The following is a 55,413-nucleotide window of genomic DNA, read 5'->3' as shown; positions in this document are numbered from 1 at the left end:
CCGCTCACGCGCAAGCCCCTGCCGTCGCCGAGGACGGGCAGGGGCTCTAGCGGGCCGCGCGAGGGCGGCCGCGCGACGGATGGGCGGGCGCAGTCGGCGCGGACGCCGTCAGCGCAGGCGCGAGGAGGACAGGATCGACGCCAGGTGCGCCACCACCATGCCCCAGGTGATCACCGCGATCCCCGCGACCGCCGCCCGCGTCGCGTCCAGGTTGCCGAGCGCCGCGTCCACCGCGGCCGCCGCCAGCAGCACCAGGGAGGCCTCGATGCCGTTCGTCACCCGGTGGATCTTGAACACGGAGGCGAACCGCCGCGCGGTCGCGATGCCCTGTGAGCGCGGCTGGGTGGACTCCTCGTCCGCCGGCGGCTGCCCGCTGCGGGCCCGGGCCACGTCCACCAGGTCCGTCGAGGCCTTGAGCAGCACCACGCCCAGCGCGGCCGCCAGGCCCACCGACACCCACAGCTCCGACCCGCCCCGGGCCGCCCGCGCGCCCGCGCCGATCATCAGCGCCGCGTCCGCCAGATAGGCGCCGAGCCGATCCACGTACACCCCGGCCATGCTGAACTGCCGCTTCCAGCGAGCCACTTCACCGTCGACGCAGTCGAAGAGCAGGAACAGCTGGAACAGCACCGCCGCCAGCACCGCGCCGGTCAGGCCCGGGATCAGCAGGGCCGCCCCGCCGCCGACCCCGCACACCACCATGACCCAGGTGAGGGTGTTCGGCGAGACCGACGTCCGCACCAACTGCCGGGTCGTGCGCAGCGAGATGCGGCGCATGTACAGCCGCCCCGCCCAGTGCTCACCGTTGCGGCTCTGCAGCTTGGCCTGCGGCTGGCACACCTCGCGCAGCTCCGCGAGTGCCGGAGCAGCCACCATGACGACATCCCTCCACCTGTCCCGAAACGATCACCTCAGGCTACGGCCTCCCGGACCCCGCCCCGACCGGCCGGTTTCCACCGCCCGCAGGGGTGAGGAGCACGGCCCACCGGGTCGAAAACCGGTGGGCCGCCGAACCGCCCCCGGGCTAGGCTGCGCGGGTTCGCCGGAACCCGAGGCCCCGGCCCCGATCACCCGCCCCCGCAAGCCGGTTGACGTGGTCCGGAGCGGAACGAGGAGTGCTGATCATGGTGACCACAGGCGGCGCGGTGCAGCGTCCGGGCCTGACCGAACTGCTGGCCCGGCACCGACCGCAGGGCCCGACGGAGACCGCCGACCACGAGCGCGCCCGCCACCTCGCCGAGGCCGCCGCCGGAGCCGCCGATGTCTGGGGCCGGACGACCCCGCTGCACTTCACCGCCTCCGCGCTGATCGTCCACCCGCCGACCCGGCGCGTCCTGCTGCGCTGGCACGTCCGCCAACAGGCCTGGCTCCAGGTCGGCGGACACGGCGACCCGGGGGAGACCCTGCCGCTGGACATCGCGCTGCGCGAAGGCCTGGAGGAGACCGGGCTCACCGACCTCACCCCGTGGCCCGACGCCGCCCTCGTCCACCTCGCCGTCGTCCCCGTCCCGGCCTCGCCCGTCGAACCGGCCCACGAACACGCCGACCTGCGCTTCCTGCTCGCCACCGACACCCCGGAGCAGGCACGGCCGGAGAACCCCGCCGCCCCGCTGGAGTGGCTCACCATCGCCGAGGCCCGGCAGCGGACCACCGAGGACAACCTCCGCGAGACCCTCGACCGGGCCGGCCGCCTGCTCGACGCCCTTCCCGCCTGACCAGTGGACCCCCTGGAGAACACCCGGATGCACACCGACCAGACCCTCATCTTCGACGCCGACGACACGCTCTGGGAGAACAACGTCCTCTTCGAGCGCGTCATCGACGGCTTCCTGGACTGGGTCTCCACCCCGGCCGAGCGGGACCGCACCAGGACCCTCCTCGACGGGATCGAAGCCGCCAACTCCGCCGCCCTCGGCTACGGCGCCGCCGTCTTCCGGCAGAGCCTCGCCGACTGCCTGCGGCGGCTGAACGGCGACCGCACCCCCACCCCGGCCGAGGAGGCCCGGATCGAGGAGCTCCTCGCCCCGCTCACCGGCCGCGGGATCGAGCTGATCCCCGGCGTCGCCGACACCCTCGCCACGCTCGCCGGGCGCCACCACCTGCTGCTGCTCACCAAGGGCGACCTCGACGAGCAGCAGCGGAAGGTGACGGCCTCCACGATCGACCACCACTTCCAGGGCGTCCACATCGTGGCCGAGAAGTCGGCGGAGACCTACCGGCGGCTCACCGCCGACCTCCGCCTCGACCCCGACCGCACCTGGATGATCGGCAACTCGCCCAAGTCCGACATCGCGCCCGCCCGCCAGGCCGGCCTGCGCACGGTCTTCATCCCGCACGAGCACACCTGGGTCCTGGAGCACGCGGACCTCGGCCCCGACGAGGCGACCCTGCAGCTGGCGACCTTCCCTGAACTGCTGCGGCACTTCTGACGGACGGCGGCGGCGTCGGCCGCGATGTCGACGGCGGCGCTCACAGCACGAGCGCCGCCGCCGGCGCCGGTGCGCCACCCCGGTGCAGCCACGCCCGCTCCGTGGTCGACCACACGCTCGTCGTCACCACGTAGAGCGCGGCGGCCACCGGCACCAGCGCCGCGAACAGCACCGACCCGAACGACAGGTACGGCAGCAGCCCCGCCCCCGGCTGAGGGGTCGCCTGCGCGGCCGTCGCCCGCCTGGCCCGACGGAAGTTGACGTACCCGACCGCCGCCAGCGCGGCGTACAGCAGGCCGAACACCGCCAGCTGGCCCGCGCCGTGCGCGCTCCCCACGTGCAGGCCGAGCGGCACGCCGAACAGGGTGTGGTCCTGCAGGTCGTTCGGGGTGGTGAACAGGCGGTACATCACCGAGAAGAACGGAAGCTGCAGCACCATCGGCAGACACCCCGCGAACGGCGAGGCCTGCTCCTCCCGGTACAACTCGGCCAGCGCCTCCCGCAGCTTCTCCGGGCGGTTCTTGTACTTCTTGTTCAACTCGGCGACCCTCGGCGCCAGCCGGGCCCGCGCCTTCTCCCCGCGCGCCGCCGCCCGCGCCAGCGGATGCAGCGCCAGTCGGACGGCGACGGTGAACAGGACGATCGCCAGCGCCGTCGGCAGCACCTGGGCCAGCGCGGCGACGGCGGTATGGGCAACGGCGACGGCAGGGTCGAGAACAGCGAGAACAGACATGGTGAAGCGAGCCCTCCGGGGTCTCAGAACATGAGTGATCGGCGGAGGACGGCCGCGGGAAACGGCGGAAGAGGACGAAACTACGCGGCCGCCAGGGCCGCACCCGGTGCCCTCGGGCGTCGCCGGCCCCGGGCATCCGGATCACGCTGCGGCAGGAACGCCGTACGGAACGCACGCCGCCGCAACACCCCGCTGCGCACCGCCGCGGGCGCCCGCGCCCCCGGCAGCCGCGTCCCGGTCAGCGTGCCCGCGACGGCACCGGCCACCAGCGCGACGGCGGCGACCGCCGCCACCGAGGCGAACGTCCCGCCCTCGGTCATCAACTCGCCGGTCAGCACCCGGAGCAGGCCGAGCAGCATCGTGACGACGGCCATGCGCTGCTCCCCCCTTCGGTGCCACGGACCCACGGACTTCAGACGTTGAGGACGATCGCCGGGCCCTTCGAGTTCCCGCCCGGACGGGAATTCCTCCGGGCCTGCGCTCCGGGGCTCTCCGTCCGGTCCGGGGCGCCGGGTGCGCCGTCATCGGGGGCGACCTTCGCGCCCGCGACCTTCGCGGGGTTGAGCGCGTGCAGGGCGGCGGCTGCGGCGGTGTCGGCTTCGGTGGCGACGGACACGGCGTCCTCCATGATCGCGACGTGCCGCCGGAGTTCGTCCCACGTCCGCCGGTGGCGGGCGACGGCCGCCGGGTCGTGGCGCTCAGCGGGCGGCAGACCGGGGAGGGTGACCGTGCCGTCCTCGGCCACGGTCGCGCCCAGGGCCTCGGCGTCGCCGATCGCCCGCAGGAGCCGTCGGCCGGCCTCGGTGAAGGCCGACCCGGCCCGGTGCAGGGCCGCGGAGACGGCCAGCGCCTCGTAGTGGAAGGCGCGCAGTTCGTCGGCGAGGAGACCGATCTCCCGCACCGCCTCGTCGGCGGCCGCGCCGCTCCACGGCCGGTTGCCGCCCGGCGGGGCGGAGTCGGGGTCGCCGGTCAGGGTCCGGATGACGTCGGCCCGCATCCGGGCGCTGACCTGTTCCATGTGGCCGGACACGCCGCTCCAGGTGTCGCCGGCCCGGTCGAGGGCTTCGAAGGAGGAGTGGCGGAGCTGGGCGAAGGCCACCATGGCTCACGGTGCCTTGCCGGGATCGGCGGCGCAGGCGGTGGAGTCGTCGGGGACGTCGGGGACGTCGGGGACGTCGGCGACCTCGGGGGTGGAGTGCGCGCGAGCGGTGGCGTCCAGGCGGTCGGCGGCCAGGCCCAGCCGGTGGTCGAAGCTCGTCCAGCGGGCCTTCCACCAGGTGAGCGCCTGTGCCAAGGCGGGTCCACTGCTCCACCCGTCGGCCAGGGCGTAGACCGCCGCGTCCGTGTCCGGCCCGGCCCGGCCGACCAAGTGCTTCAGGTCGCCGCGCAGGCGGCGGGACGCCCCGGCAGCCCGCTGGAGTGCGACCGGTTCCACGTGGACGGGGCCGCCCGTGCCGGCCCCGCCCGCCCAGGGACCTGCGGTCGGGGCCGGGGAGAGCGGTCCGACCGTCGGCGGGTCGTCCTGGCCGTAGAGCCAGGGGTTCTGCTTCTGCTCGCTCGTGTCGGTCACGACAGAGCCCCCCTCTGTACGAACGATGGCTCCCGAACCTAGCGGACCCGCCGGGGCGCGGAGGCGTTTTCACAGGGTTACGACCGCGGGCACGCGAGGGGTACACGGGGACCGTGCGAGGGGTGCTCAGGGACCGGCGCGAGGGGGACGCGGGGGCGGGCGCGAGGCGATGCCCGGGCGGTTGCGGGAGGTGTAGCCAGGGGTGCTACGCGGGGCTACCGTGGAAGCGTGAAGACGATTACCCAGCGGGAGTTCCGGAACAACTCCGCCGCGGTGATGGACGCGGTGGAGGCCGGCGAGACCTTCCACATCACCAGGAACGGGGTCGAGGTCGCGGAGCTGCGCCCGGTGTCCGGGCGGCGGCGACTCACGGCGGAGGAACTGGTGGCGCGGCACGTGAAGCTGCCGCGGGTGGACTACCAGGAGATGCGCAAGGAGGCCGAGGAGTACTTCGGCCCCGAGGAACTGGTGGGCGACGAGGGCGACGACCCGTTCGAGCGGCGGCGTGGCTGAGCGCAGACGGGCGCCCCGGCGGCGGCCGGCCGGGGTGCTCGACACCTGTGTCTACATCGACCTGGCGCTGCTCTCCCCGGCGGACCTGCCGGCCGTCCCGGAGCTGACCGCGATCACCTTCGCGGAACTGCAGCAGGGCGTGTCGATGGCCCGCGACGCGGTCAGCCGGGCGGCCCGGCTGGAGGTGCTGGGCGCGGCGATGGCCGACTTCGACCCGCTGCCGTTCGACGCGGCCGCCGCCGCCCGCTACGGGACGCTGGTCACCCTCACCATCGCCGCGGGCCGGCAGCCGCGCCCGCGCCGGATCGACCTGATGATCGCCGCCGTCGCCTCGGCCCACGGCCTGCCGCTGTACACCCGCAACGTCGCGGACTTCCGGGGCCTGGGCTCGGCGGTGGAGATCATCGGAGTCTGACGGCCGCCGCCCCTCAACTCCCGGTCCGAGAAGCCGAGATCGAGGGGACGGCGGGCCCGTCGGGCGCTTCGCGACCGGCACTCAGTCCAGGCGGACCGTCCTGCCCATGGCGGCGGAGGCGCGGGCGGCCTCCAGCACGGTGAGGGTGGCCACCGCGTCGCGCGGGTCGACCGGGGGCGGGGTGCCGGGGGAGGCCAGGGCGGCGGCGATGCCGGCGTAGTAGGCGGGGTAGTCGCCCGGGTCGGTGGGGAGTTCGATCGCGGACTCGTCGGTGCCCAGGGTGCCGTAGTGCGAGGGCTGGTCGGCGCCCCACGGGTGGGTGCCGTCCGGGCGGCGTCCGGCGCGCAGGTCCGCCTCCTGCGGGTCCATGCCGGGCTTGACGTACCCGGCGGTGTCGCCGAGCACCCGCAGTCGGGGGCCGATCAGCGGGGTGATGGCGCTGGTCCACAGGTGCGAGCGGGTGCCGGAGGCGTGGGTGAGGGCGAGGAACGCGTCGTCGTCGACGACCGCACCGTCCCGGCGCACGTCGATCTCCGCGTAGACCGTCTCCACCGGGCCGAACAGGGTCAGCGCCTGGTCGACCAGGTGGCTGCCCAGGTCGTACAGCGTCCCGCCGACCTCGGCGGGGTCGGCGAGCTCGCGCCAGCCGGGCTTGGGCTTGGGGCGGAACCGCTCGAAGCGGGACTCGAAGCGGTGCACCCGGCCGAGCGTGCCGCCCCGGACCAGCCGGGCGGCGGTCAGGAAGTCCCCGTCCCAGCGCCGGTTCTGGAAGACGGAGAGCAGGGTGCCCCGGGCCTCGGCGAGCCGGCACAGCTCCAGCGCCTCGGCGGCGGTGCCGGCCAGCGGCTTGTCGACGACGGTGGCCAGCCCGGCGCGCAGGGCGGCGTGGGCGAGCGGGGCGTGGGTGCGGTTGGGCGAGGCGATGACGACCAGGTCGAGCGCGTCCGGGTCGGCGAGCAGCTGCTCCGGGGTGTCGACGGCGCGGGCGCCGGGGTGTTCGCGGCTCAGCTGCTCGCGGCGCTCGGGATTGGCGGTGACCACGGCGTCCAGGCGCAGCCCGGGCGTGGTGGCGATGAGCGGGGCGTGGAACGCGGAGCCGGCCAGGCCGTAGCCGATCAGGCCGACGCGGAACGGGCGGGAGGTCTCGGGGCTCATGCGCTTACTCAATCACGCGACGCCCGGTTGCTCCCGGTATCGGGGGGTGGGGCCGGGGGGGACGGGGCCAGCGGGCGGTGGTGCCGTGCTGGTGCTGTGGTGGTGTTCCGGTGGGCGGGACGCGCTGCCGTCGGGCAGGTGTGCGGATTAGGCTGTGCCGCGTCAGGGCCATCGCAAGACGTTGCAACACTTCGGGAGACACGCACGTGGCAGACCGCAAGCCCATCGAGTCCTGGCTGACCGACATGGACGGCGTCCTCATCCACGAGGGCACGCCGATCCCCGGCGCGAAGGAGTTCCTGCGCAGGCTGCGGGAGTCCGGCAAGCCGTTCCTGGTTCTCACCAACAACTCCATCTACACCCCGCGCGACCTCAGCGCCCGCCTGGCCGGCATGGGACTGGAGGTGCCCGAGGACTGCATCTGGACCTCCGCCCTGGCCACCGCCAAGTTCCTCAAGGGCCAGCGCCCGGGCGGCACCGCGTACGTGATCGGCGAGGCGGGGCTCACCACCGCGCTGTACCAGGCCGGTTACGTGCTGACCGACAACAACCCGGACTACGTCGTCCTCGGCGAGACCCGTACCTACAGCTTCGAGGCGCTCACCAAGGCGATCCGCCTGATCAACCAGGGCGCCCGGTTCATCTGCACCAACCCGGACGAGACCGGCCCGTCCACCGAGGGCGTGCTGCCGGCCACCGGCTCGGTCGCGGCCCTGATCACCAAGGCGACCGGCGTCGAGCCGTACTTCGTCGGCAAGCCCAACCCGCTGATGATGCGGGAGGCGCTGAACACCGCCGGGGCCCACTCCGAGACCGCCGTGATGATCGGCGACCGGATGGACACCGACATCGTCGCGGGCATGGAGGCCGGCATGGAGACCATCCTGGTCCTCACCGGCCTGACCGCCGCCGACGACGTCGAGCGCTTCCCGTACCGGCCGACCCGGGTGGTCAAGTCGATCGCGGACCTGGTCGAGCTGGTCTAGCCTCTGCGGTGCTGTCGTGGGCCCCGTTCCGGCCGGTCGCCGGGGCGGGGCCCTTTCGTACCGGTGGGGACCGTGGGGACTGTGGGGGGCAACGGCGCAATGCGTGCGACGGGGGACACCGAGGGCACCTCGGGCATCGACGAGGGGTGGGCCGTCGAGGGCACGGCGGGGGCGGGCACCGAGGGCGCCGAGGAGAAGCGGGTCACCTGGGCCGAGCTCTACTTCGACCTGGTCTTCGTCTTCGCGATCACCCAGGTCTCGGGCCTGCTGCACCACCACCACGACGCCACCGGGCTCGTCCGGGCGCTGGTGGTGTTCGTGCCGGTGTACTGGTGCTGGGTGGGCACCACCGTGCAGGCCAACATCCGGGACGTGGACAACCTGCGGGACCGCCTCGGCATCCTGGCGGTCGGGCTGGCCGGCCTGTTCATGGCGCTCGCCGTCCCGGGCGCGTACGGCGGGCGGGGCGTGCTGCTCGGCGCCGCGTACTGGCTGGCCCGGCTGGTGCTGCTGCTCCTGCTGATCCGCGTCCCGGGCGTCTGGCGCGGTCCGTACGGTGCCGGCGTGCTGGTCAGCGGGCCGCTGCTGGTCGCGGGCGGGCTGGTGCCGGACGGGCCGCGACTGGCGCTGTGGGCGGCGGCCGCGCTCTGCGACCTGGCCGCGCCGCTGGTGTTCCGGCGGCGGCTGGCCGCGGTGGCGTACCACCCCTCGCACATGCCGGAGCGGTTCGCGCTGTTCCTGCTGGTGGCGCTCGGCGAGTCGATCGTCGGGATCGGCGGGACGGCGGCCGGTGCGCGGCTGGACGCCGCCGAACTCGCCGCCGTGGCCGCCGCGTTCACCATTTCGGCGGGCCTGTGGTGGCAGTACTTCGTGTACGCGGCGGACGCGATGCGGTACGCCGTGGTGGTCGCCGACTCCCGGCGGGACGTCATCCGCCGGATCTTCCAGTACGGGCATCTGGCGCTGGCCGCCGGGGTGATCGGGGTGGCGGTCGGCTTCGGGGAGACGGTCGCGGACCCCTGGCAGGCGCTCGGCCCGGGGTCGGTGGCGCTGCTGTACGGCGGGTGCGGGCTGTACCTGCTGACCTTCGGGTACACCCGCTGGATGATGTTCCGCAAGGTCGCGACGACCCGGGTCGGCGCGGCGGTGGTCGTGCTGGGGCTGGCGCCGGCGATGGTACGGCTGCCGGCGCTGGCGGTGCTCGTGACGCTGGCGGTGCTGCTGGTGGCCCTCAACGTGGTGGAGCACCTCCGGGTGGAGCGGGCGACCGCCGCGAACTCCCCTTCCGCTCCGTCCCCTTCTGCCGCTTCTTCCGGGCCTGCCCGCGCTCCGGCGGAGTGAGGTGTCGGTGGGGCTGTGTAGCGTTCGGGGTGAAAGAGGGCGTGCGGCACAACAGCCGCGGTGTGGGAGGTAGATGTCGTGACGGACACGGTCGAGGCTGGCGCGGTCGAGGCTGGCGAGGGCGGCGGGCTGGAGCTGCCCGAGTCCTGGCGCGCCGTGCTGGGCGCCGAGACGGAGAAGCCGTACTTCGCCGAGCTGGCGGCCTTCGTGGCGGCCGAGCGCGCGCAGCACCAGGTGTTCCCGCCGAGCGGCCAGGAGTTCGCCGCGCTGGAGGCCACGCCGTACGAGAAGGTCCGGGTGCTCGTCCTCGGCCAGGACCCGTACCACGACGACGGCCAGGCCCACGGCATGAGCTTCTCGGTGCTGCCCGGCACCAAGACGCCGCCCTCGCTGCGCAACATCTTCAAGGAGCTGGACGCCGACCTCGGCATCCCCGCCCCGGACAACGGCTACCTGATGCACTGGGCCGAGCAGGGCGTCCTGCTGCTCAACGCGGTGCTCACGGTGCGCGCGCACGAGGCCAACTCGCACAAGGCGAAGGGCTGGGAGAAGTTCACCGACGCGGTGATCAAGGCGGTGAGCGAGCGCGAGGAGCCGGTGGTCTTCGTGCTGTGGGGCAACTACGCGAAGAAGAAGCTGCCGCTGATCGACACGTCCAAGCACGTGGTCGTGCAGGGGGCGCACCCGTCGCCGCTGTCCGCCAAGCTGTTCTTCGGCAGCCGTCCGTTCTCGCAGATCAACACGGCGCTGGACGGCTTCGGCGGCGAGTCGATCGACTGGCAGGTGCCGAACCTGAAGCAGGGCTGAGTGCCGGGGGCTTAGTGACGTGGGTTGAGCGCCTGGGGGGTGGTCGAGCGACGGGCGGTCCGGGCGGGCGGGGTCGCTCGCCTGCCCGCTCACGGCCGCCTTCCGTTCACCGCCCGTCGCGGCCGGCCGGTTCCCGGTGTGCTTAGCTGGTGCCGACCGGTCGCCGGACCGGTTCTGGGGGAGGGGCGGTAGGTGCGCCGGGTGGGACGGACAGTGGCAATCCGACGGGCCGTGGGGGCGGCCCTGGTCGTGCTGTTGGCGGGGGCCGCCGGCTGTAGCGGCTCGACCGGCGGCTCGAACGGGGGATCTTCCGGCGGCCGTGGTGGCACCGCACCGGCCGCTGCGCCCAACGTCGCCACCCCCGGCCAGGCCACCGGCCCCGCAGGCCTCGCCCAGCTTCCCGGCCAGGCCTTCTACGTCTCCGACCGGACCAACGCCGCCCGGCAGGTGGTCGCGCTGCGCGGCCAGGGCCGGCCGGCGGAGGCCGACACGCTGCTGCGGATCGCCGCCCAGCCGTCCTCGCAGTGGCTCGGCGAGCAGGGCGCCAAGGAGATCGCCGAGCAGGTCAGCCGCCGGGCCGCCGAGGCGGACCGGACGGCGGTCTTCGTCGCCTACAACATCCCGCACCGCGACTGCGGCCTCTACTCGGCCGGCGGCGCCGCCGACGCCGCGTCCTACCGGGCCTGGATCAGCGGCGTCGCGGAGGCCCTCGGCGACCGCAAGGCCTGGGTGGTGCTGGAACCGGACGCCGTCGCCCACACCCTGGACACCTGCGGGATCAAGGGCGACCTGGCCGCCGAGCGCTACGGCCTGCTGGCCTTCGCCGTCCAGGAGTTGAAGAAGCGTCCGCAGGTGCGGGTCTACCTGGACGCGGGCAACCCCGGCTGGGCCCAGGACCCGGCCGAACTGTCCACCGCGCTGCGCAAGTCCGGGATCGCGGCGGCGGACGGCTTCGCGGTGAACGTCGCCAACTTCTACGACACCGACCGGAACGCGGCCTACGGGGGCCGGCTGTCGACCGCCCTGGACGGGAAGCACTTCGTCATCGACACCAGCCGCAACGGCAACGGCCCGCTGGGCGGCGACGCCTGGTGCAACCCGCCCGGGCGTGCGCTCGGTGAGCGGCCGACCGCCGACACCGGCCGGCCGGGGGTCGACGCCTACCTGTGGATCAAGAACCCGGGGGAGTCGGACGGCGAGTGCGGGCGCGGCGAGCCCCGGGCCGGCGAGTTCTGGCTGCCGTACGCGCTCGGCCTGGCGCAGGCCGCCCGCTGAGGGCGCGGGTCGGGCCGGGGTTCGGGCCCGCTGCGGACTCCGCCCGTTCCGTGCCGCTCAGCCGGTCACCTGGATCCAGCGCGCGACCGACGGGGTTTCGGCGGCGTCGGTCAGGAACAGCATGTACCAGCCGGGCGGCAGCAGGTTCGGGTTGCCGGGGAGGGTGAGCGAGACCCCGTCCGCCGAGCGCCCGCTGATGTCCAGGGCCACCGAGCGCTGTTCGACGTCGGTCACGTGGGTGACGGAACTGGGCCGGATCAGCTTGGCGGTGGCGACCGCGTCCGGCCGGGCCGTGCCGATCCGCACGGTGCCGCCGAGCTTCGCCGCCTCCGGTGCGGCGTCCACCTGCGGGCGGTCGCCGTGGAACAGGTACGGCGGGGTGTAGATCTCGATGCGCTGCTCGAACCCTCCCGGCGTGGTCTCCGCCTTGTCCGCGAACAGCGGGTTGGAGCCGAGCACGGCCACCCGGCCGTCCGGCAGCAGCAGCGCCTCGGAGTGGTAGTTGCGGCCGACGGTGGGCTCGGCGGCGGTGCTGAAGGTGTTGGTGTCCGGGTGGTACACCTGCGCCTTGAGCAGGTCGCTGGCGCCCCGGCCCCGGTAGCCGCTGGAGCCGCCGGTGGTGAACACGGTGTCGTTCGGGAGGATCACGCTGTTGAGGTAGCGGGTGCCGCCGGCCGGCAGGTCCGGGCCCGGGGTGAAGGCGGGTTCGGGGGCGGAGAGGTCGACGATGTCGGTCCGGGCGGTGGACAGCGGCGACTCGCCGACGCCCCCGCCGCCGAGCACCATCACCTTCTGTGCCTGCGCGGGCGGCAGCAGGACGGAGGACGAGGTCTCGGTGAGCGCCGGGTCGCGCAGGCCGGGGACGGGCTGGAAGGCGTTGTTCGACAGGTCCCACACCCCGGGATCGCGGCCCTTGTCGGCGGGGCCGTAGCCGGCGTTGGAACCGGAGTAGAAGAGCTTGCCGGAGGCGGTCAGGAAGATCGACGGGTAGGTCGGGAAGTAGCGGTCCGGGCCCTTGGACCAGGTCTTGTTCTTCGGGTCGTAGATCTCGTTGTCGTTGCCGTTGAGGATCTCCCCGGTGTCGTCCAGGCCCGAGACGGTGACCACCCGCCCGTCGCCGAGCCCGGTGAGCGTCGGGTACCAGCGGGCGTACGCCATGTCGGTGACCTGCTCGTACAGCTCGGTGTCCGGGTTGAACTCGAACGCGGAGCGGATGCCCTGGTACTCCTGCTTGTCCAGGGTCAGCTTCGCGCTCTGCCCGTACAGGTTGTGGGCGTCGGTACCGGTCAGGCCCTTGATCCGGTACTGGGCGGGGGAGTCGGCGACGTAGCCGGCGCCCTCCCCGACCGCCTCGACGAACACGTGCTGCTCGCCGGCGGTGACGACGGTCTGCGGGCCGGAGCCCGTCTTCACCGCGGCCGGGACGGTCACCGGCACGGTCGAGGCGTACTCGCGCCCGTTCGGGGCGACGAAGACGGTGCCCTTGGGGAACGTCCTGGCGCGGTCGGGGCTCTCGTTGCGCACCCGCATGACGCCGGCCGCCTTCTTCACCACGCCCGCCAGCTTCTCGTACCGCTGGGTGCCGCCGGCCACCAGGACGCGGCCGTCCGGCAGCGAGGAGTGGCCGCCGCAGAACATGTCGGCCGGGGTGGGGATCAGCTTGTAGGTGTTCCTGGCCGGGTCCCAGAGCAGGCTGCGGAAGCTGCCCGCGTCGAAGTGCTTCTCGTCGTTGCCGGAGCCGGCCACGATGAGGACCTTTCCGGTGCGCAGCAGCGTGGCGTGGACGGCGTTGACCCGGAACTCCGCGGGCAGGCCGAGGGTCTGCCAGTGGCCGTACTCCGCCTTGTACTCGGGGCGGTTGATCACGTACTGGTGGTACTGCTCGCTGGCGAAGCCGAGGACGGCGGGTGCGTTCATCCCGGCGACGGTCAGCGCGACGGTGCTGCCGAGGGCGAAGCGCTTGGTCCGGCCGGTCTTGTGGATCTTCACGGTGGTTGGTCCCCTCGTGAGGTTCGGAGGCTCTTGAGGTGGTCGGGAGATCGGGCGGTCGGTGGTGGGTCGGGCGGCGAGGTGGGCGGGGTGGGCTCAGCGGGTGGTGGTGCTCTCTGCCCGGCCGGGCGTCGCCGCGGTGACCGGTGTGGTGACCGGTGTGGTGACCGGTGTGGTGACCGGAGGCGTGGGCGCTGCGGCCTGGGCGGTGGCCCGAGCGGTGGCCCGAGCGGCGGCCGGGGCTCGGCGTGGGTCGCGGGCGTGTCGGGGGCGGCGCTTCTCCAGGACGACCCTCGGGGTCGCCGCCGGACCGCCGGTGACCGTGAGGGTGGCCGTGGGCCGGGTGCGCCGGCGGCGGACGGCGTCGCCGACCAGCACCAGGAGTGGCAGCACGGTCAGGACCAGGGCGATCCAGGCCCAGGTGCGCATCGCGACGTGGTCGTAGCCGGTGAAGAAGGAGGCCGTGATCGCGCCGCCGAACACCAGTGCCCAGAACAGGTGGAACCGGAAGGTGCTCACCCGGTCCGCGCTGGCCGAACGGCCCTTCGGCGTCACCACGAAGCGGCTGCGCCGCCGCAGCAGCGCCTGCACCAGCGCGGCCGCGTAGACCGGTCCGCAGAGCGCCGACATCAGCATGCCCGCGACCCCGGAGGAGCCGGCCGGCTCGTGCGGGCTCACGTTGTGCTTCCGGTTCCAGGTGTAGAGCAGCAGTTGGAGCGCGGCGGCGTCGCTGTACAGCATCATCCAGATCTCGGAGGACACGTGGACGCCCGAGGCGCCGAACCCCAGGTAGAGCACGCTGGAGAGGCCGCCGAGCAGCCAGGTGATCGCCGCCATCGGGTAGAAGCCCACCATCAGCGAGTAGTTGAGCAGCCGACCTGGCGACAGCTGCCAGAGTACCCGCCAGTACTGGGTGAGCAGGGTCTCGTAGGTGCCGCGGCTCCAGCGCAGTTGCTGGGAGAAGAAGTCGGTCCAGGAGGACGGGCCCTCGCCGACCGCGAGCACGTCCGGGGTGTACACGGACTTCCAGCGTTCACCGGTTTCGGGGTTTCGGCTCCGGTGGAACTCCAGACCGGTCGCCATATCCTCCGTGATGGAGTCGTACAACCCGCCGATCGACTGGAGCGCACGAATTCTGACGGCGTTGTTGGTGCCGACGAACATGGGCGCGCCGTAACGGTTTCCGGCGCGCTGGATGAGCGCGTGGAAGAGGTACTGCTGGCTCTCGGAGAATTTGGTGACGGCGGAACCCGAGCTCCGGTAGTTCCCGTACACCTGGGGACCGACCACGAATGCCACGTCCGGGTCGCGGAAGTAGCCCAGCATCCGCTCGCAGAGGTCCGGCAGCGGGGCGTGGTCGGTGTCGACCGAGACCCAGAAGTCGTAGTCGTCGCCGTGCGCCTGCAGCCAGGCGTTGTAGTTGCCGTGCTTGGTCCTGGCGCGGAACCGGCCCTTGGGCTGGTTCCAGAGCGGGCGGCCGAACCGGCTGAAGTGGCGGACGCCCAGTTCGGTGCAGAGCGCCTGCATTGCAGGATCGTTTCCCTCGTCCAACAGCCAGACGTCGTACGGGCCTTCGTGTCGGACGCCGCGTGCCGCGACCAGCGTGGACCGCACCATCTCCGGCGGCTCCTTGCCCGGCACACAGGTGGTGAGGAACGCGACCCGGGTGCCGGACTCCGGTGTCACCGGTATCGGATCGCGGGCGGCGAGCGTGGCGTGGGCGTTGGACACGACGTTGACCAGCCGGAACACCTCGACCACGGCGATGATCCCGATCATCACCTTGTCGCCCAGCAGTACCAGGGTGTGCGTCTCGCCGGGGCGCTCCGGCCAGTGCTCCGGCAGCAGCAGCCAGACCAGCAGCACCGCCTCCACCAGCGGGGCGGCCACCAGCAGCAGCGCGGCGCGGATCCGGTGCGGCTCGCGGCGTAACAGGCTGCGGTACTGGACGCGGTAGGGGGCGGGGGCCGGGGTGCCGGTCGGAGGTTGCGCGGGCTGCGGTACGGGCCAGTGCTCGGCCTGCGGTGCGGGCCACTGCGTCGGAGGGGTGCCGGGGTGGGTGGGCTCGGGCCGGTAGACGCCGCCGCCGAGGTCGTCGTCCTCGTCCGGGTCCCGGGCCGGACCGGCGAGCCGACTGAAGTGGCCGTAGTCGTACGGGGCTTCGGGCACGGGAACGGTGGCCAGGTCGTCGTCGAGCCGCCGTCCGGCGCCTCGTCCGCGGGCCGTCGCGGCGTCCTTCCGTCGCGCGAACGGCATGGTCATCGTCTGCTCCCCCCGCCGGGGCCGACCGTGCCGGTGGGCCCATTGGTGCGTGTTCAGACCGGGGGTATGCGACCCGCCGTCCCGTGGCGCGCCCGGCCGGCCGCGTTCGGCGGGGCGGGTCCGTTCCCCCCGGAGCCTTGCTTCGCCGTGCCTCGAAAGCCGTTCCGGTGGAACACCGCCCGGTGGACCGCCGTCTTTCCAGGCGGTCTTCCGGTCCGTCATTCGCGTCATGCGTCTGCGAGCGGAATCCATTGCGTGTTGACATGGGACTTCGAATGCGGATCCAGGTGTGCTTCCCGGCTTCCCCTCCGGGCACGCGGGAACCACGGCGTCCCCAACTCTCCCGGAGGGCAACCGTGATCGCAACCGATCTGGGAAATGATCACCGCGCAAGCATGAAGATCCTACGGTTCCAAGCCAATCCGGGTCGCGGTGGTGCTAATGCGGCGAATTCGAGGGAACGCCGGAACGGCCGGACCACCCCGGCTGGTGGTCCGGCCGTTCAAGCGGAGCCGGCCCGGCGCGTTCGGTCCGGTCCTGACTGGTCCTGTCTAGTTCGGTCCGTCTGGGCTGATCCCGGTCAGCGCGGAGGGAGGAGGGCTGCGCCCGTGGCGGCCTGGACGTCCGAGAACGCCACGCCCGGGGCCGTCTCCACCACGCGCAACCCCTCCGGCGTCACGTCGACCACGGCCAGGTCGGTCACGATCCGGTTCACGACTCCCCGACCGGTAGCGGGAAGCGAGAGCTCCTCGACGATCTTCGGGGAACCGTCCCGGGCGGTGTGCTCCATGACCACGATCAGTCGGCGGGCCCCGTGCACGAGGTCCATCGCGCCGCCCATGCCCTTGACCATCTTGCCGGGGATCATCCAGTTGGCGAGGTCGCCGGCGACCGACACCTGCATCGCGCCGAGCACCGAGACGTCGATCCGGCCGGCCCGGATCATGCCGAAGGAGAAGGCGGAGTCGAAGTACGAGGCGCCGGGGGCGACCGTCACCGTCTCCTTCCCGGCGTTGATCAGATCGGCGTGCTCCGCGCCCTCGACCGGGTAGGGGCCCACGCCCAGGATGCCGTTCTCCGAGTGCAGGACCACCTCGACCCCCGGCGGGAGGTGATTGGGGATCAGCGTGGGCAGGCCGATGCCCAGGTTCACGTACTGCCCGTCGCGCAGTTCACGGGCCGCTCGGGCGGCCAGGGCGTTGCGCGGGTCGAGGCCGGGCTGCGGGTGGCGGACACCCCCGGGGGCGGGGGTGCTGTTCGGGGTCGCGATGCGGGTCCGGGGCGCGATGCGGGTCCGGGGCGTGGTGCGGGTCCGGGGCGTGGTGCTGGTCGGGCTGGACATCGGCTCAGGCCTCCTGGAGTGCGGGCCGGACGGTCCGGCGCTCGATGCGGCGGTCCGCGGGATCGGCGGCCACCACCCGGTCCACGTACACCCCGGGCAGGTGCACGGCGTCCGGGGCGAGCTCGCCCGGTTCGACGATCCGGTCCGCCTCGACCAGGGTGATCCGGCCCGCCGTCGCGCAGAGCGGGTTGAAGTTACGGGCGGCGGCGTGGAACACGCAGTTCCCGTGCCGGTCCGCCACCTCGGCCCGGACCAGCGCGAAGTCCGCCGTGATCGCCTCCTCCAGCAGGTACCGGCGGCCGCCGAACTCCCGGACCTCCTTGGCCGGCGAGGCCAGTGCCACCGAGCCGTCCGCCGCGTAGCGCCAGGGCAGCCCGCCCTCCTCGACCTGGGTGCCGACCCCGGCCGGGGTGTAGAACGCGGGGATGCCCGCGCCGCCGGCCCGCAGCCGCTCGGCCAGCGTGCCCTGCGGGGTCAGCTCCACCTCCAACTCGCCGGAGAGGTACTGCCGGGCGAACTCCTTGTTCTCGCCGACGTACGAGGACGTCATCCGGGCGATCCGGCCCGCCCGCAGCAGCAGGCCGAGCCCCCAGTCGTCCACCCCGCAGTTGTTCGACACCACGCGCAGGCCGGTGGTGCCGGTGTCCGCCAGGGCGCCGATCAGCGTGCTCGGGATGCCGCAGAGGCCGAAGCCTCCGACGGCCAGCACCGCGTGGTCGGGAATGTCCGCGACCGCGTCGGCGGGGGAGTCCAGGACCTTGTCCAAGGGAGCACCTCGTGAGGAGTGGGATACGGGAGAGGGCGCACGATCCGGGCTGGCGCGGCAGCCGCCGCCGGACGGCTGCCGCGCCCCTCCACCGTCACCGGGCGCGGGCCGCCGTAGCCATGGCGGCCGCCGCCATGCACGGATGCCGGCCCGTGTCGGCAGGCCACACCCGGGTGCCCCGGGAGCGGCGCCGACCGGGCGGTATGTCGGCCAGAGCCACATCACGGTGGGCTGATGCGTCGCTCGGGCACATGTCGCCAGTCCCACCGCACACCTACGGTTCCGGCATCCACCCGCCGCACCCCCAGGAGTCGGTCACCATGCGCAGCTCGACAGCCCCCACTCGGACCGCCTCCGGCGCCCGCCCGGGCGAGGCCCTGACCGGCGGCCCGGCCCGGAAGCTCGCCGCCGTCGCGGCGTGCGTCCTGCTCGCCGCAGGCTGTGCCAAGGCCGGTACCGCCGGGACGGCCTCGGCGGGCGGCGGTGGTGCGAAGAGCCCGGTCAAGGTCGGCCTGGTGTACTCCAAGACCGGGCCGCTGGCGGCCTACGGCAAGCAGTACCTGGAGGGGTTCAAGGCGGGTCTGAGCTACGCGACCAAGGGCGCCGGCGCGGTCGACGGCCACAAGATCGAGTTCGAGGAGCAGGACGACGCGGGCGACCCGGCCAAGGCGGTGTCCGCCGCCAAGGACCTGATCGGCAAGGGCTACAAGGTCCTGGCCGGCTCCACCGCCTCGGGTGTCGCACTCCAGGTCGGCCCGATCGCCGCCCAGAACAAGGTGCTCTTCATCAGCGGCCCGGCCGCCGCCGACAAGGTCACCGGCTTGAACAAGTACACCTTCCGTTCTGGCCGCCAGTCCTACCAGGACATCCGTACCGCGGCCTCGTTCATCGGTGACGCCAAGGGCAAGAAGGTCACCGTGCTCGCTCAGGACAACGCCTTCGGGCAGGCCAACGTGGCCGCCGTCAAGGCCGTGCTCGGCGCCCAGGGCGCGACGGTCGACCAGGTGCTCGCCCCGCCCAGCGCCACCGACCTCACCCCGTTCGCCACCCAGGCCAAGACCGCCAAGCCCGACCTGCTGTTCGTCGCCTGGGCCGGTGACACCGCCTCGGCCCTGTGGACGGCGCTCAACCAGCAGGACGTGTTCGCCGACACCAAGGTCGTCACCGGGCTGGACCTGGCCGCCTCCTACCCGCTGTTCGGCCCGGCGGCCGAGAAGATCTCCTTTCTGAACCACTACTTCGGCGGCGCCGCCGGCACCCCGGTGGAGAAGGCCATGGACGAGGCCGTCACCGCCGCCGGCGGGAAGACCGACATCTTCACGCCCGACGGCTTCACCGCCGCCCAGCTGATCGTGCACGCCGTCGAGGTCAACCACGGCTCCGCCGACGACACTTCGGCCCTGGTCAAGGCGCTGGAGGGCTGGAGCTTCGACGGGGTGAAGGGACGCACCACGGTGCGCGCCGAGGACCACGCCCTCCTCCAGCCGATGTTCCAGGCCCGGCTGACCGGCACCGGGGCCGCCGCCAAGCCCTCGGTGGAGAAGGCCCTGACGGCAGACGAGGCGGCGCCCCCGGTCACCCCGATGGCGGGCTGATCCCGGTGCCCGCTCCCACTGCCTCCACTCCTCCCCCGCCCGGCGCCTCGCCCGGTTCCTCGTCCACCGAATCGTCCGCTGCCTCGTCTGTTGCCTCGTCCGGCCCCCGCCCGTCCGCGTCGGTGTCGCCCACCGTGGGCGGCGGACGGGCCGCCCCGGTGTTGCGGTTGGACGGACTCGGCTGGTCCGTCCGCGGTGTGCCGATCGTCGAGGACGTCTCCTTCTCGGTCGGCGAGGGCGAGTTCGTCGCCTTCATCGGGCCCAACGGCGCCGGGAAAACCTCCCTCTTCAACCTGATATCCGGCATCTATCCGGCGAGCCACGGCGGCCTCCAGCTCGACGGCGTGGACATCACCGCCGAGGCCGTGCACGCCAGGGCACGCCGGGGGCTTGGGCGTACCTTCCAGACCTCCTCTCTCTGGCCGGGGATGACGGTCGCCGACCACGTCCGCCTGGCCGCCCAGGCGGCGGCCGGGCCGCGCGCCTCGTACCGGCTCTGGCGCCGCGCCGACCGCTACCAGGAGCAACTGGCCGAGACCCTCCACCGCACCGAACTCACCCACCGCGCGGACACCTTGGCGGGCGCGCTCTCGCACGGCGAGAAGCGCAAACTGGAACTGGCCGTCCTCCTCGTCTCCGATCCGCGGCTGATCCTGCTGGACGAGCCGATGGCCGGGGTGAGCGCGGAGGAGGTCCCCGCCCTCACCGCGCTGATCCGCTCTGTGCACCGTGACCTCGGCCGGACCGTCCTGATGGTCGAGCACCACATGGACGTTCTGCTCGGCCTGGCCGACCGACTCGCGGTGATGCACCACGGCACGCTGCTCGCGCTGGACACCCCCGAGGCCGTGATGGCCAACCCGACCGTGCAACAGGCCTACCTGGGTGAGGCGCTGTGATCTCCTCTCCGTTCTCCTCGTCTTCCTCCTCTGTCACGCCCACGTCTCCTGCCGACCCCCTCCTCTCCGTCCGCGATCTGCGGGTGGTCATCGACGGGCTGCACATCCTGCACGGTGTTGACCTCGATGTGGCCCCTGCCGGGGTGACCGCGCTCCTCGGCCGCAACGGCGCCGGCAAGACCACTGCCGTCAAGGCCGTGATGGGCCTGGTGCCGCGCACCGGAAGCGTCCGATTCTCCGGTGTCGAACTCTCCTCCCTTCCCACGCATCTGGTGGTCCGTCACGGCATCGGCTATGCGCCCGAGGACCGGGGGATCTTCGCCGGTCTGACGGTCGCCGAGAACCTCCGCCTCGCCGAGCGCGGCGCCCGGGGCGAGGCCGGGGCGGACGAGCCGAACTATCCGCTCGTCCACGAGCTCTTCCCCGAACTCAAGCGGCGGGCCGGGCAGTTGGCCGGGACGCTCTCCGGCGGCCAGCAGCAGATGGTGGCGATCGGACGGACGCTGATCAACCGCAACCGGTTGATCATCGCCGACGAGCCCACCAAGGGCCTGGCACCGAAGATCGTCGCCGAGGTGGCCGAGGTGTTGGCGCGAGCGGCCGAGGCCGTGCCCGTTCTCCTGGTCGAGCAGAACCTCGCCCTCGTCCGACGGCTGGCCGGCACCTGTGCGGTCCTGGCCGACGGCCGCACCGCCCACCGGGGCGACACCGCCGAGCTGTTGGCCGACGAGGAAGCCGCCCGCCGCCTGCTCGGCGTCGGCTCCCGTCACCCACTCGCCGGCGGCCCCCGGCCCGCCGCGGCTCCGGCCGCCCCTGTCGTCACCGCGGAGGTGAAGCCCTGATGGACACCGTCGTCCTCCTTTCCTGTACCGGACTCGGTCTTGGTGCGCTGTACTTCCTGGTCGCCTCCGGTCTGTCGCTGATCTTCGGTCTGATGGACGTGCTCAACTTCGCGCACGGCGCCCTGCTCTCCATCGGCGCCTATGCCACCTGGTGGGCCGGCACCGAGGCCGGCCTCTCGTTCTGGCTCGCGGTGCCGTTCGGCACCCTGGTCGGGACGGCCGCCGCCGTCCTGCTGGAGCTCTTCCTGATCCGCCCGCTCTACAGTCGGCCGCGTGATCAGATCCTCGCCACCGTCGGGGTCGGGCTCGCCGTACCCGCCCTCCTGATGGGGGTCTGGGGCGCGGACGCCCGCCCCTTCCCCCAGCCGGCCCTGCTCTCCGGCACCTGGCACGTGCTCGGTGCGACCGTCCCGGTCAACCGCTTCGTGCTCGTGGCCGCGGCCGCGCTGCTGTTGCTCGCTCTTCGGTTGTTCCTCGCCCGTACCCGCTACGGGCTGATCGTCCGGGCCGGCGTCGAGGACCGGGCGATGGTCACGGCGCTCGGCATCGACGTCCGGAAGGCGTTCACCCTCGTCTTCGCCATCGGCGGGGCGGCCGCCGCGCTCGGCGGTGCCCTCGGCGGCCTCTACTTCGGTTCGGTCAATCCCGGCCAGGGGACCGGCCTGCTCATCTTCGCCTTCGTCGTCGTGGTGATGGGCGGCATGGGCTCCGTGACCGGAGCCGCCGTCGCCTCGGTGGGCGTGGGCCTCGTCCAGCAGTTCGCCAACTACTACACCGGCGCCGGGCTCGGCGACCTCTCGGTCGTCGTCCTGCTCGCCGTGCTGCTTCTGGTCCGACCCCGTGGACTCACCGGGAGGCTCGCGTGAGCGCCGAAACTCCGATCACGAGCACCGGTGGCCCCGCGGTCGACCGCAGCGCCGCCACCTCGGCAGGGGGGACTGACACCAGCCCTGCCATGACCGCCATGCAAGCAGAGGGGACTGACACCAGCTCCGCCGAGACCGTCACTGTGGCAAGGGGGACTGACACCGGCCTTGCCGAGACCCATTGTGAACACACAGTCGACCTGGGTGCTATCCCTCGAACAGGTGATTCAGTCACTAATCGCTGGACATCGATGCACAGAGCGCTACGCTGGTGGCCGATCGCCCTGCTGATCGCGTTCCTTGTCGCCCCATACAGTGCGCTTCCCGTCCCGGGACTGCTCGACGGCCCGCTCGGCAGCCCAGGGAGTCTGCAACTGCTCGCCCTGTGCCTGCTCTACGGGGCCCTCGCCACCGGCTACGACCTCCTGCTCGGTCGGACCGGACTGCTCTCCTTCAGCCACGCGCTCTACTTCGCGACCGGTCTCTACGCCACCGACCTCGGCATGCTGGAACTCCGACTGCCCTTCGCCGCCGCGGCGGTGTTCGGCGTCGCCTGCACCGTCGCGCTGGCCCTGCTGCTCGGCTCGGTCAGCCTCCGCGTCACCGGCATCGGCTTCTCCATGGTCACCCTCGCCTTCGCCCAGGCCGGCTCGATCCTCGTCCAGCGCAACCCCGGTGGCGTCACCGGCGGCGAGGAGGGGCGTTCCGCCCCGGCCGACCTGCTGCCCTCCGGCCTGCTCGGGATCGAGAACACCGCCAACCTCTACTGGATCGCCGTCTGCTACCTGGTGCTGACGGTCGCCGTGGTCCACTGGGCCGTCAACTCGCCGGCCGGCCGGGTCTGGGAGGGCGTCAAGGAGAACGAGCGCCGGGTCGAGGTGCTCGGACTGCGGCCCTACGGCTACAAGTTGGTCGCCTTCGTGCTGTCCGGCGGCCTCGCCGGGCTGGGCGGGGTGGTCTACCTGCTGCTGACCGGCGGCGCCACCCCGCAGGCCGCCGGCTCCGACGCCACGCTCGCCCTGCTGGTCATGGTGGTCCTCGGCGGCTCCGGCACGCGCTGGGGCCCGCTGCTCGGCGGCGTCCTCTACACCTGGGCCGGCCACCGGCTGGGCGACCTCGCCAACTCGGCGACGATCGCAGACCTGCCCGCCGTCCTGCGGGTACCGCTCTCCCAACCCCTGTTCCTGCTGGGCACCCTGTTCGTCGCGGTGGTCTACCTGCTGCCCGGCGGCCTGGCTAGACTGCCTGCCCGCATCCGTGCCGCCCGATCCGCCCGGGCGGTCCGGACGCCGGCCGCCGTCCGGACCGCCCGCCCCACCGGAGGTACCCCCGCGTGAGCCAGTCGCCCCTACAGTCCGAAGAGTTGACCGTCCCCGTGCCCGGTGGGGAGCTGGCGGTCCTACGCTGGCCCGCCGCCGACCCGGGCGCCCCGACGGTCGTGGCGGTGCACGGCATCACCGCCAACGGCCTTGCCTGGTACGAGGTCGCCCGCCGGCTCGCCGGGCGGGTCACCCTGCTCGCGCCCGACCTGCGGGGGCGCGGCGCCAGCCGCGCGGTCGCCGGACCGTACGGGCTCGCCCGGCACGCCGACGACGTGGCCGCGCTGATCACGGCTCTCGGGACGGGCCCGGCCACCGTGGTCGGCCACTCGATGGGTGCCTGGGTCACCGCCCTGGCCGCCGTCCGGCATCCGGAACTCGTCCGCCGGGTGCTGCTGGTGGACGGTGCGCTGACCTTCCCGCTGCCGGCGGGCGTCCGGGAGGAGGACGCCCTGGCCGCGGTGCTCGGCCCCGCGCTGGCCCGGCTGTCGATGACCTTCCCGGACCGGGACGCCTACCGGGAGTTCTGGCAGCGGCACCCCGCCTTCGGGACGGCGTGGTCGGCGGAGATCGACGCCTACACCCAGCGCGACCTGGTCGGTGTCGAGCCCGAACTGCGCTCATCCTGCGTGCTGGAGGCCGTGCAGACCGACGGCACCCAGGTGCTGCTGGACCGGGACGCGGCCACCGCCGTACACCGACTGTCCTGCCCGGCCGAACTGCTCTGGGCCGAGCGCGGCCTGCTCGACGAGCCGCAAGGCCTCTACGACCGCCAGCGGATCGGGCTGGCCGGGCTCGACCGGGCCCGGGTGCCGGCCTCGCTCGTGCCGGACACCAACCACTACTCGATCCTCTGGGGCGAGGCGGGGGCCGAACGCATCGTCCGTGGCCTGCTCGCGGACATCACCGTCGGCGGGTAGCGGCCCGGCGCCGCCGACGACGGCCGGCGGGGTCCGTCCACCCCGCCGGCCGCACCCGCCTCAACCCGTCGGCCCTCTTCGCCTCAGGCCGTCCGTCGTGTTCGCCTCAGGCCTCCGGCTGGTGCCCGCCTCAGCCGGCAGCGCCGAGGAAGGTCTCCCAGCCGCCGGTCGGCGCCTGGCCCACGTTGAGCGTGCGCAGCTTGCGCAGGGTGGACTGGTCCTGCACCTCCAGCCACTCGACCAGCTGCTTGAAGGAGACCAGCCGGACCTCCGGCTTGCCCGCGATGGCCTTGAGGGTCTCCTCGACGGCGTCCATGTAGATGCCGCCGTTCCACTGCTCGAAGTGGTTGCCGATGAAGAACGGCGCGCGGTTGCTGTTGTAGGCGCGGTCGAAGCCGGCCAGGTAGGAGTCCTTGGCCTGGGTGCGCCAGTCGTCGTACTTGGCCGGGTCGCCCTTGGTGCTGCCGGCGGACTGGTTGGCCAGGATGTTGTAGTCCATCGACAGCACCTGGAAGGTGTGCCCGGGGAACGGGATGGACTGCAGCGGGAAGTCCCAGACCTTGCCGTCCTGCACCTTCTGCGGCCATATCTGCAGGCCGCCGGAGGAGCTGGCGTCGTACTTCCAGCCCAGCTTCGCGGCGGTCGGCAGCAGCGCCTTCTGCCCCTCCAGGCAGGGGGTGCGGCCGCCGATGAGCTCCTTCTTGTAGTCGAAGGGGAGCGGGTCGACGTCGGTGAAGCCGGTGTTGGTGCGCCACTGGGTCACGAAGCCGATCGCCTGGTCGATCTCGCTCTGCCAGTCCTCGGGGGTCCACATGTTGACCCCGTTCTTGTCCGGGCGGCTGGAGCAGAAGTGCCCGTTGAAGTGGGTCCCGATCTCGTGCCCGGCCAGCCAGGCCTGGCTGACGAGCTTGAGCGTGCTCTTGACCGCGCCGTCCGACAGGTACGGGATGTCGGAGGCGCCGACCGAGTGCTTCGGCGGGTGGTACAGGTCGGACTTGCCCTTGGGCAGGGCGTAGATCCCGGAGAGGAAGAAGGTCATCGTGGCCTTGTACTGCTCCGCCAGCTTGAGGAAGCGGGGGAACTGGCCGTCGTCGGTGCCGCCCGCGCCGTCCCAGGAGAACACCACGAACTGGGGCGGCCGCTCGCCGGGCTTGAGCTTCTCGGGCTTCGGCTGGTTCGGCTGCGGGCCGGTGTCCGCGTTGGAGCCGTCACCGATCGGGGTGCCCTTGGGTATCCCCGTCTTGGTCGGATCGGTGGTGCCCGGCTGGGTGGTGCCGGGGCTGCCGCCGGAGGTGGGGGAGACGGCGTTCTCACTCGAACCGGATCCGCTGCTGGAACAGGCGGCGACCGCGCCGAGGGCCGCGGTCGCGGCGGTTGCACTGAGCACCGTCCTGCGCGAGATGCTGGTCATGGTCTCCCCTGGGTGCCGATGCCGGTGGTGAGGGCGGCTCTGGGCCGCACCGGGCAAATCGGGCAAATTGATGAATTTTCCGCCGTCAGCATGCCATGTGGTCGCAGCGGCCACCAAGACTGCCGACCTGCTACGACAGTGAACACGTCAGCGGCGCCGGGCTGGGCTGCAGGGATTCGTCGTCTGTTGCCGTCCTGTGACGCTTCGCGCCGCGCATCGCCAGGGGAGTACGGTACCGCCGGCTCCGCCGGGCCGGTCAGAGTTCGTCAGCGCTCGGTGCGACTCGTCGCTCGTCCGGGCACATCGCGCCCGTCGCGGGGACGCTGCGGCAGGCGAACTGCCACCGGCAGGAGCGCGGGTGACGGGGGCGCCGGTCGAGGCGCAACGGTCAGAGCGCGGCCAGCCGCCGGGTGCGGCGCACTATTCGTGCGATCGCGGTGCTGACGATGGTGGCCGCGGTGCAGGAGACGGCCAGACTCAGCCAGGCGGTGTCGAACCAGTGGCTGTTCAGCCAGCCCAGCGTCACGATGTAGGCGGCCCAGACCAGTGCCGCCAGTGCCGACCAGTGCAGGAAGCGGTGCGGGTGGGCGGGGGAGTGGCCGATGGCCACGTCCAGGACGGTCCGTCCGGCCGGGACGAACCGGGCGATCACCACCATGGCCGCGGCCGCCCCGTGCGGGCGTTCGACCAGGGCCTGTTGGACCCGGGTCACGCTGGCCGCCAGTTTCGGGCGTCGGGCGAGCCGGCGCTGGAGCAGCGGGGCGCCGCGCCGGGAGAGGTGCAGCAACAGGAGGTCGCCGAGGAACGAGGCCACCGCCACACCCAGGCCGAGGAGCACCGGGGCGCCGTCGATCCGCGCCGTCTTGAGCACGGCCAGGATGACCAGCGTCCCGCTGGGTATGAAGGGGAGGAGGGCGTCTCCGAGTACGGCGAAGAGCGCCAGGGCGCAGATCCACGAGGATCCGATCGCCGCCACGAAGTTCAAAGCCCGTACTCCCTCCACGCCGCCCGGGGGAGCAGGTGGCTGCTGGGGTCAACGCTAGCGCCTCGACTTTTCATGCCATGAAGCACCCCGGTATGCCGCGGATCACAGACGCCCGGCCCGACCTGCGCAAAGGCGCGAGCCCCCGGAGCGGGGTGCCGCTCCAGGGGCTCGCGGGGATCGATCGGCGCTGGTCCAGCCCGACGATCTTGCTGGCGGAACGCGGATCCCGTTGGGTGACCCGCTCCTGATCACCAGCCTGCCGGACGCCGACCGCCGTTCGCGAGCCCTGTGCCTGGCGACTTCCGGCGCTGGCGCGAAGTCGCCACACGTGTCCGGCTGCTGGCTCTCCGTATGCCGAACGGTCGGTCGGCCGTCCGGCGCCGACCCGCACGGAGCGGGACCGGAGAGAGGGGCGCGGCGGAAACCGGACAGCGGAGGACCCGGGAACGGCGCGGGGCGGCGTGAGGGCCGGAACACGTCGGAACGCGGGAACAGCGAGCCCGGCGGGGTGGTTGACCCCGGTCGGCAGCAGCGACCGCCGGGCCACCCGAGACCCGTGGTCGCCCACGACGGCCGGCTCAACGACAGCCAGAAGGGCGGACGGCATGACCACCGAGGACCAGCAGGAGCACGGGAGCGAACCGCCGACCGGCGCGGCGATCCGGGGCGCCGCCCGCGGTACCGCGCCCGCCCCGCTCTCCATCCTCGACCTGGCCACCGTGGGCGTCGGCTACACGCCCGCCGAGGCCCTGGCCGCGACCACCGCGCTGGCCCGCAACGCCGAGCAGTGGGGCTACCACCGCTTCTGGGTGGCCGAGCACCACGGCATGCCCGGAGTGGCCAGCTCCACCCCGGCCGTCCTGCTCGCCCACCTCGGGGCCAACACCACGACCCTGCGGCTCGGTTCGGGTGGGGTGATGCTCCCCAACCACGCCCCGCTGGCGATCGCCGAGCAGTTCGGCCTGCTGGAGGCCCTGCACCCCGGCCGGATCGACCTGGGGCTCGGCCGCGCCCCCGGCACCGACCCGGCCACCGCCCGGGCGCTGCGCCGCGGCCTCGCCGAGGGCGCCGACGACTTCCCGCAGCAACTCTCCGAGTTGACCCACTTCCTCGACGGCGACTTCCCCTCCGGCCACCCCTACGCCCAGCTGACCGCCGTCCCCCGGGGCGACGGGCGCCCGCCGATCTGGCTGCTCGGGTCCTCCGGATTCAGCGCCCAGCTGGCCGGCCGCCTCGGCCTGCCGTTCGCCTTCGCCCACCACTTCAGCAGCGCCAACACCGTCCCGGCCCTCGACCTGTACCGGGCCTCCTTCCGCCCCTCCGCCGTCCTCGCCGAGCCGTACGCGCTGATCGGTGTGAGCGCGGTCGCCGCCGACGACGAGGACTCGGCCCGTCGCCTGGCGCGTTCCGCCGCCCTCGGCATGCTCCGGCTGCGGCGTGGCAACCCCGGCCCGATCCCCACCCCGGAGGAGGCCGAGGCCTACCCGTACAGCCCGGCCGAGGCGGACTTCATCGACAGCTGGCTCGACAACGTGGTGCTGGGCGCCCCGGGCGAGGTCGCGGACGGACTGGAGGCCCTGCGCAAGCGGACCGGTGTGGACGAGCTGATGGTCACCTCGCACATCCACGGACACGAGGCCCGGCTCCGCTCCTACGGCCTGATCGCGGAGGCGTACGGCCTGACGGCCGAGGCCTGAACGCCGCCGGAACGCCTGGCCGCTGAGGGTCCGCGCGGCGCCCCTGCACGGCACCCCTGCACGGCACCCCGCCCGGCTACCGACCGACTACCGGCCGGTGTCCGGGCCGGGGCGGCCCTCGCGGAGTATGGCCGCGACCAGTTCGGCCTCGCCCGGCCGGGCGAAGTACCAGCCCTGGGCGGTGTCGCAGCCGGTCAGCCGCAGCCGTTCGGCCTGGGCGGCGCTCTCGATGCCCTCGGCGGTGACGGTCAGGCCGAGGGTGTGGGCCAACTGCACCATCGCCCCGACGATCTGCTCGTCGGCGTCGCTGCGGCGGGAGTCGAGCTCGGAGAGCTCCGGATGGCCCGCCGCCGGGGCCGGGTCGCGGAACCCCTCGATGAAGGTGCCGTCGAGCTTCAGGACGTGCACCGGCAGCCGGGAGAGGTAGGCCAGGTTGGAGTAGCCGGTGCCGAAGTCGTCGATCGCGATCCGCACACCCATGTCCGCGAGCGCCTGCAGCGCCTGCAGCGGCCGGCCGCCGGGGCCGAGCAGCGCGCTCTCGGTGATCTCCAACTGGAGCAGCCGGGCCGGAAGTCCGGTGCGTTCGAGGGCACGGGCGACGTCGGCGACCACGTCGGAGTCCCAGATCTGGCGGGCGGCCAGATTGACGCTCACGAAGGTCTCGGTCTCGGGGAACTCGGTGAGCCACTGCCGGGCCTGACGGCAGGACTCCTCCAGCACCCAGGTGCCGAGCGGCACGATCGCGCCGGACTCCTCGGCGAGCGGGATGAAGCGGTCCGGCGAGAGCGTCCCGTAGCGGGGGTGGCGCCAGCGGACGAGGGCCTCCGCACCGTGGACGGCGCCGTCGGCCAGGCCGACCAGCGGCTGGTACTCGATGGTGAACTCGCCGCGCTCCAGGGCGGGCCGCAGTGCGGTGGCGAGGAGCTGACGGGTCAGCTGGTGGGCGCCGCGGTCCGGGTCGTAGAGGGTCCAGCGGGCGCGGCCGTCGGCCTTGGACCAGTAGAGCGTGGCGTCGGCGTCCTTGACCAGGTCGGCCGGGGTGGTCTCGTGCACGGACCGTTCGACGACGCCCACGCTGGCGGTGATGACCAGCCGGTGCCCGGAGACGTCGAAGGGGCGTTCCAGCTCCTGGAGGATCCGGGCGGCCAGGTCGGTCAACTGCTCGCTGCCCCGGCTGTCGGTGACCAGGACGGCGAACTCGTCGCCGCCCATCCGGGCCACCAGGTGGGCGTCGTGCCCGGAGAACCCGTGTCGCAGCCGGGTCGCGACGGCGATCAGCAACTGGTCGCCGATGTGGTGGCCGAGGGTCTCGTTGATCGCCGCGAAGCCGTCGAGGTCCAGGTAGCAGACGCCCACCCGGGGCCCGTCCGCGAGCGCGGGGGCGGCGCCGGCGCCGGCGCCGACGCCGACGCCGACGCCGGAAACCTCGGAGACCTCGGAAGCGCCGGAGCCCTCGGCGGCGTCGGGGGTCTCGGCGGCCGTGAGGCAGGCGGCGTCGAGTCGTTCGAAGAAGAGGGTGCGGTTGGGCAGTCGGGTCAGCGGGTCGTGCAGGGCCTGGTACTCCAGGCGGTCGCCGAGTCGGCGCTGCTCGGTCATGTCCTCCACCAGCGCGAGGGTGTAGAGCGGCTGCCCGGCGCCGTCCCGGATGAGCGAGACGGTGACCTTGCTCCAGACCGTGTGGCCCTCGCGGTGCTTGAGCTGCTTCTCCACGCGGAACCGTTCCCGCTCGCCGTGGACGAGTTCGGGGAAGAGCCGGTGCGGCATGCCCTCCGGGTCGATGATCTCGTGCAGGTGGGTGCGGACCAGTTCGCCGACGCCCCGTCCGATCAGGCTCGCGAAGGCGGGGTTGACCTCGATGATCCGGTCCTCGGGGTCGATCAGGGCCATCCCGATGACCGCGTCGCAGAAGGCGGCCCGGAAGCGGGATTCACTGGCCCGCAGCGCGGCCAGCATCCGGTCGCTCCCGCCGTCCTCCTGGCCGGGGCCGTTGGCGGCGCTCCGGTGCGTGCCGCCGGTCAGCGGCGTCGAGCAGGTGGGGCAGAGGAGCGCCCCGGAGTCCTCCAGGACGGCGCCCGCCGCGCCCGCCGCTCCCGCAGCCCCCGCAGCCCCCGCCATGCTCGCCGTGTCGACGGCCCCGACAACAGCCGTGGCAGAACCAGCCACGCCGACAGACCCGGCGGGACCGACAGAACGGGCGGGACCGGCGGAACCGCCGGGACCAGCCGAACCGACGGAGCCGATGGCCGGGCCCAGGAGGGGTGTTGTGAGGTGACGGTGGTGCGGTGTTTCCTCGTGCGGCACGCCTGGGTGGTGTGCGTCGGCCCCCTCGTTCTGGCCCGGCACGGCAAGCTCCCGTCCGCTGCTGACGCTCGATGCTGGTCCGTCCGGCCGCTCGGGACTCCGGCGGCCGACTCCGCACTCTGTCGCGGTCCTCGGAGTCGGTCCGGTGCGGGCGCCCGCCGTGGGGCGCTGTCGCGCGGAGACCCGCGTGAAGAACAGGGCGCTGCGGCCGATCATAGGCCGCGACGGCAACGCGCGGTGACCGCCGCCAGGGTGATTTGCCCCCTTTGTGATCATGTGTAGCGGTACGTGCAGACGCCCCCGGTGCACATCACATGATGTGCGCCAGGGGCGCGTGCGCCGCTACCGCGCTCCCGGGCGCCGACCGCGCGCCGAGAGCGGCGGGAGCGCGCCGAGAGCGGCGGGAGCGCGCCGGAATCCGCCGGGGCGTCAGGCCAGCTTGGCGGTCAGGGTGATGGTGGTGCCGGCGAGCGCCTGGCTGACCGGGCAGTTGGCCTTGGCGTCCTCGGCGGCCTTGGCGAAGCCGGCCTCGTCCAGGCCGGGCACCTCGCCGGTGACGGTCAGGTGGATGCCGGTGATGCCGGTGCCGGGCTGGAAGGTGACGTCGGCCCGGGTGTCCAGCTTGGTGGGCGCGGTGCCGGCGCCGGTCAGGCCGTGCGAGAGGGCCATCGAGAAGCACGCGGAGTGAGCGGCCGCGATCAGCTCCTCCGGGCTGGTCTTGCCGTTGGGCTGCTCGGCCCGGGCCGGCCAGGAGACGGGGTACTCGCCGATTCCGGACGAGTCGAAGGTGACCTGCCCCTTGCCGTCGAGCAGGTTGCCTTCCCATTCGGTGTGGGCGGTGCGCGTGGTTGCCACGATCGGTACCTCCATTACTGAGGACTGCTGAGTCGTCACTTCCGGTCATGCGCGCACCAGCCTACGGGCAGCCCCGCCCCGGCCGGAGGCGGCTCGGCGCCGGGGCGTCGGGAAGGCGGTCGGGAGATCCAGGGGGTGTCCGGACTGTGGACGGATCCGCCTCGTGGTGCGGCTCCACGACGGGGTCCCTGTTAGATTTGCCCGGGCCCGAGCCCGGCCGCCGTACGGCCGGGTGCCCACTTCAGACACCGGGAGCCGCCCCGATGACGGACCACCCCACGACCCCCGACGCCGGCCTGCCCGAGGGGGTCGACGACGCCGTGCGGGCGGAGCTGACCAGCCTGCGCGAGAGCATCGACAACATCGACGCCGCGGTGGTCCACATGCTGGCCGAGCGTTTCAAGGCGACCCAGCGGGTCGGCCGGCTCAAGGCCGAGCACAAGCTGCCGCCGGCTGACCCGGCGCGGGAGCGGGACCAGATCAAGCGGCTGCGGGAGCTGGCCGCCGGCGCCAAGCTGGACCCGGTCTTCGCCGAGAAGTTCCTGAACTTCATCATCGCCGAGGTCATCCGCCACCACGAGGCCATCGCCCGCGCTTGAAGGCACCCCTGAGCGCGCCGTGGAGCGCGCCGGGGAGCGTGCGTCGCCGAGCCCGGCCCGGAGTTGTCGGAGGCGGCTAAACGCCGGATTTCGTGAGGCCCCGCGGTTGGCGTAGCGTGCAGGTTCCCCCAGCCGGAGAGGTGGAGCAGCGACGATGGCGGTGAACCTGCCCGAAACGCCGAGCGATGCCGGGTCCGGTCCGGCTCCCGCCGCCGGACGTGGCCCCGGGGTCTCCGACGCACCCGGCGGCCGTGCCGAGGCCCGTCGCCGCGCCCGCGGTGCGCGCGGCCGCAAGGCCCGTCGGGCAGGGGGCCGGCCCCGGCCCTGGTGGATAGAGATCCCGGCGATGGCGGCGGTCGGCCTGGTGGTCGCGCTGCTGATCAAGACCTGCCTGTTCCAGGTGTTCACCATCCCGTCCGGCTCGATGGAGAACACGCTGCGGATCGGCGACCGGGTCGGCGTGAACAAGCTCGCGCCGCTGACCGGCTGGCAGCCGGAGCCCGGGCAGCCGGTGGTGTTCAAGGACCCGGGCGGCTGGCTGCCGCCCCAGCCCGTCGACTCGAACCCGTTCACCAACGCGGTGAGCTCGGCGCTGAGCTTCGTCGGCCTGGTGCCGCCGAAGGACGACAACTACCTGGTCAAGCGGGTCATCGCGACCGGCGGCCAGACCGTGCAGTGCACCGGCACCACGCTGACCGTCGACGGGAGGCAGGTCGTGGAGCCGTACCTGCACCCCGGCGACGACTCCTGCGCGGGCCTGAACTTCGGACCGGTGACGGTGCCCTCGGGCTACGTGTGGGTCGAGGGCGACCACCGCAGCGACTCGGCGGACTCCCGCTACCACCAGCGGGGCCCGGGCGGCGGGGCCGTGCCGGTGGACAACGTGGTCGGGCCGGTGTCGGCCGTGGTGTGGCCGCTCAATCACCTCGACTGGTTCGGCTGGGTCGGCCGCTGACCTGCCGCTCGGCGGCCACCCGCTCCCGGGCTCCCGCGCCGTCCGCAGCCTTCGTACCGGCCACGGCCCCCATGCCGTCCACCGCCCCCGCGACCTCGGCGGACTCCACGGCCGCCGGCTTGCCGGCCTGCGCCGCGAAGGCGCCGGTCAGCACCAGCAGGCCGCCCGCGATCTGCGGCAGGCCGAGGTGCTCGCCGAGCAGGACCCAGGCCAGCACGGTGGCGACGACCGCCTCCAGGTTGGCCACCACCCCGGCGACCGGTGGCGAGAGGTGCCCGACGGCGATCACGCCGGTCAGGTAGGCGAGCACGGTCGCGATCAGGATCATCCAGGCGGCCGGGAGCAGCGCGGGCAGCGTGTGCCCGTTCATCACCACGGACCCGCCGAGCGTGCTCCAGTCGGCCTGCCAGGGCCGGGTGAAGGCGGTGAGCAGGACGGCGCCGATCAGCAGCCCGTACGCGCTGACCGCCAGCGGGTCGACCGGGCGCTCGCCCCGGCGGCCGGCATCGGCGAGCACGAAGTAGCCGACCTGGCAGCAGGCCGCACCGAGGGCGAAGAACACGCCCAGTGCGTCGAAGCTCAGGCCGTTCCAGACCTCCACCACGCAGGCCAGCCCGGCCACCGCGACGCCGGTGCCGATCGCGGCGCCCCGGCTGATCGGCTTGCGCTGGACGAACTTGACGTAGCCGATGAGCAGCGGCGGTCCGAGGTACTCGATGAGCAGGGCGACACCGACCGGGATGCGGGAGATCGCCGCGAAGTAGCAGGCCTGGACGCCGGCCACGGCGAGCAGGCCGAAGCCGATCAGCAGGCCGGGCCGGCGCAGGACGGCGTCCCGGTGGCGGTAGGCGATCGGGAGCAGGGCCACGGCGGCGCCGGTGACCCTGAGCCACACCACGTGCAGCGGTGAGAGGCCCGCCTCGATCAGCGGCTTCGCGGCGGTGCCGGAGCCGCCGAAGGCGAACGCGGAGACCAGCGCGAGGCCGAGGCCGAGGGTTCTGCCCGCGGGGAGGGTGGGCGAGGCCGTTGATCTGTGCACCGACGCATTGTGGCAGTCACACCGGGCGTTCGGTAAGGCGCCATTCCGTCATTTGGTCCTGCACGGAACTGTGCGCAATGGCGCACTCACCCCAACCCCGCGGTCACCCTCCGCCGCCGTCACCCGGCCGCCGTCCGCCGCCGCCACCCGGCCACCCTCCGCCGCGGCGATCCGGCCGCCGTCCGGCCGCTACTGCGCCCCCGCCCCCGCCCCGGTGAGCGCCCCCGCCCCGCCGGTGGGCTGGGTGGTGGGCTGTGTGGTCGGCTGTGTGGTCGGGGCCGTGGTCGGGCCGGTGGTGGGCGTCGGTCGACCGGTGGGCCGACCGGTCGGCTTCGTCGTGGGCTGTGTGGTCGGCTGGGTGGTCGGGGGCGCGGTCGGCTCCGTGGTCGCGCCGCCGCCGGAGTCCGAGCCGCCCGACGGCGTGGACGCGCCGGAACCAGCGCCGGAACCGGTACCGGAACCGCTCGGCGGGGTGGTCGGCGCCGTGCTGGCGCCCGTGCCGGAGCCGGTCCCGGCCGACGGGCTGGAGCTCGGCGTGGACGGGGCCGTCGGCAGGTCGGTGGCGCCCGAGGAGTCGCCGCCGTCGGCCGGGGTCTGGAAGTCGCTCACCGGCTGGCCCTTGAGTGCGGCCTTCATGTAGCTGGTCCAGATCTGCGCCGGGTACTGGCCGCCCGCCGCGCCGTCGATCCCGCCGATGCCGCTCAGGCTGACCTGGGCGCCGTTGCCCGGGTCCTGGCCGAACAGGGCCACCGAGGTGACCAGCTCGGGGGTGTAGCCCACGAACCAGACCGACTTCTGGTCGTCGGTGGTGCCGGTCTTGCCGGCCACCGGTCGGCCGAGCGACTTCGCCCGCCAGCCGGTGCCGCCCGGGTCGCTCACCACGCCCTGGAGCATCGAGGTGACCCGGTTCGCGGTGTCCGCGCTGACCGCCTGGGTGGTCTTGTGCGCGGGCAGCGGGACGGCCTCGCCCTCGCGGTCCACCGACTGCACCAGCCACGGGGTGATCTGCTTGCCGCCGTTGTCCAGCGAGGCGTACACGCCGGCCATGTCGAGCACGCTCGGGGTGGCCGCGCCGAGCGGGATGGACGGCACCGGGTCGAGCCCCGGGGTGCTGCCGGGCAGGCCCAGCGCGATCCCGGTGTCCTTGACCTTCTGCAGCCCGGTGTCCTGGGCCAGCTGCGCGAACGCGGAGTTGACCGACCAGTCGGTGGCCTGTTGGAGGGTGATCTGGCCGTAGCTCTTGTCGCCCTCGTTCGGCGGCGCGTACGGGGTGCCCTTGCCGCCGCGGACCTTGCGGCCGCTGGTGCCGTCGTAGACGGTGCGCGGAGTGACGGTCCGGCCGTCCTGGGTCTTGGCGTTGTTCTCGAACGCGGCCGCCAGGGCGATCGCCTTGAAGGTCGAGCCGGCCTGGTAGTCCCGCCGGGTCGCGTTGTCGACGTAGTGCTTGACGTAGTCGACGCCGCCGTAGAGGGCGACGATCGCGCCGGTCTTCGGGTCCACCGAGGCGGCGCCGGCCTGGGCGGCCGCGTCCTTCTTCCGCTTGTCCGGGTTGAGGGTGTCGTGCAGCTGCGCCTGGACGGAGTCCTGCAGGGCCTGCTGGCGGCCCGGGTCGATGCTGAGCTTGATCGTGTAGCCGCCCTTGGCCAGCTCGGTCTCGCTGATGATCTGGTTCGAGGTGAGGTACTGGGTGGCCTCGTTCACCAGGTAGCCGGTCTGGCCGGACAGGCCCGGGTTGGGCTGCGGGTCCTTGACGTCCGGGAAGGTGGTGGCGGTGCGCTCCTCGGCGGAGAGCCAGCCCTCCTTGACCATGCCGTCCAGCACGTAGTTCCAGCGGTTGACGGCGTTCTGCTTGCCGGCCGGGGTCGCGGTGGCCACGTCGTAGGCGCTCGGGGCGTTCAGCAGGGTGGCCAGGTAGGCGCCCTGGGCGGCGTTGAGCGCGGAGGCGTCGACGCCGAAGTACGCCTGGGCGGCGGCCTGGATGCCGTAGGCGCCGCGGCCGTAGTAGGAGGTGTTCAGGTAGCCGGAGAGGACGTCGTCCTTGCTCTCGGTGGCGTCCACCTTGATGGCTATGAAGAGTTCCTTCACCTTGCGGGTGACCGACTGCTTCTGGTTCAGGTACGTGTTCTTCACGTACTGCTGGGTGATCGTGGAGCCGCCCTGGGTGCCCTCGCCCTTGGCGGTGTTGACCGCGGCCCGGAGCAGGCCCTGCACGTTGACGGCGCCCTCGTGGTAGAAGTTGCGGTCCTCGGCGGCCAGCGCGGCGTGCTGGGCGGCGGGGGAGACCTTGTCCAGGCCGACGTTCTGCCGGTTGGTCTGGCCGGTGCGGGTGATCACGGAGCCGTCGGCGTAGAGCCAGGTGTTGCTCTGCGCGGTCGCGGCGGCGTGCGCGTCCGGGACCTTCACCAGCGCGACCCCCAGCGCGAACAGGCCGACGCCGAGCAGCAGCGCCGAGGCGAGGCCGAGCAGGCTCATCCGCCAGGTGGGGATCAGCCGGCGCCAGCCGGTGCGCTTCGGCCGGCGGGGCTTCCCGCCCCCCGTCGCGGGGGTGGCGCGCTTGAGGCGTTTGACCGGTCGGAGGCCTATCGAGGGCGTACGACGGCCGCTCTGGGCGTTTCGGGACAAAGCGCGGCCTTTCCTGCGGGCGGACGGGCCAGCCTGCACGGACGGGGACATCGGCGGTTAGGGACCTTTGTCCCGATTCCGGTTTACTGCCCTGGACGAGCCGGGCGGGCCGAATGACTCCACCGGAACGGCAATCGAGACCGACATCACACACAAAACGGACGTCGAGGGCCAAAAAATTGGGGAGCCCCTCGCTGTTGCGAGAGGCTCCCCAAATGTCTGTGCGCCGCCAGGGACTCGAACCCCGGACCCGCTGATTAAGAGTCAGCTGCTCTAACCAACTGAGCTAGCGGCGCCTGCTGACCTGGAAAACAATACACGGTTCCGGCGGGTGCCTCGAACCGCCTGGAGGCGCCCGCCGCAGTGGCGTCCGTTTTCTCCCGGTTGGGTCGCAGTTCGCCGCCGGTTAGGGTGGGACCGTGCCCAGCCCCAAGCCCGGACACCCGAACGCGCGGAAGGCGGCCGCCGCGCTGCTGATGCTCAGCGCCGTGGCGTACACCGCCTGGGTGCTGGAGGTCCTGCTGAGCACCGGACTCGACCCGGTGCAGGCGTACATCAGCGAACTCGCCGCCGAGGACCAGCCGCTGGGCGGCCTGTTCCGCGCCACCGACCTGGTCGCCGGGATCTGCGTGCTCGCCGCCGCCGTCACCGCCCTCGCCACCGGGCAGGCCGGGCAGACCCGACAGGCCGGGCGGAGCGGGCCGCGCGCCGCCGGGCGCCGGTGGGCGGTGGCCGGCTGGTCCGCCCTCGGCCTGTTCGGCGCCGCGACCGCCGCCGACTCCCGGCTGCCGCTCAGCTGCGCCCCCACCAGCGACGAGATGTGCGCCGCCCGCGAGACCGCCGGGCTCGTCCCCGCGACCCACACCGCGCACGCCGTCACCAGCAGCCTCGCCATGCTCGGTGCGCTCACCGGACTGGCCGTGCTCACCGTCGCCGCCCGCCGGTACGGCTGGTGGCCGCCGGTGGGCCGGATCGGGCCCTGGCTGCTCGGCGCCGAACTGCTCGCCACCGGCTGGAGCCTGGCGGCGATCGCCGCCTTCGAGGCCGGGCGCGACACCTGGGCGCTCGGGGCCGGTCAGCGGCTCCAGGTGCTGCTGGTGGCGCTCTGGCTGGCCGTCCTGGCGCTCGGCCTGGCCCGGGCGGACGGTGCACCGCAGGGGGCGCCGCCCGGCGCGCCGCCGCAGCGGGAGCCCCGGCCGGCCGACCGGGCCCCGGGCCGGGAGTCGGGCCGGGAGCCGGCATGACCGAGCCCGGCGACCCCCGTACCCGGGCGCGTTTCCTGCGCGTCGACGGCGTCCCGCTGCACGTCCGGACCGAGGGAAGCGGCCCGGTCTGCCTGCTCACCGGTGGTCTCGGCAGCAGCTGGTTCGACTGGGACCTGGTCGTCCCCTTCCTCACGCCCTACCGCACCGTGGTCCGCTTCGACCGGCCTGGCTACGGGCTGAGCGCCCCCGAGCCCGCCACCGGGCAGCCGGCCCCGACGGCGGCCGGCGAGGCCGCGCGGATCCGCGCGGTGCTGGACGGCCTCGGGCTGCGCGGGCGCTGCACCGTCGTCGGCCACTCGCTCGGCGGCTTCCACGCCGAGGCCTTCGCCCGGCTGCACCCCGACCGGGCCGCCGGGCTGGTCCTGGTCGACAGCAGCGTCGAACCGGCGGCCCGGCCGTACCCGGCCCCCGGCGCGCGCGATCTGGCGGCCCGGGCGCTCGCGGGTGCCGCCACCGCCGTCGCCGTGCCCTACCTGTTCGGCCCGGCCGCCCGCCGGCTGGCGGCCCGGCTGTCCACCGTCCGTCGGGAGGACCTCGCCCCGGCGCCGCTGGTCCGGCACTGCTACCGCACCGGGCGGGCCCTGCGCGCCCTGCTCCGGGAGAACGTGCGCTACCTCGACATGGCCGCCGAACTGGACGGGCTGCGGCGTACCTCGCCGCTGTCCGACGGCCTGCCGATCACCGTGCTGGCCGCCGACGACGGCTGCCGGACCCGTCGCACCGAGGACTGGCTGGCCGGGCAGCGGGAGCTCGCGGCCCTGCTCGGGGCCGACTACCGCACCACCGCCCCGGCCGGGCACCTGGTGATGTTCGACCGCCCGGACGCGGTGGCCTCCGCCGTCCTCGACACCCGCTGACGGTCCGGGGCGGGGTGGATCGGGGCCGGGCGTCGTGCGCGGCTCCGGGGTACGTGTGCCCGGCCCGGAAACGCCGCAGGCCGCCCACCGGAGTGGACGGCCTGAGACCTTGCCATGTGCGCCGCCAGGGACTCGAACCCCGGACCCGCTGATTAAGAGTCAGCTGCTCTAACCAACTGAGCTAGCGGCGCCTGCTGACCCGGAAGACTTTACACGGCGCCGGGCCGATCCGCCGAATCGCTTCCGGGCGCTCACTGAACGTGACGGTGGGGCGGGTCGGCTACGACTCCGGGTGGTGGCAGGCCGCCTGGTGGTCCTGCGCCGGAGTGTCGCCGACGAGGGCCGGCCGCTCCTGCTCGCACCGCGTCCGGGCGGCCGGATCGGTGAGGCCGGCGTACACCGGGCAGCGGGTGCGGAAGGGGCAGCCGGTGCGGCGCTCGGTGGGGGAGGGCGGGTCGCCGGCGAGCAGGATGCGGTCGCGGGCGCGCTCGGCGGCGGGGTCGGGCAACGGGACGGCGGAGAGCAGCGCGCGGGTGTACGGGTGCCGGGGCCGGTCGAAGACGGCGGAGACCTCGCCCTGTTCGACCGTCCGCCCGAGGTACATGACGCTGACCCGGTCGGCGAGGTGCCGGATCACCGAGAGGTCGTGCGAGACGAACAGGTAGGAGAGGCCGAGTTCGGCCTTGAGTGCCTGTAGCAGGTTGAGCACCCCGGCCTGGATGGAGACGTCCAGGGCGGAGACGGGTTCGTCCAGTACCAGCAGTTTCGGCCGGACGGCCAGGGCCCGGGCGATGGAGACGCGCTGGCGCTGCCCGCCGGAGAACTGGTGCGGGTAGCGGGCGGCGTGGTCCGGGTCGAGGCCGACCTGGCGCAGCAGTTCGGGCACCCGACGGGCGATCTCCTCGCGGGCGGCGTGCTGGGCGCGCAGCGGTTCGGCGACGATGTCGCCGATCGGCATCCGCGGGTCGAGGCTGGCCATCGGATCCTGGAAGACGATCTGCAGCTCGGCGCGCAGCCGGTGCGCCTCGGCGCGGGAGAGCGCGGCGGTGTCGTGGCCGAGCAGTTCGATCCGGCCGGTCTCGGGGGCGGCGAGGTTCAGCAGCTCGAACAGCGTGGTGGACTTGCCGGAGCCGGACTCCCCGACCAGGCCGAGGGTTTCGCCCTCCCTGAGGTCCAGGTCGACGCCGTCCACCGCGTAGACCTCGCCGACCTTGCGCTTGAACACCGTGCCCTTGAGGAGCGGAAACGTCTTTCCGAGGCCGCTCACCGCCAGCACCGGCGCCCGCGAGCCCCGGTCCCCCGACCCGGCCGCCGAGCCCGCCGAGCCTGCCGAGCCCGCCGCAGCCGGCAGCTCCGGCACCGGGAAGACCTCGGCCGGTGCGGGCCGCCGCTCGGCCAGCTCCGCCGACCGCACGCAGGCCGCCAGGTGCCCCTCGTCCCCGGCCAGTTCGGGCTCCGCCGCCGAGCAGCGGTCCTCCGCCAGCGGGCAGCGGGCGGCGAACGGGCAGCCGGTCGGCAGGTCGGCCATCGGTGCGGGGGTGCCGGGGATCGGGACGAGCGGGCCGCCGCGTCCGTCCAGCCGGGGCACCGCGCCGATCAGGCCGAGCGTGTACGGGTGGTGCGGGGCCGCGAACAGCTCGTCCACCCCGGCCGTCTCGACCACCCGCCCCGCGTACATCACCGCGACCCGGTCGGCCATCCCGGCGATCACCCCGAGGTCGTGGCTGACCAGGACGAGGGCCGCGCCGGTCTCCCGCTGCGCGGTGCGCAGCACGTCCAGCACCTGGGCCTGGATGGTGACGTCCAGCGCGGTGGTGGGTTCGTCGGCGAGCAGGATGTCGGGGTCGTTGGCGATCGCCATGGCGATCATCGCGCGCTGGCGCATGCCGCCGGAGAACTCGTGCGGGAAGCTGTCCAGCGCCCGCTCGGGTGCCGGGATGCCCACCAGGTCGAGGAGTTCGGCGGCCCGTCGGCGGGCGGCGGCCTTGTCGACCGGCTGGTGGATGCGGACCGCCTCGGCGATCTGGTCGCCGATCCGGTAGACCGGGGTGAAGGCGGACAGCGGGTCCTGGAAGACCATGGCGACCCGGCGGCCGCGGATCGCGGCGAGTTCCTTCCCGGGCAGCCCGACCAGTTCCCGTCCGTCCAGCCGCACCGAGCCGTGCAGGCTCGCCGTGTGCGGCAGCAGCCCGAGCACGGACAGCGCGGTGACGGACTTGCCGGAGCCGGACTCGCCGACGATGCCGAGGGTCTCGCCCCGCCGCACGGTCAGGTCCACCCCGCGCACGGCGGGGACGGGGCCGTGCGGCCCGGCGAAGTCCACCCGCAGGTCGCGGACGGCGAGCAGGGGGGTCTCGACGGTGGTGGTCACGGCTTCTTCCTCCGGGCGGAGCGGCGGCGGCGCGGGCCCCCGGCGGTGGGGTCGAGGGCGTCGCGCAGCCCGTCGCCGATCAGGTTGACGGCGAGGACGAACAGCACCAGCAGGCCGGCGGCGAAGTAGAACAGCCAGGGGAACACCGGGGCCTCGCTGGTCCCGGCGGCGAGCAGGGTGCCGAGCGAGACGTCCGGGGCCTTGACGCCGAAGCCGAAGTAGGAGAGCGCGGTCTCGCTCATCACGGCGCCGCCGACCGCGATGGTGGCGTCGATGATCAGGAAGGAGGCGACGTTCGGCAGGATGTGCCGGGTGATGATCCGCAGCGGCCGCACCCCCATGAACCGTGCGGCGCGGACGAATTCGCGCTCGCGCAGGGAGATGGTCATCGAGCGGACCACCCGGGCGGTGATCATCCAGTTGAACAGGGCGAGCAGCAGCACGAAGGCGATCCAGCCGGTGCTCTTCAGCCGGGGCGAGACGATGGTGATGATCAGGAAGCTGGGGAAGACCAGCAGCAGGTCCACCAGGAACATCAGCGCCCGGTCGGTCCAGCCGCCGAAGTAGCCGGCGCAGGCGCCGACCAGGGAGGCCAGCACGGTGGAGAACAGCGCCACCAGCAGGCCGATGACCAGCGACTTCTGCAGGCCGCGGACGGTCTGCGCGAAGACGTCCTGGCCGATCCCGTTGGTGCCGAACCAGTGCTCGGCGGAAGGCGGTTGGTGCAGCGCGCCGAAGTCGGGGGTGGCGTAGTCCCAGGGCGTCAGGTACGGCCCGCCGAAGGCGAGCGCGAACAGCAACAGGACGAGCACGGCCCCGGCGACGGCCCCGCGGGCGGCGAGCAGCCGGGTGAGGACGAGCCGGCCCCGGCCGGTGGCGCGGGGTGCGGTGGGCGGGGCGGTCGGCTCCGCGGCGACGGTGGTCACGTCAGCTCACCTCCGGTCAGGACCGCACGCGCGGGTCGAGGGCGGCGTGCAGGGTGTCGGCGAGGAAGCCGGAGGCGAGGACGACGACGGCGGTGAACAGGTTGACCGCGACGACCGAGTTGACGTCCTGTTCGTTGATCGACTGGATCAGCCACTCGCCCATGCCGTGCCAGCCGAAGATCGTCTCGGTGAAGATCGCGCCGGTGAAGATGCCCAGGAAGCTGTAGGCGAACATGGTCGACATCGGGATCACGGCGGTCCGCAGCCCGTGTTTGACCAGCGCCCGGCGGCGGGTGAGCCCCTTGGCCTCGGCGGTGCGCAGGTAGTCCGAGCCGAGCACGTCGAGCATGGTGCCGCGCTGGTAGCGGCTGTAGGTGGCGAGGCCGCCGAGCGCGAGCGAGATGGTGGGCAGCAGCAGGTGCAGCGCCCAGTCGGCGAGGTGGGCGCCGAGGCCGCCGGTCAGCCCGGGGGTCTCGTAGCCGGTGAACGGGATGACGTCGTGGCCGGCCGCGTTCTTGGCGGCGATGGCGCCGTTCTTGAGGAACAGCGCGACCAGGAAGACCGGGGTGGAGAGCAGGACGAAGGAGAGCACGGTGAGCAGCCGGTCGGAGATCCGGTACTGGCGGACGGCGCTCCAGGCCCCGGCGGCGACGCCGAGGACGATGCCGAGCAGGCTGCCGATCAGCAGCAGCCGCAGCGAGACCCAGACCCGGCGGCCGAAGTCGTCGGTGACCGGGGTGTCGTGGATGGTCCGGCCGAGGTCGCCGTGGACCAGCCCGCCGGCCCAGTGGCCGAAGCGCTCGACGACCGGCGTGCGGTCGTTCAGGTTGAGCGCGGTGAGCTGGCGCTCGACCGACTCGGCGGCCGGGCGGGGGACCTTGGCGTCGAAGTAGGTGCGCGGCTGCAGGGCGGTCGCGGATATCGCGTACGCCAGGAACACGGCGGCGATCAGCAGCACCGCGTAGTAGCTCAGGCGCTTCGCCAGGTAACGGAGCATCAACGGCCGCCCGGGGTGGGGGTGGGGCCGACGCGTCTGGTGGGCATCGGGTGGTGGCCTTCGGTCGGGGCCCGGTCAGGGCTTCGTGGCGGCGGTTCGGCGGCAGGGGGACGAAGCGGTTCGGGAAAGCGCAGGTCAGAGTCTTGCACCGGCGCGCGGCCGGGGTGTTGCGGCAGTGTTGCCGTGTGTGACTTTTGGATCAGGCGTGCGTTCCTCCCCCTGGTGGTCGGTCTGATCCGCTGTTACGTTCGGCTGGCCGGTGCCGAATTGGCTGCCCATGATCAAGCCCCGCCACACCTAGCGCGGCACAACTCCCGTTCAGAAGATCTCACCAGGGGGACCCCCAATGGACGCTTCCACCACGGCCCGCCGTCTCGGCCGGGCGACCGCCCTCGCCGTGGCCGCCGCGCTGGCGGTCACCGCGTGCACCTCGGGCGGGGGTGGATCGGCCGACAACGTGGCCAAGAGCGAGCCGCCCAGGCAGGATTCCCAGGACATCAACGCCAAGCCGCTGGACCAGGTCAAGGACGGTGGCGAGGTGCGCCTGCCGCTCTACCAGTGGATCACCCAGTGGAACCCGTTCCAGGTGGACGGCACCTACGGCGACGCGGTCTCGATCATGCGCGCGCTGGAGCCGTCGCTCTTCAACACCGACGCCTCCGGCACCTTCCAGCCGAACACCGACTTCCTGCTGGAGGCCAAGGTCACCTCGACCTCGCCGCAGGTGGTCACGTACAAGCTCAACCCCAAGGCCAAGTGGTCGGACGGCAAGCAGCTCGGCTACCTGGACTTCAAGGCCGACTGGCAGGCCAGCAACGGCAAGGACCCGGCGTACAACATCTCCGACCCCTCCGGATACGAGCAGATCTCCGCGGTCGAGCAGGGCGCGGACCCGACCGAGGTCAAGGTCACCTTCTCGGAGCCGTACGCGGACTGGCAGAACCTGTTCCGCCCGCTGATCCCGGCGGCCGGCATCGCCACCCCGGACGACTTCAACAAGGGCTGGGTGGAGAAGATCCCGATCACCTCGGGCGCGTTCAAGGTCGGCGTGGCGGACAAGACCGCGCAGACCCTCACCCTCGTCCCGGACCCGGCCTGGTGGGGCACCAGGGCGAAGGCGGACAAGATCACCTTCCGGGTGATGTCCCAGTCGGCCACCACCCAGGCCTACCTCAACAACGAGATCGACCTGGCCACGGCCGGCACCGCCGCCGCGTACGGTCAGCTCAAGGACGCCAAGGACACCGTGATCCGCAGCGCCAGTCCGTGGGACGAGGTGCACATCTCCTTCGGCCGGGGCGGCGCGCTGGCGGACCAGAAGGTCCGCCAGGCGCTCGGCAAGGCGCTCGACCGCTCCTCGCTGATCAAGATCGCCAACAACGGCGTGCCGGTCCAGTTCAAGCCGCTCGGCAACCACATCCTGATGCCCAACCAGGCCGGCTACCAGGACAACTCCGGTGAGTGGGCCACGTTCGACCTGGCCGCCGCCAAGAAGCTGCTGGACGACGCGGGTTGGAAGGAGACGGGCAGCGGTCAGCCGCGCACCAAGGACGGTCAGTCGCTGGAACTGCACTGGGTGATCAACGAGTCCACCCCGCAGACCCAGATCGACCTGTCCACCGCCGCCGCGGCGATGTGGCAGGCGGCCGGGGTCAAGGTCAGCCTGGACAAGGTGGCCGCCAACGACTTCTTCACCAAGTACGTCAACCCGGGCAAGTTCGAGATCGCGAGCTGGCGCAACACCGACTCCTTCCCGCTCTCCAAGAGCCTGACCAACTTCCGCCTGCCGATCGGCGACAACACCTTCAACAACCCGTCGGGCCTGGGCAGTCAGGAGATCGACGACCTGCTGAAGAAGGCGGCCGGGACGATCGACCCGGTGGAGGCCGCGAAGCTCTACAACCAGGCCGACGCGAAGATCTGGGAGCTCGGCCACACCGTCGAGCTCTACCAGCGGCCGACCGTGGTGGCGACTCGCAAGGGCCTCGCCAACTACGGCGCCTTCGGCCTCGCCGGGGAGGACTACACCAAGGTCGGCTGGGAGAAGTAGCCCCCGCCGCGGAGGCGGCGAGACCGACCGCAGGGCAGGCGCTGGCGAGCAGCGCGGTGATCACGAGGCCGGTGGTACGGACACGGGAAGGTCGGCTCCGCCGCCCCCGCTCTCCTGCCACCGGCCTTGACCTTCCGCGTTGCCCGCAGGCCGCCCGTGTCGTGGGGCCCCGCAGGACCCGCGCTCGCTTCCAACCGGGGACGAATCTAGCGGGGTGGTCCGGCCGGTCGCGGCGCAGCGCGCGGGGCGCGCCCGGAAACCCGCCGCGCTGTCACCCACTTCGCGCACCAGGGCGTCAACTACGGCTGACAGCAAGGAGAAAACGGGCAAAAGTCGCGATTTTCACCGGGTTGTGGACCGCCGAGCCTGCCGCGCCGGTGCGTGCGCCGGGCCCGGGCCGCTGCCAGGATGCGCGCCACCGCGACCGTCACCGTGCCCACCTGTTCACGGTCTGGCTGCTGCACTCCCGGCACACCAAGACCGGCGTGGCGCAGGCCCTGGCCCCGACCGGGGCCGTGCTGGTGCTGGCCTGCGCCGAGCTCGGCGACTCCGGCGTGCTGGCGGCGGGCCTGGTCGGCGCGCTGACCGTCGTGGTGGGCCTGCTGCTGCCCGCCCGGCAGGGCTGAGGCGGGCGCGTTCGGGAGGGGGCTGGGGCGGGCGCCCGAGCCCGGGCGTCCGGCCGGGTTCAGGCGCACTCCAGCAGGACCGGTTCGTGCCGGGCCAGCCAGGCCAGGTAGGCCGGGTTGACCTTGGCCAGATCCAGGTAGGCGGCGCGCAGTTCGCCGTACAGCGCGTCCAGGGCGGGCGCGCTGAGCGCGCGCGGCCGCCAGGTGAACAGCAGCCGGACGGCCAGCGGGTCCCCGTGCACCGGGCGCACCACCGTGCCGGGCCCGGGCGCGGAGGTCGGCTGGCAGGGGCGGACGGCCTCGCCGGAGGCGACCAGTTCGGCGGCGGTGGCGTTGTCCCGCACCTGCACCACCCGGGGGTTGAGCCCGGCCTCGCTGAACACCCGGCGCATCGCCGCGTACTCGTGGTCGGCGGTCGGGTCGACCATCCAGGTGTCCTCGGCGAGCTCGGCCAGGTGGACGACCGGCCGGGCGGCGGCCGGGTGCCCGGCGGCGAGCGCGACGAACTGCGGTTCGCGGGCCATCAGCACCCGGTGCTCGGCGTCCGGCGGGACCCGCAGCGGGAAGCCCTCGCTCTCGTGGACGAAGGCCACGTCCAGCTGGTCGGCGGCGACCATCCGCAGCAGCGCGCTGGCCGAGATGTCGACGTGGATGGTGGTGTCGGTGTCCGGCAGCCGCTCGTGCACCCGGCGCAGCCAGGCGGCGACCGCCCGGTTGCCGACGCTGCCGATCCGCAGTCGCCGCTGCCGCCCGGGGCCGGCCGCGTCGCGGGCCTCCTGGCGGGCGGCGGCCACCAGGGCGGCCATCTCGGCGATCACCGGCCGGGCCCGGGACAGCACCGAGTGGCCGAGCGCGGTGGGCCGGCTGCCGGTCTGCTCGCGGGTGAACAGGGCGCCGCCGATGGCCCGTTCGATGCGGTGCAGCTGGGTGGTGAGCGAGGGCTGGGTCATGCCGAGCTGGAGCGCGGCCTTGCGGAGGCTGCCGGTGTCGGCAACCGCGCACAGCACCCGGAGGTGTCTCACGTCGAGCTCCACGCCGGGAGCATAGACGCCACCCGCCCGTTCCGCCAAGGACATGACAGATCAAAAGGCGACAGGAGGACGCGCGGCGGGCCCCGCTGGTATGCGGCGGGGCTATCGCCGGTTGACATCATCCGCCGCGGGCCCGGGCGGGTCGAAGCTCGGGGCAGCGAATCCGCCCCGGTCCCGACCGGGGCGGCCCCCACCGTCGCCGTCGCCGTGTCCGGCCCCCACCGGCCCCGGCGGTTCGGCGTACCGCGAATTCGGAGCCCCCACATGAAGCGATCCGTGCTGTCCGCCGCCCTCGGCCTGGCCCTCGCGGCCGGCCTCGCGACCCTGCCCGCCACGGCCGTCGCCGCGCCCGCCGCGCCCGCGGTCCAGGGCTACACGGCCTCGACCTACGCCGGCTCGGCCGCCGAGGCCGCGAACAACCAGGCCTTCTTCCGGGCCGTGATGGCCTCGGCCAGGGCCAAGCAGGCCGCCAACCCGTGGCTGCAGACCGTCACCGTCACCTACGACACCGCCAACGCGCCCTCCTTCACCAGCCAGATATCCCAGGCCGCGCAGATCTGGAACGGCTCGGTGAGCAGCGTCCAGCTCCAGGAGAGCGGCGGCACCGGCGACTTCTCGTACTACGAGGGCAACGACAGCCGCGGTTCGTATGCCAGCACCGACGGCCACGGCCACGGCTACGTCTTCCTCGACTACCAGCAGAACCAGCAGTACAGCTCGCTCCGCGTCACCGCGCACGAGACCGGCCACGTGCTCGGCCTGCCCGACGACTACGCCGGCCCGTGCAGCGAGCTGATGTCCGGCGGCGGCCCCGGCCCGTCCTGCACCAACCCCTACCCCGACAGCTCCGAGCGCAGCCAGGTCGACAGCCTCTGGGCGAACGGCCTGGCGCCCGCGAACTGACCGCAGCTCCAGTGGAGTCGCCGGCTCCCACGGGGTGCGGCGGGCCGCCCGGCCGGAATCGGGCGGCCCGCCGCTTCGGTAACTTCCCCGACCGGAGCCTAGCCGCCGGTGGAACGGAATACCAGGGGCACGCACGAGTCAAGGCCGGCTAAAGAGATCTCAAACCCCTTTATCGGAAGGGGTATTGATCGAGGCTATCGCGGGTTGACATCATCCGCGCGCCCGCCGGGCTGCCCGAAGCTCTGGGGACATCACCCGTTGACCAGGTGTCCCCCCGGGCCGGCCCCCAACCGGCCACGGCACCACAGGAATCGGAGCCCCCACATGAAGCGATCCGTGCTGTCCGCCGCCCTCGGTCTCGCCCTCGCGGCCGGCCTCGCCGTGCTGCCCACCACCGCCGCGGCCGCCGCCACCCCCGCGCCGGCCGTTCAGGGCTACACCGCCTCGACGTACGCCGGTTCGGCTGCCGAGGCCGCGAACAACCAGGCGTTCTTCCAGGCCGTGATGGCCTCGGCGAAGGCCAAGCAGGCGGCCAACCCGAACCTGGCCACCGTCGTCGTCACCTACGACGCCAGTTCGGCGCCGACCTTCCGCAGCCAGATATCCCAGGCCGCGCAGATCTGGAACAGCTCGGTCAGCAACGTCCAGCTGCGGTCCGGCTCGGGCGGCGACTTCGCGTACTACGAGGGCAACGACAGCCGCGGTTCGTACGCCAGCACCGACGGCCACGGGCGCGGCTACGTCTTCCTCGACTACCAGCAGAACCGGCAGTACAACTCGGTGCGGGTGACCGCGCACGAGACCGGGCATGTGCTCGGCCTGCCGGACCACTACTCCGGCCCGTGCAGCGAGCTGATGTCCGGCGGCGGCCCCGGCACCTCCTGCACCAACCCGTACCCGAACAGCACCGAGCGCAGCCGGGTCAACTCCCTCTGGGCGCGGGGCTGATCCTGCTCGGGGCCGATCCTGCGTGGCGGATCCTCCTGCGAGGCTGATCCCGCGCGGCCGATCGTGCGGGTCCCCCCGGCCTGGCCGCCGTCCGCAGCGGCCGGGCCGGGGCGCCCGTGCGTCGCCGTCCGGCGGGTCGCCCTGCGGCCGGTTGTCGGTGCCGCGTGCGAGCATGCGGGCGAGACCGGCCCGTTCCGACCGTGAGGTGCCACCGCCATGCCGCGTTCCGTCCCCGACCAGCTCACCGACCTGCCGTACGCGGAGCTGCTGCGCCCGCACAGCGGGCGGCTGCGCAGCGACGACCGGTACGACACCGCGCACTTCGACGGCGGCGAGTACACCGACGAGTCGGCGGCCGGGGCGGCCTTCCTGGAGTGCGCCTTCACCGGGGTCGCGCTCAGCGGGGTCAAGCTGCGCCAGGCCCGCTTCAACGAGGTCTGGGTGCAGGCCGGCCGCTGGGTGGCCTGCGACCTGAGCGACTCCGAGTGGCAGGACAGCGCCTTCCTGGGCGGGGTGCTGGCCGGGGTGGCCGCGCACGGTTCGGCGCTGCGCCGGGTGGTGTTCCGCGGCTGCAAGCTGGAGGCGGTCAACCTGCGGGCCGCGGTCCTGCGGGACGTGGTCTTCGAGGACTGCCTGCTGCGCGACGTGGACTTCGGCGACGCGAAGCTGACCGAGGTCTCCTTCCCCGGTTCGACGCTGGAGGAGGTCCGGCTGCGCGGCGCCACCCTGAGCAAGACCGATCTGCGCGGGGCCGCCCGGCTCGGCCTGGCGGACGGCCACCTGGGGCTGCGCGGGGCGGTCATCAGCTCCACCCAGCTGCTGGAGCTGGCACCGCAGTTCGCCCACGCGCTGGGGATCACCGTGTCGGATCGCTGACCACCTCGGTCCCTCCGCAACGGTTCAGCCCCCCGTTCGTCCGGGCGTCGCTCGGTGACGCCCGGACGAACGCCGGTGACCCTCCGACGAACAGTCCGCCAATCCTGGTGCACGCATCTGGTGGCCCACTCACCCGAGGTGGAGACTTCTCCGCGATCGATGAGCCCCCACTTGTGTACACAACATCGCGACTGAAGGGACGGGTTGGGCTGATGGCCGAGCTGAGTCGTAGGAAGTTCGTCACGCTGTCGGGTGCCGCCGCGGCGGGTCTCGCCGTGGCCGGCTCCGGTGCCGCGGGGGCCGCTCCGGGCGCGCCCGCGGTGGCCTCCACCACCACGCTCCGGCAGACCGGCACCATCACCGACGCGCAGCACGTGGTGATCCTGATGCAGGAGAACCGCAGCTTCGACCACTACTTCGGCACGCTGAGCGGCGTACGCGGCTTCGCCGACCGCAGCGCGATCCAGATCGCCGGCGGCTACAGCGTCTTCAACCAGCCCAACGGCCTGTTCTCCCGCCAGTACCCGTGGCAGTTCAGCCAGACCAAGCCGGCCGGCGGCGCCGACCCCGAGCGCCTCGCCCAGTGCAACGGTGATCTCTCCCACGGTTGGAGCGATCAGCACAAGGCCTGGAACGGCGGCAAGATGGACTCCTGGGTCGCTGCCAAGGGCAACGTCCGCACGCTCGGCTTCCTCACCCGCCAGGACATCCCGTTCCACTACGCGCTGGCCGAGAACTGGACCATCTGCGACGCCTACCACTGCTCGGTGCTCAGCGCGACCGGCCCCAACCGCACCTATCACTGGTCCGGCCAGATCGACCCGGCCGGCAGCGCGGGCGGACCGGCCTACGACGGCGGCGACGAGAAGGGCCTGCGCTGGCAGACCTACGCCGAGGCGCTGGAGAACGCCGGCGTGAGCTGGAAGGTCTACCAGAACGCCGCCGACAACTACGGCGACAACGCCTTGGCCTACTTCAACCAGTTCTCCGGCGCACCGGCCGGCAGCCCGCTGGCCGTCAAGGGCATGGGCTCGGTGCCCAAGGTCACCGGGAAGACCCCGGACGACATCGCCGCCGCGATCAAGGCCGACGTGCTGGCCGGCACCCTCCCGCAGGTCTCCTGGATCGTCCCCGACCAGGCCTCCTCCGAGCACCCCTACGCCACCCCGGCCGACGGCGCGCACTTCGTCCACATGGTGATCGACGCGCTCAACGCGGACCCGAACGTCTTCAACTCGTCCGTCCTGTTCATCAACTACGACGAGAACGACGGCTTCTTCGACCACGTCCCGCCGCCGGCCGCCCCGGCCGGCACCCCGGGCGAGTTCTACAACGGCACCAACATCGGCCTCGGCTTCCGCGTCCCGCTCATAGCCGTCTCGCCCTGGACCCGAGGCGGCTGGGTCAACTCCGAGACCTTCGACCACACCTCCGTGCTGCGCTTCCTGGAGAGCTGGACGGCCGCCCTCGGCACGCCCGCGCAGTGCGTGAACATCAGTGACTGGCGTCGGCGCGTCTGCGGCGACCTGACCAGCGTGTTCGACTTCGCCAACCCGGTGTACGGGCTGCCCGCGCTGCCCGACACCTCGCAGACCATCGGCCTGTCGGCGTGCGGTCCGCTGCCCAACCCGGCGCCGGTCAACAACCAGCTGCCGCTGCAGGAGTCCGGCACCCGCCCGGCCCGCGCGCTGCCGTACCAGCCGAACGCCAACCTGGACCACCTGGAGTTCGGTTCGGGCGGGGTGATGAAGGTCTGGATCACGATGGACAACGGGGGCGCTGCGGCGGCGAAGTCCGCGCACTTCGCCGCCTACGCCAACGCCTACCGCAGCGGCGGCCCCTGGCAGTACACCGTCGACCCGGGCGGCAACACCAGCGACTTCTTCAACTGCGGCACCAACTTCGGCGGTGGCCCGTACGACCTCACGGTGGTCGGCCCCAACCGCTTCCTGCGCCGCTTCAAGGGGGACGCGACCAAGGCGGGCAAGAACGCCGCCGTCACGGCCTCGTACGCGGTCGAGCCGGGCACCGGCAAGCCGACGGTCTACTTCAAGCTGGCCAACTCCGGCAGCACGCCGATGACCTTCACCATCGCGTCGAACAACTACCGCACGGACGGCCCCTGGACGTACCAGGTCCCGGCCGGCGGCAGCGTCAGCGACTTCTTCAACGCGGTGGCGTACACCAACGGCTGGTACGACTTCACCGTGACGGTGGACGTCGACAGCAGCTGGTCCCAGCGCTTCACCGGCCACCTGGAGACGGGTGCGCCCAGCGTCACCGGCTGACGGCCGCGCTCGCCGCGTGGATACGGAGGCCCCACTGCCCGCCTCGCCGGGCAGTGGGGCCTCGTGTCACCTTCGCCAGAACAGGTGGTGCGTGACGCCGCTCGGGCTGGGCACGACCTCCAGGTGGAACCGGTCGAGCAGCTCGTCGGGGGACTCCCAGAGCCGCAGTCCGGACCCGAGGTCCACCGGTGCGACCGCCACGTGCATGGTGTCGACGAGGTCGGCATCGAGGAACTGCCGGATGGTGGTGACCCCGCCGCCGAGCCGGACGTCCTTGCCCTCCGCCGCTTCCCGGGCCCGTTCGAGGACCGTGGCCGGGTCGCCGTCGACGAAGTGGAACGTGGTGTCGGAGAGCGTGAACGACGGACGTGCGTGGTGGGTCATGACGAACACCGGAGTGCGGAACGGGGGCTCGTCGCCCCACCAGCCGCGCCACTCGTGGTCCTGCCAGGGCCCGCGCTGGGGTCCGAACTTGTTGCGGCCCATGATCTCGGCACCGATGTTGCGTGCGAAGTCCCGGGTGAAGTAGTCGTCGAGCCCCCGGCTCCCCCCGGGATCCGTGCGCATGGGCCAGCTCGCCGTGGCTCCGGCCCAGGCGAACAGCCGCTCGGGACGGTGGAGGCCGAACGGCTCTTCGAGACTCTGGTGCTCACCGGCACCGATTCCGTCACGCGAGACGTTGAAGTTCATGACTCTGAGCAGTTGATCCACGTGTTTCCTCGGCAGGTCTTGTCGTGTCGTCGTGCGGCGGGGCGCCGCACACCATGACGTCGGAGCGGACACGGCCGGATCGACATCGGCCGACAACCTATTTTCAAGGCGTGTCGGCCCGTGGCTCGGCGGACTCGCGGGCAGCCGTCCTTGAGCGCGACCGGTTCCGTGGAGCCGTCGGTGCGGACCCCGATGACGGCCCAACTGGGGAACAGCCTGGAGTCTCCAGCGACTGGAGACAGCAGAGTGGGGGGCATGGACGTTACGACCCTCTATTCGATCGGGGAGCTTTCCCGGCGGACCGGCTTGTCCGTGAGGACCATCCGGTTCTACTCCGATTCGGGGGTGGTAGCGCCGACCACCCGAAGCCCCGCCGGTTATCGGCTCTACGACCTCGACGCACTGCTTCGTCTGGAACTCCTCCGCACCCTGCGCGAGCTGGGCGTGGACCTGGCCACGATTCAACGGGTCCTGGACCGGGAGCTCTCGGTGGCGGAAGTCGCCGCGGCGCACGCCGACGCCCTGGACGTCCAGATCCGGATGCTGCACCTGCGTCGGAGCGTCCTGCGAGTCGTGGCCGGACGCGGGGCCGGTCCCGAGGAGACCAAGCTCATGCACAGGCTCACGCAGTTGTCCGGCGAGGAACGCCGACGGTTGATCGACGATTTCCTGGAGGGCACCTTCGGCACAGTGGATGCCGAACCGGCCGTGGTGGCCATGGTTCGCGCTGCCACTCCCGATCTCCCCGATGATCCGTCCAGCGAGCAGGTCGCCGCGTGGGTGGAGCTCGCCGGGCTGATCGGCGACGAGGACTTCCGGGCCCGGATCCGCCGGACGGCCGTGTACCAGGCCGCCGGGCGCACGCTCGACATCGAGAGCGAGGCCGGCGAGGAACTGATGGCGTTCACCCGTCAGAAGGTGGCCGAGGCCCTGGAGTCGGGCATCGACCCGCTCGGTGACCGGGCGGCACCCGTCATCGACGACCTCGTGCACCGCTTCGCCGGGGCGTTCGCGCGCACCCCTGACACGGAGTTCCGGGACTGGATGGCCCGGCAGTTCGAAGAGGCGCACGATCCCCGGGTGGATCGGTACTGGCGGCTGGTGTGGATCGTCAACGGCTGGCAGGTGGTGCCGAACCTGATCCCGGTGTACCCCTGGCTCATCCAGGCCCTGCGAAACGACCGCGGCGCATAGTCACCGCAGTGGAGACCGTCCAGGAGCCCCGAACGAGTCCAAGGGATCGCCTGCGGACATGAAGCGGGGGCGTCACTCGTCACGCTCGCGGTCATGTCGGCGCTGCTCGGCTACCCCTCCGAGCAGCGCCGGCTGCGCCTGACCCCGGTACTCAGACCGGGCGTCAGATCGTGCCGAACTCGCCGGCTCGGACGGCGGAGACGAAGGACTGCCAGGCCTCGGCCGGGAAGATGAGGGCCGGGCCGTCGGGGTCCTTGCTGTCCCGGACGGTGCCGGGGTGAGCGTCGTCCACCTCGATGCAGTTGCCTCCGTTGCTGCTGTACGAAGACTTGAACCACTGAGGCTCGACGGTCACGGCAGTTCCTCTCTTAGCTGGCTGATCAGGGCCACGGACTCGGCTTGTGAGAGTGCCAGGGCCTGCAGTTGATAGTAGGCCGTGAGCATCGGCGGTACTGCGCCGCTGTCCCGTTCCAGGTGCCCTTGATGCGCTGATTCGGCGTAGGACATCAGCGATCGGTCCGGGAGGGTGAGGATGTTCACCGGAAGATCAAACGCTCGTTCCTCTCCCATGGCGAACGGAGCCACCTGGAGAACGGTGTTGGGCATCCGGGCGAAGGCTGCAAGCTCATCGAGTTGGGCAGCCATGGTGGTCTCTCCGCCGACCGGCCGCCGGATGCAGCTCTCGTCCAGAACGGCGTGGATCAGTGGCGGGGATTCCCGGCGCAGGTTCGCCTGTCGGCGTGCGAGGTAGGTGACCCGCTCCTCGGCTTGGCCCTCGGTGATGCTCCCTCGCCGGACCGCGCCCGCTGTGATGGCCCGCGCGTAGTCCATGGTCTGGAGCAGCCCTGGCACGATGCCCAGGTCGAACAGCCTCAGCTCCACCGCCCTGGACTCGTGCGCGACGTACTCCGGGAAGCCTTCGAGGATGGTCGACGACTTGAGATCGCGCGACTTGCGGACGAAGAAGTTCTCGAACCCAAACGCCTTGTCAAGTTCGCGTGCCAGGCGGGCTGTTGGGGGGCGGCGGCCAGTTTCGACGGCCGACACATGCGTCGGTGAGTAGCCGATGGCATGTGCCAGCTCCTCCTGGGTCCACCCCCTTGCCTCTCGTGCGCTGCGGAGATCTGAGCCGAACTTGGCGGCAGGGGACGAATCGGGGTCCAGTTCAACCTTGTTCATGGGTGTCGATTCCCTCTCCCCAAGCAGATCCGACAGGTTGAAGACATCTGCATCGTAGACGACAGTTGGCGCTCTGGGTAGTCATCGCACTACGGAACGGAGTTGCCGCCGTGACGCGCAAGAAGTCCCCCGCTGGGCCGCCCTATCGCCCGCAGGTCGGCGAGCTGGTCAAGGACGTGACGACCGACAAGAACGTCGTCTACATGGATACGCGGGGCGGGCTCGCCTATGTGCGGCCGGTGGGCGGGGGTGTGGAGTGGACGGTCGACCCCCTCCGCATCCAACCTCTCCCGGGCGGGCCGATGCTGGTCGTCCACATCGTCCCCGCCAGGTCCCGTGGCCGGCTCGGCGTCGACGATGAGGGCGCCGCGTGAACCGCCAACCGGCCTTCGGTGCCGACGTGTTGATCGCCGTCGGCGTCATCGGTGCGCTGAGCGGCGGTGCGGCGGCGGTCGCCACCTGGGCGCTTCCCGGTCCGCCGAGGGCTGCCACCGCGCTGGTGTGCCTGGTGACGTTCGCCGCCGCCCTCATGTTCGGCGTCGTCGTGGCCGAACCGATCATGCGGCGGGCCACCCGGCGGCGCATCGGACGGGACCGCCGCCGATGACCACCCGCCCCGCCTGCCCCGCCCCGGACTGCGGTGCGCCGGTCGATCTGCTCGACGACGCCAACGCGGTCGGGCGGACGTGGAACTGCCCGAACT

53 protein-coding genes and 2 tRNA genes (2 of these 55 only partly in view) are annotated in these 55,413 nt (G+C 72.6%); 30 read left to right on the top strand and 25 right to left on the bottom strand.

What is annotated here, in order from left to right:
* Positions 1-50: the end of an ArsR/SmtB family transcription factor gene (locus ACIO5E_RS31205; protein WP_400674295.1), read on the top strand. 310 nt of this gene lie to the left of the window's left edge; 50 of the gene's 360 nt are visible here — the last part of the coding sequence; its start codon lies off the left edge, out of view; its stop codon occupies positions 48-50.
* Between the two features lie 58 nt (positions 51-108).
* Here ACIO5E_RS31205 and ACIO5E_RS31200 read toward each other — a convergent pair whose 3' ends face one another.
* Positions 109-876, bottom strand: coding sequence for a CDP-alcohol phosphatidyltransferase family protein (locus ACIO5E_RS31200; protein ID WP_400674293.1), 768 nt, complete (start codon positions 874-876; stop codon positions 109-111).
* Positions 877-1,124: 248 nt separating this feature from the next.
* On the opposite strand from ACIO5E_RS31200, the gene ACIO5E_RS31195 reads away from it, so the two are divergent.
* Both ACIO5E_RS31195 and ACIO5E_RS31190 read left to right on the top strand, forming a co-directional pair.
* Positions 1,125-1,715, top strand: coding sequence for an NUDIX hydrolase (locus tag ACIO5E_RS31195; protein ID WP_400674290.1), 591 nt, complete (start codon positions 1,125-1,127; stop codon positions 1,713-1,715).
* 27 nt (positions 1,716-1,742) lie between these two features.
* A complete protein-coding gene (locus tag ACIO5E_RS31190) occupies positions 1,743-2,429 on the top strand; it encodes an HAD family hydrolase (RefSeq protein WP_400674287.1) in 687 nt (228 codons plus the stop codon).
* 40 nt (positions 2,430-2,469) lie between these two features.
* On the opposite strand, the gene ACIO5E_RS31185 is transcribed toward ACIO5E_RS31190, so the two are convergent.
* The 4 genes from ACIO5E_RS31185 to ACIO5E_RS31170 form a co-directional block, all read right to left on the bottom strand.
* The gene (locus tag ACIO5E_RS31185) at positions 2,470-3,162 is read right to left on the bottom strand and encodes a YidC/Oxa1 family membrane protein insertase (RefSeq protein WP_400674284.1); all 693 of its coding nucleotides are present in this window, start codon (positions 3,160-3,162) and stop codon (positions 2,470-2,472) included.
* An 80-nt stretch (positions 3,163-3,242) separates the two neighbouring features.
* Positions 3,243-3,536 carry a DUF6412 domain-containing protein gene (locus ACIO5E_RS31180; RefSeq protein WP_400674282.1) on the bottom strand — a complete coding sequence of 98 codons (294 nt, stop codon included), beginning with the start codon at positions 3,534-3,536 and terminating at the stop codon, positions 3,243-3,245.
* Between the two features lie 38 nt (positions 3,537-3,574).
* A complete protein-coding gene (locus ACIO5E_RS31175; RefSeq protein ID WP_400674280.1) occupies positions 3,575-4,264 on the bottom strand; it encodes a hypothetical protein in 690 nt (229 codons plus the stop codon).
* A 3-nt stretch (positions 4,265-4,267) separates the two neighbouring features.
* Positions 4,268-4,732: a hypothetical protein gene (locus ACIO5E_RS31170; protein ID WP_400674278.1), complete on the bottom strand. Its 465-nt coding sequence runs from the start codon at positions 4,730-4,732 to the stop codon at positions 4,268-4,270.
* A 228-nt stretch (positions 4,733-4,960) separates the two neighbouring features.
* On the opposite strand from ACIO5E_RS31170, the gene ACIO5E_RS31165 reads away from it, so the two are divergent.
* Positions 4,961-5,245 carry a type II toxin-antitoxin system Phd/YefM family antitoxin gene (locus ACIO5E_RS31165; protein WP_030290733.1) on the top strand — a complete coding sequence of 95 codons (285 nt, stop codon included), beginning with the start codon at positions 4,961-4,963 and terminating at the stop codon, positions 5,243-5,245.
* Complete coding sequence (locus tag ACIO5E_RS31160) at positions 5,238-5,660, top strand: type II toxin-antitoxin system VapC family toxin (RefSeq protein WP_280679936.1); 423 nt, start codon at positions 5,238-5,240, stop codon at positions 5,658-5,660. The genes ACIO5E_RS31165 and ACIO5E_RS31160 overlap by 8 nt, the downstream gene beginning before the upstream one ends.
* Before the next feature lie 81 nt (positions 5,661-5,741).
* On the opposite strand, the gene ACIO5E_RS31155 is transcribed toward ACIO5E_RS31160, so the two are convergent.
* The gene (locus tag ACIO5E_RS31155; protein WP_400674275.1) at positions 5,742-6,815 is read right to left on the bottom strand and encodes a Gfo/Idh/MocA family oxidoreductase; all 1,074 of its coding nucleotides are present in this window, start codon (positions 6,813-6,815) and stop codon (positions 5,742-5,744) included.
* 206 nt (positions 6,816-7,021) lie between these two features.
* On the opposite strand from ACIO5E_RS31155, the gene ACIO5E_RS31150 reads away from it, so the two are divergent.
* From ACIO5E_RS31150 to ACIO5E_RS31135, 4 genes are all read left to right on the top strand, one after another.
* Positions 7,022-7,801, top strand: a complete 780-nt coding sequence (locus ACIO5E_RS31150; protein ID WP_400674273.1) for an HAD-IIA family hydrolase — start codon at positions 7,022-7,024, stop codon at positions 7,799-7,801.
* A gap of 99 nt (positions 7,802-7,900) precedes the next feature.
* Complete coding sequence (locus tag ACIO5E_RS31145; protein ID WP_400674270.1) at positions 7,901-9,142, top strand: low temperature requirement protein A; 1,242 nt, start codon at positions 7,901-7,903, stop codon at positions 9,140-9,142.
* 78 nt (positions 9,143-9,220) lie between these two features.
* Entirely contained in the window at positions 9,221-9,949 is a 729-nt protein-coding gene (locus tag ACIO5E_RS31140) for a uracil-DNA glycosylase (RefSeq protein WP_400674268.1), read from the top strand.
* Positions 9,950-10,162: 213 nt separating this feature from the next.
* On the top strand, positions 10,163-11,224 hold the full coding sequence (locus ACIO5E_RS31135; protein WP_400674266.1) for a glycoside hydrolase family 6 protein: 1,062 nt from the start codon (positions 10,163-10,165) through the stop codon (positions 11,222-11,224).
* Between the two features lie 57 nt (positions 11,225-11,281).
* On the opposite strand, the gene ACIO5E_RS31130 is transcribed toward ACIO5E_RS31135, so the two are convergent.
* From ACIO5E_RS31130 to ACIO5E_RS31115, 4 genes are all read right to left on the bottom strand, one after another.
* Positions 11,282-13,213 (bottom strand): galactose oxidase-like domain-containing protein, encoded by a 1,932-nt coding sequence (locus ACIO5E_RS31130; RefSeq protein WP_400674264.1) that lies wholly within the window; start codon positions 13,211-13,213, stop codon positions 11,282-11,284.
* A 96-nt stretch (positions 13,214-13,309) separates the two neighbouring features.
* Positions 13,310-15,475: a glycosyltransferase family 2 protein gene (locus ACIO5E_RS31125; protein WP_400674262.1), complete on the bottom strand. Its 2,166-nt coding sequence runs from the start codon at positions 15,473-15,475 to the stop codon at positions 13,310-13,312.
* A 580-nt stretch (positions 15,476-16,055) separates the two neighbouring features.
* Entirely contained in the window at positions 16,056-16,817 is a 762-nt protein-coding gene (locus ACIO5E_RS31120) for a 3-oxoacid CoA-transferase subunit B (RefSeq protein WP_400674257.1), read from the bottom strand.
* Positions 16,818-16,821: 4 nt separating this feature from the next.
* Entirely contained in the window at positions 16,822-17,583 is a 762-nt protein-coding gene (locus ACIO5E_RS31115) for a CoA transferase subunit A (protein WP_280679920.1), read from the bottom strand.
* 320 nt (positions 17,584-17,903) lie between these two features.
* Between ACIO5E_RS31115 and ACIO5E_RS31110 the strand changes: the two genes are divergently transcribed.
* The 6 genes from ACIO5E_RS31110 (at position 17,904) to ACIO5E_RS31085 (ending at position 24,024) form a co-directional block, all read left to right on the top strand.
* Positions 17,904-19,178, top strand: a complete 1,275-nt coding sequence (locus ACIO5E_RS31110; protein ID WP_400674254.1) for a substrate-binding domain-containing protein — start codon at positions 17,904-17,906, stop codon at positions 19,176-19,178.
* Positions 19,179-19,300: 122 nt separating this feature from the next.
* Complete coding sequence (locus ACIO5E_RS31105; RefSeq protein WP_400674252.1) at positions 19,301-20,077, top strand: ABC transporter ATP-binding protein; 777 nt, start codon at positions 19,301-19,303, stop codon at positions 20,075-20,077.
* Between the two features lie 83 nt (positions 20,078-20,160).
* The gene (locus ACIO5E_RS31100; protein WP_400674251.1) at positions 20,161-20,919 is read left to right on the top strand and encodes an ABC transporter ATP-binding protein; all 759 of its coding nucleotides are present in this window, start codon (positions 20,161-20,163) and stop codon (positions 20,917-20,919) included.
* Positions 20,919-21,785, top strand: a complete 867-nt coding sequence (locus ACIO5E_RS31095; RefSeq protein WP_400674249.1) for a branched-chain amino acid ABC transporter permease — start codon at positions 20,919-20,921, stop codon at positions 21,783-21,785. The genes ACIO5E_RS31100 and ACIO5E_RS31095 overlap by 1 nt, the downstream gene beginning before the upstream one ends.
* A gap of 251 nt (positions 21,786-22,036) precedes the next feature.
* Complete coding sequence (locus ACIO5E_RS31090; RefSeq protein WP_400674247.1) at positions 22,037-23,122, top strand: branched-chain amino acid ABC transporter permease; 1,086 nt, start codon at positions 22,037-22,039, stop codon at positions 23,120-23,122.
* 26 nt (positions 23,123-23,148) lie between these two features.
* A complete protein-coding gene (locus ACIO5E_RS31085) occupies positions 23,149-24,024 on the top strand; it encodes an alpha/beta fold hydrolase (RefSeq protein ID WP_400674245.1) in 876 nt (291 codons plus the stop codon).
* Positions 24,025-24,154: 130 nt separating this feature from the next.
* On the opposite strand, the gene ACIO5E_RS31080 is transcribed toward ACIO5E_RS31085, so the two are convergent.
* Both ACIO5E_RS31080 and ACIO5E_RS31075 read right to left on the bottom strand, forming a co-directional pair.
* Positions 24,155-25,435 (bottom strand): hypothetical protein, encoded by a 1,281-nt coding sequence (locus ACIO5E_RS31080; RefSeq protein WP_400674243.1) that lies wholly within the window; start codon positions 25,433-25,435, stop codon positions 24,155-24,157.
* Positions 25,436-25,823: 388 nt separating this feature from the next.
* The gene (locus ACIO5E_RS31075) at positions 25,824-26,411 is read right to left on the bottom strand and encodes a DedA family protein (protein ID WP_400674557.1); all 588 of its coding nucleotides are present in this window, start codon (positions 26,409-26,411) and stop codon (positions 25,824-25,826) included.
* A gap of 614 nt (positions 26,412-27,025) precedes the next feature.
* Between ACIO5E_RS31075 and ACIO5E_RS31070 the strand changes: the two genes are divergently transcribed.
* On the top strand, positions 27,026-28,117 hold the full coding sequence (locus ACIO5E_RS31070; RefSeq protein ID WP_400674240.1) for an LLM class flavin-dependent oxidoreductase: 1,092 nt from the start codon (positions 27,026-27,028) through the stop codon (positions 28,115-28,117).
* Between the two features lie 87 nt (positions 28,118-28,204).
* Here ACIO5E_RS31070 and ACIO5E_RS31065 read toward each other — a convergent pair whose 3' ends face one another.
* Together ACIO5E_RS31065 and ACIO5E_RS31060 are read right to left on the bottom strand one after the other, a co-directional pair.
* Positions 28,205-30,232: a putative bifunctional diguanylate cyclase/phosphodiesterase gene (locus tag ACIO5E_RS31065; protein WP_400674238.1), complete on the bottom strand. Its 2,028-nt coding sequence runs from the start codon at positions 30,230-30,232 to the stop codon at positions 28,205-28,207.
* 615 nt (positions 30,233-30,847) lie between these two features.
* A complete protein-coding gene (locus ACIO5E_RS31060; RefSeq protein WP_280679900.1) occupies positions 30,848-31,273 on the bottom strand; it encodes an OsmC family protein in 426 nt (141 codons plus the stop codon).
* A gap of 263 nt (positions 31,274-31,536) precedes the next feature.
* On the opposite strand from ACIO5E_RS31060, the gene ACIO5E_RS31055 reads away from it, so the two are divergent.
* A complete protein-coding gene (locus tag ACIO5E_RS31055) occupies positions 31,537-31,872 on the top strand; it encodes a chorismate mutase (RefSeq protein ID WP_280679898.1) in 336 nt (111 codons plus the stop codon).
* A gap of 346 nt (positions 31,873-32,218) precedes the next feature.
* Entirely contained in the window at positions 32,219-32,827 is a 609-nt protein-coding gene (lepB, locus tag ACIO5E_RS31050; RefSeq protein WP_400674235.1) for a signal peptidase I, read from the top strand.
* Here lepB and ACIO5E_RS31045 read toward each other — a convergent pair.
* The 3 genes from ACIO5E_RS31045 to ACIO5E_RS31035 all read right to left on the bottom strand — a co-directional run bounded on the left by ACIO5E_RS31045 (position 32,790) and on the right by ACIO5E_RS31035 (position 36,784).
* The gene (locus tag ACIO5E_RS31045; RefSeq protein ID WP_400674233.1) at positions 32,790-33,866 is read right to left on the bottom strand and encodes an EamA family transporter; all 1,077 of its coding nucleotides are present in this window, start codon (positions 33,864-33,866) and stop codon (positions 32,790-32,792) included. The genes lepB and ACIO5E_RS31045 overlap by 38 nt on opposite strands.
* A gap of 189 nt (positions 33,867-34,055) precedes the next feature.
* Positions 34,056-36,488 (bottom strand): transglycosylase domain-containing protein, encoded by a 2,433-nt coding sequence (locus ACIO5E_RS31040; RefSeq protein ID WP_400674231.1) that lies wholly within the window; start codon positions 36,486-36,488, stop codon positions 34,056-34,058.
* A 222-nt stretch (positions 36,489-36,710) separates the two neighbouring features.
* A tRNA-Lys gene (locus ACIO5E_RS31035) sits at positions 36,711-36,784 on the bottom strand.
* Between the two features lie 180 nt (positions 36,785-36,964).
* Between ACIO5E_RS31035 and ACIO5E_RS31030 the strand changes: the two genes are divergently transcribed.
* Together ACIO5E_RS31030 and ACIO5E_RS31025 are read left to right on the top strand one after the other, a co-directional pair.
* Positions 36,965-37,732 (top strand): DUF998 domain-containing protein, encoded by a 768-nt coding sequence (locus ACIO5E_RS31030; RefSeq protein WP_400674555.1) that lies wholly within the window; start codon positions 36,965-36,967, stop codon positions 37,730-37,732.
* On the top strand, positions 37,729-38,610 hold the full coding sequence (locus ACIO5E_RS31025) for an alpha/beta fold hydrolase (protein ID WP_400674229.1): 882 nt from the start codon (positions 37,729-37,731) through the stop codon (positions 38,608-38,610). Before ACIO5E_RS31030 ends, ACIO5E_RS31025 begins: the two co-directional genes overlap by 4 nt.
* Before the next feature lie 117 nt (positions 38,611-38,727).
* Here the strand turns inward: ACIO5E_RS31025 and ACIO5E_RS31020 are convergent.
* The 4 genes from ACIO5E_RS31020 to ACIO5E_RS31005 form a co-directional block, all read right to left on the bottom strand.
* Positions 38,728-38,801: transfer RNA gene (locus ACIO5E_RS31020), tRNA-Lys, on the bottom strand.
* 89 nt (positions 38,802-38,890) lie between these two features.
* Complete coding sequence (locus ACIO5E_RS31015; protein ID WP_400674227.1) at positions 38,891-40,981, bottom strand: dipeptide ABC transporter ATP-binding protein; 2,091 nt, start codon at positions 40,979-40,981, stop codon at positions 38,891-38,893.
* Positions 40,978-41,907: an ABC transporter permease gene (locus ACIO5E_RS31010; RefSeq protein WP_400674225.1), complete on the bottom strand. Its 930-nt coding sequence runs from the start codon at positions 41,905-41,907 to the stop codon at positions 40,978-40,980. The genes ACIO5E_RS31015 and ACIO5E_RS31010 overlap by 4 nt, the downstream gene beginning before the upstream one ends.
* Before the next feature lie 16 nt (positions 41,908-41,923).
* Positions 41,924-42,904 carry an ABC transporter permease gene (locus tag ACIO5E_RS31005; protein WP_280679884.1) on the bottom strand — a complete coding sequence of 327 codons (981 nt, stop codon included), beginning with the start codon at positions 42,902-42,904 and terminating at the stop codon, positions 41,924-41,926.
* Positions 42,905-43,250: 346 nt separating this feature from the next.
* Between ACIO5E_RS31005 and ACIO5E_RS31000 the strand changes: the two genes are divergently transcribed.
* Complete coding sequence (locus tag ACIO5E_RS31000; protein WP_400674223.1) at positions 43,251-44,954, top strand: ABC transporter family substrate-binding protein; 1,704 nt, start codon at positions 43,251-43,253, stop codon at positions 44,952-44,954.
* Positions 44,955-45,331: 377 nt separating this feature from the next.
* The gene (locus tag ACIO5E_RS30995) at positions 45,332-45,580 is read left to right on the top strand and encodes a hypothetical protein (RefSeq protein WP_400674221.1); all 249 of its coding nucleotides are present in this window, start codon (positions 45,332-45,334) and stop codon (positions 45,578-45,580) included.
* A 59-nt stretch (positions 45,581-45,639) separates the two neighbouring features.
* Here ACIO5E_RS30995 and ACIO5E_RS30990 read toward each other — a convergent pair whose 3' ends face one another.
* Positions 45,640-46,614 (bottom strand): LysR family transcriptional regulator, encoded by a 975-nt coding sequence (locus ACIO5E_RS30990; protein ID WP_400674219.1) that lies wholly within the window; start codon positions 46,612-46,614, stop codon positions 45,640-45,642.
* 261 nt (positions 46,615-46,875) lie between these two features.
* Between ACIO5E_RS30990 and snpA (ACIO5E_RS30985) the strand changes: the two genes are divergently transcribed.
* The 4 genes from snpA (ACIO5E_RS30985) to ACIO5E_RS30970 all read left to right on the top strand — a co-directional run bounded on the left by snpA (ACIO5E_RS30985) (position 46,876) and on the right by ACIO5E_RS30970 (position 51,626).
* The gene (snpA, locus tag ACIO5E_RS30985) at positions 46,876-47,514 is read left to right on the top strand and encodes a snapalysin (protein ID WP_400674217.1); all 639 of its coding nucleotides are present in this window, start codon (positions 46,876-46,878) and stop codon (positions 47,512-47,514) included.
* 324 nt (positions 47,515-47,838) lie between these two features.
* Positions 47,839-48,462, top strand: a complete 624-nt coding sequence (gene snpA / locus ACIO5E_RS30980) for a snapalysin (RefSeq protein ID WP_400674214.1) — start codon at positions 47,839-47,841, stop codon at positions 48,460-48,462.
* A 216-nt stretch (positions 48,463-48,678) separates the two neighbouring features.
* Positions 48,679-49,338, top strand: a complete 660-nt coding sequence (locus ACIO5E_RS30975; RefSeq protein ID WP_400674211.1) for a pentapeptide repeat-containing protein — start codon at positions 48,679-48,681, stop codon at positions 49,336-49,338.
* A 212-nt stretch (positions 49,339-49,550) separates the two neighbouring features.
* Positions 49,551-51,626: a phosphocholine-specific phospholipase C gene (locus ACIO5E_RS30970; protein ID WP_400674210.1), complete on the top strand. Its 2,076-nt coding sequence runs from the start codon at positions 49,551-49,553 to the stop codon at positions 51,624-51,626.
* Between the two features lie 66 nt (positions 51,627-51,692).
* Here ACIO5E_RS30970 and ACIO5E_RS30965 read toward each other — a convergent pair whose 3' ends face one another.
* The gene (locus ACIO5E_RS30965; protein ID WP_400674208.1) at positions 51,693-52,337 is read right to left on the bottom strand and encodes a dihydrofolate reductase family protein; all 645 of its coding nucleotides are present in this window, start codon (positions 52,335-52,337) and stop codon (positions 51,693-51,695) included.
* Between the two features lie 255 nt (positions 52,338-52,592).
* On the opposite strand from ACIO5E_RS30965, the gene ACIO5E_RS30960 reads away from it, so the two are divergent.
* Positions 52,593-53,531 (top strand): MerR family transcriptional regulator, encoded by a 939-nt coding sequence (locus ACIO5E_RS30960; RefSeq protein WP_400674205.1) that lies wholly within the window; start codon positions 52,593-52,595, stop codon positions 53,529-53,531.
* A 163-nt stretch (positions 53,532-53,694) separates the two neighbouring features.
* Here ACIO5E_RS30960 and ACIO5E_RS30955 read toward each other — a convergent pair whose 3' ends face one another.
* Complete coding sequence (locus ACIO5E_RS30955) at positions 53,695-53,886, bottom strand: DUF397 domain-containing protein (RefSeq protein WP_400674203.1); 192 nt, start codon at positions 53,884-53,886, stop codon at positions 53,695-53,697.
* Positions 53,883-54,710 (bottom strand): Scr1 family TA system antitoxin-like transcriptional regulator, encoded by an 828-nt coding sequence (locus tag ACIO5E_RS30950; RefSeq protein ID WP_400674201.1) that lies wholly within the window; start codon positions 54,708-54,710, stop codon positions 53,883-53,885. The genes ACIO5E_RS30955 and ACIO5E_RS30950 overlap by 4 nt, the downstream gene beginning before the upstream one ends.
* Positions 54,711-54,820: 110 nt before the next feature.
* On the opposite strand from ACIO5E_RS30950, the gene ACIO5E_RS30945 reads away from it, so the two are divergent.
* The 3 genes in view from ACIO5E_RS30945 to ACIO5E_RS30935 are tightly spaced (each overlapping or abutting the next) and all read left to right on the top strand, a layout consistent with a single transcriptional unit that may run on beyond the window.
* Positions 54,821-55,084: a hypothetical protein gene (locus ACIO5E_RS30945; protein WP_400674199.1), complete on the top strand. Its 264-nt coding sequence runs from the start codon at positions 54,821-54,823 to the stop codon at positions 55,082-55,084.
* Positions 55,081-55,317, top strand: coding sequence for a hypothetical protein (locus ACIO5E_RS30940; protein ID WP_400674197.1), 237 nt, complete (start codon positions 55,081-55,083; stop codon positions 55,315-55,317). The genes ACIO5E_RS30945 and ACIO5E_RS30940 overlap by 4 nt, the downstream gene beginning before the upstream one ends.
* A protein-coding gene (locus ACIO5E_RS30935) for a hypothetical protein (protein WP_400674195.1) crosses the window boundary here: on the top strand, positions 55,314-55,413 show its 5' portion. Its footprint extends 113 nt past the window's final position; only the first 100 of its 213 coding nucleotides appear in the window; its start codon is at positions 55,314-55,316; the stop codon falls past the right edge of the window. Before ACIO5E_RS30940 ends, ACIO5E_RS30935 begins: the two co-directional genes overlap by 4 nt.

This window comes from Kitasatospora sp. NPDC087314 (assembly GCF_044744365.1).
Lineage (GTDB): Bacteria > Actinomycetota > Actinomycetes > Streptomycetales > Streptomycetaceae > Kitasatospora.
This window is presented reverse-complemented; position numbering and strand designations above follow the sequence as displayed.

Bases quoted from the DNA above. Each gene is read 5' to 3' on its own strand.
- ACIO5E_RS31200 (WP_400674293.1), bottom strand. From the start codon at position 876: ATGGTGGCTGCTCCGGCACTCGCGGAGCTGCGCGAGGTGTGCCAGCCG.
- ACIO5E_RS31195 (WP_400674290.1), top strand. From the start codon at position 1,125: ATGGTGACCACAGGCGGCGCGGTGCAGCGTCCGGGCCTGACCGAACTG.
- ACIO5E_RS31190 (WP_400674287.1), top strand. From the start codon at position 1,743: ATGCACACCGACCAGACCCTCATCTTCGACGCCGACGACACGCTCTGG.
- ACIO5E_RS31185 (WP_400674284.1), bottom strand. From the start codon at position 3,162: ATGTCTGTTCTCGCTGTTCTCGACCCTGCCGTCGCCGTTGCCCATACC.
- ACIO5E_RS31180 (WP_400674282.1), bottom strand. From the start codon at position 3,536: ATGGCCGTCGTCACGATGCTGCTCGGCCTGCTCCGGGTGCTGACCGGC.
- ACIO5E_RS31175 (WP_400674280.1), bottom strand. From the start codon at position 4,264: ATGGTGGCCTTCGCCCAGCTCCGCCACTCCTCCTTCGAAGCCCTCGAC.
- ACIO5E_RS31155 (WP_400674275.1), bottom strand. From the start codon at position 6,815: ATGAGCCCCGAGACCTCCCGCCCGTTCCGCGTCGGCCTGATCGGCTAC.
- ACIO5E_RS31145 (WP_400674270.1), top strand. From the start codon at position 7,901: ATGCGTGCGACGGGGGACACCGAGGGCACCTCGGGCATCGACGAGGGG.
- ACIO5E_RS31125 (WP_400674262.1), bottom strand. From the start codon at position 15,475: ATGACCATGCCGTTCGCGCGACGGAAGGACGCCGCGACGGCCCGCGGA.
- ACIO5E_RS31120 (WP_400674257.1), bottom strand. From the start codon at position 16,817: ATGTCCAGCCCGACCAGCACCACGCCCCGGACCCGCACCACGCCCCGG.
- ACIO5E_RS31110 (WP_400674254.1), top strand. From the start codon at position 17,904: ATGCGCAGCTCGACAGCCCCCACTCGGACCGCCTCCGGCGCCCGCCCG.
- ACIO5E_RS31095 (WP_400674249.1), top strand. From the start codon at position 20,919: ATGGACACCGTCGTCCTCCTTTCCTGTACCGGACTCGGTCTTGGTGCG.
- ACIO5E_RS31090 (WP_400674247.1), top strand. From the start codon at position 22,037: ATGCACAGAGCGCTACGCTGGTGGCCGATCGCCCTGCTGATCGCGTTC.
- ACIO5E_RS31080 (WP_400674243.1), bottom strand. From the start codon at position 25,435: ATGACCAGCATCTCGCGCAGGACGGTGCTCAGTGCAACCGCCGCGACC.
- ACIO5E_RS31070 (WP_400674240.1), top strand. From the start codon at position 27,026: ATGACCACCGAGGACCAGCAGGAGCACGGGAGCGAACCGCCGACCGGC.
- ACIO5E_RS31065 (WP_400674238.1), bottom strand. From the start codon at position 30,232: ATGGCGGGGGCTGCGGGGGCTGCGGGAGCGGCGGGCGCGGCGGGCGCC.
- ACIO5E_RS31055 (WP_280679898.1), top strand. From the start codon at position 31,537: ATGACGGACCACCCCACGACCCCCGACGCCGGCCTGCCCGAGGGGGTC.
- lepB (WP_400674235.1), top strand. From the start codon at position 32,219: ATGGCGGCGGTCGGCCTGGTGGTCGCGCTGCTGATCAAGACCTGCCTG.
- ACIO5E_RS31030 (WP_400674555.1), top strand. From the start codon at position 36,965: ATGCTCAGCGCCGTGGCGTACACCGCCTGGGTGCTGGAGGTCCTGCTG.
- ACIO5E_RS31025 (WP_400674229.1), top strand. From the start codon at position 37,729: ATGACCGAGCCCGGCGACCCCCGTACCCGGGCGCGTTTCCTGCGCGTC.
- ACIO5E_RS31005 (WP_280679884.1), bottom strand. From the start codon at position 42,904: ATGCTCCGTTACCTGGCGAAGCGCCTGAGCTACTACGCGGTGCTGCTG.
- ACIO5E_RS31000 (WP_400674223.1), top strand. From the start codon at position 43,251: ATGGACGCTTCCACCACGGCCCGCCGTCTCGGCCGGGCGACCGCCCTC.
- snpA (WP_400674217.1), top strand. From the start codon at position 46,876: ATGAAGCGATCCGTGCTGTCCGCCGCCCTCGGCCTGGCCCTCGCGGCC.
- snpA (WP_400674214.1), top strand. From the start codon at position 47,839: ATGAAGCGATCCGTGCTGTCCGCCGCCCTCGGTCTCGCCCTCGCGGCC.
- ACIO5E_RS30975 (WP_400674211.1), top strand. From the start codon at position 48,679: ATGCCGCGTTCCGTCCCCGACCAGCTCACCGACCTGCCGTACGCGGAG.
- ACIO5E_RS30970 (WP_400674210.1), top strand. From the start codon at position 49,551: ATGGCCGAGCTGAGTCGTAGGAAGTTCGTCACGCTGTCGGGTGCCGCC.
- ACIO5E_RS30960 (WP_400674205.1), top strand. From the start codon at position 52,593: ATGGACGTTACGACCCTCTATTCGATCGGGGAGCTTTCCCGGCGGACC.
- ACIO5E_RS30950 (WP_400674201.1), bottom strand. From the start codon at position 54,710: ATGAACAAGGTTGAACTGGACCCCGATTCGTCCCCTGCCGCCAAGTTC.